Raw genomic sequence first — 53,219 nt, 5'->3', positions numbered from 1 at the left:
GACGACCGGCAGGGGACCACTGAGGTCAGCCCCCACCCACCGTCTTCATAACCCCCAACGGGAGGGGACGGGCCGGAGGGGGTGGTGTGCCGGACGTANAGCGAAGCAGTCCGGCACACCACCCCCGCAGGCCCGTCACCGCACCCAACAGCCCCGCGCAGCGGACAACAAGCGAGCGCCGCAGGCGCAAAGCAGCGGCGAACCCCTACGGCGGGGAAGCCGACAACGTGGGAAGCCAGCCAAGCGCAGCGGACCGGCCGACAACGTGGGAAAGAATCGGCCTATCGGCCGATCTCCTCGCGGATGGCCGACAGAAACGCGTCGACATCCCCCTCCGTCGTGTCGAACGAGCACATCCACCGGACCACCCCGGCCGCCTCGTCCCAGAAGTAGAAGCGGAACCGCTTCTGGAGGCGTTCGCTGACCTCGTGCGGGAGGCGGGCGAAGACACCGTTGGCCTGGACGGGGTAGAGGATCTCGATGCCGGGGATCTCGCGGACGCCGGTGGCCAGGCGCTGGGCCATGGTGTTGGCGTGGCGGGCGTTGCGCAGCCACAGGTCCTTGGCGAGGAGCGCCTCCAACTGGACGGAGACGAAGCGCATCTTGGACGCCAGCTGCATGGAGAGCTTGCGCAGGTGCTTCATGGCGCGGACCGCGTCGGGGTTGAGGACGACCACGGCCTCGCCGAAGACCGCGCCGTTCTTGGTGCCGCCGTAGGAGAGGATGTCGACGCCCACGGCGTTGGTGAAGGCGCGCATGGGGACGTCGAGGGTGGCGGCGGCGTTGGCTATCCGGGAGCCGTCGAGGTGGACGAGCATGTTGCGCTCGTGGGCGTGGTCGCAGATCGCCCGGATCTCGTCGGGTGTGTAGACCGTGCCCAGCTCCGTGCTCTGGGTGATCGAGACGACCTGCGGCATGGCGCGGTGCTCGTCGTCCCAGCCCCATGCCTGGCGGTCGATCAGCTCGGGGGTGAGCTTGCCGTCCGGGGTGGGGACGGTGAGCAGCTTGAGGCCGCCGATCCGCTCCGGAGCACCGCACTCGTCGACGTTGATGTGCGCCGATTCGGCGGCGATCACCGCGCCCCAGCGGTCGGTGACGGCCTGGAGTGCGACGACGTTGGCGCCGGTGCCGTTGAACACCGGGAACGCCTGGGCGCGCTGTCCGAAGTGACTGCGGAAGACCCGTTGGAGGTGCTCGGTGTACTCGTCCTCGCCGTAGGCGACCTGGTGGCCGCCGTTGGCGAGGGCGAGCGCGGCGAGCACCTCGGGGTGCGCACCGGCGTAGTTGTCGCTGGCGAAGCCGCGGATCTGCGGGTCGTGGTGCTGCCGGGCGTCGGTCTTCGCCCGGTTCACGGCTTGGGGGTCAGCCACAGACGCTGTCCATTCACTTCCTGGGCGGGCCGGTCCCAGACACCGGCGATGGCCTCGGCCAGCTCCGTGACGTCGGTGAAGCCCGCGAACTTGGCGTTCGGTCGCTCGGCGCGCATCTGGTCGTTGACGAGCGCCTTCACGATCAGGATGGCAGCCGCGGCGCGCGGACCGCTCTCGCCCCCCGACTTGCGGAAGCCGTCGGCCATGGCGAGGGTCCACGCCTCGGCGGCCGCCTTGGACGCGGCGTAGGCGGCGTTGCCCCCCGTGGGCTTGCTGGCGCCGGCCGCGCTGATCAGCACATAGCGACCGTTGCCGCTGCGTTCCAGCGCGTCGTTGAAGGCGAGGGAGGTGTGCTGGACGGTGCGGATCAGCAGCTTGTGCAGGGTGTCCCAGTCCGCCAGGTCGGTCTCGGCGAACGTCGAGCAGCCGCGCCAGCCGCCGACGAGGTGGACCACGCCGTCGACCCGGCCGAATTCCTTCTCCGTACGGGCCGCCCATTCGCGGGTCTGGTCGAGGTCGAGGAGGTCGACCGTCTCGCCGATGACCGTGGCGCCGCCGTGGGCGTAGCGGGCCGCGTCGACGGCCTCCGCCAGTCGCTCGGGGTTGGAGTCCGAGCCGACCACCACCGCGCCGGCCTCGGCCAGCCGCAGCAGGGTGGCCCGGCCCGCCGGTCCGGCCGCTCCGGCCACCGCGATGACCGCGCCCTCCAGCGGCCCCTTGCCGCCCGTCGAAGTACCCATCTCCGTCGCCTCCTCGTCCTGCCCCTGGACGGCCGCCGGCCGGGTGTCCCGGCCGGTCCGCACGCTCTGCACGGTGTCTTTCTGCTCGGTCCGCGCGCTCTTCACGCCGCCACCGGCATCTCGCTGTGCGCGGTGATGCCCTTGGTCGAGGCGATCACGGAACGCAGCTTCTTGGCGAGGGCCTCGTAGAACATGCTCAGCGGGAACTCGTCGGGAAGCACGTCGTCGACGAGTTTGCGCGGCGGACGGTCCAGGTCGAGGGCGTCCGGACCCTTGGCCCACACCGAGCCCGGGTGCGGGGCGAGGTAGGTCGAGACCAGGTCGTAGGCGGCGAACCAGTGGACCAGCTTGGGCCGGTCGATGCCGTCGCGGTAGAGCTTCTCGATCTCGCCGCACAGCTGGTTGGTGACCTTGGGCGCCCGCTCCCAGTCGATGTGCAGTGTGTTGTCCGTCCAGCGTACGACGTCGTGCTTGTGGAGGTAGGCGAAGAGCAGCTGGCCGCCGAGGCCGTCGTAATTGCGCACCCGCTCGCCGGTGACCGGGAAGCGGAACATCCGGTCGAAGATCACCGCGAACTGCACGTCCCGGGCCTGCGGATAGCCCTCGGCCTCCAGTTTCACGGCCTCCTTGAAGGCGGTGAGGTCGCAGCGCAGTTCCTCCAGGCCGTACATCCAGAACGGCTGGCGCTGCTTGATCATGAAGGGGTCGAACGGCAGGTCGCCGTGGCTGTGGGTGCGGTCGTGAATCATGTCCCAGAGGACGAACGCCTGCTGGCAGCGCTGCTGGTCGCCGAGGAGCGCGCGGATGTCCGCGGGGAGGTCGACGCCGAGGATGTCCACGGCGGCCTCGCTGACCCGGCGGAAGCGGGCGGCCTCGCGGTCGCAGAAGATGCCGCCCCAGCTGAACCGCTCGGGGGCCTGGCGGACCGCAATGGTCTCGGGGAAGAGGACGGCGGAGTTGGTGTCGTAGCCGGCGGTGAAGTCCTCGAAGGTGATCCCGCAGAAGAGGGGGTTGTCGTAGCGGGTGCGCTCCAGTTCGGCGAGCCAGTCCGGCCAGACCATGCGCAGCACGACGGCCTCGAAGTTGCGGTCCGGGTTGCCGTTCTGGGTGTACATGGGGAAGACGACGAGGTGCTGGAGGCCGTCGGCGCGCTGCCGGGCGGGCTGGAAGGCGAGCAGCGAGTCGAGGAAGTCGGGGACGCCGAAGCCCTCCTCGGCCCAGCGGCGCAGATCGGCGACGAGGGCCTGGTGGTAGGCGGCGTCGTGCGGGAGCAGCGGGGCGAGTTCGCGGATGGCCGTCACGGCCTGCTCGACCTCCTGGCGGACCGCCGCGGCGGTGGGTGCGCCGTCCGCGGCGAGGTCGACGGAGCCGTCCTTGGACTGCCACGGGCGGATGGTCTCGATGGCGTCCTTCAGCGCGGGCCAGGCGGGGTGTGCGACCACGGAGTCGTCCGACAAGGTGCCGCCCCGGACACCCACAGGCGAAAGAATTTCCGTCATGACTGCCCTCCGGCGGTAGATCGTCCTGTGAGACCACCGTAACCAGCCAAGGATCGGCCATTCAAGTGGGCCAGGTGAAAAATATTCTGCGTAGACCCCATGGTCACGGTCGATTTTCCTGTGAGGTACGGGTTCGATCTCACTTCCTGCCATGGATGGCGGGTGATTCCGCGTTTTCTCCGGCGTGAGGCTGGGTAGGCCAGGGAGATCGTGGACCGGCTGGGCGGGTGAGGAGTGCACGGGACGGATGCGTGCGGGCCGGCTCGGGCAGGGCCGGAGCAGGCACGACCGACTCGGCGACGCCGGCGGCCGTAGGACGGTGGGCGGCAGCGGCGCGGCGGCGATACGGGCGGCGGGGCTGCCGCGTGTGGCGGAATGTCGCTCAACTCGCCGCGGCGGAGCGGGAGTTCCTCGGGATCGGCCGGGTCCGGCGCGGTCGGCGGTGCGTAGCGGAGGCGGCCGGCGGGCACTCGTACGGGCTAGAGCGGACTTGTCCCTACGGCGCTGCCGCTCGTCGGCGGATTAGGCTGTGCGCCATTTCGGGCGGCAGTGCGCCGGCGGCGACATGTGCACGGAGCCGACCGCAACCGAGCCGACTGAAAGCGAGGCAGCCTTGTCCTTTCTCACCATCGGGCACCGCGGAATGATGGGTGTGGAGCCGGAGAACACCCTGCGCTCCTTCGTACGCGCCGAGCGCGAGGGCGTCGACGCCGTCGAACTGGACCTGCACCTGAGCAAGGACGGCGCGCTGGTGGTGATGCACGATCCGGACGTCGACCGCACCACCGACGGCACCGGCCCGGTCGCCGAGCGCACCCTCGCCGAGCTGCGGGAGCTGGACGCCGGGCAGGGCGAGCGGATCCCGGTGTTCGAGGACGTGGCGGACGCGGTGCGGCTGCCGCTGCAGGCGGAGATCAAGGACGTCGCGGCGGCGCAGGCGCTGGCCGAGGTGGTGCGCTCGCGCGATCTGACCGCCCGGGTGGAGGTCATCTCGTTCCACGACGAGGCGCTGGCGGAGATCCGCACGCTGCTGCCGGGGGTGCGCACCGGGCTGGTCGGCGAGTGGTACGGCGCCGACATCGTGGACCGCGCCACGGCGGTGGGCGCGGGTCTGGTGTCGCTCGACATCCGCCGGCTCACCCTCGAACTGACCGAGCGGGCACACGCGGCGGGGCTGCGGGTGCTGGGCTGGACGGTGAACACCCACGACCAGCTGCGGCTGGCGCGCGGGCTGGGGCTGGACGGGGTGGTGACCGACCAGCCGGAGATCCGGCGGGCGGTGCGTTTCACGGCGTAGCCGGGCTTCCCTCGGGCGGGCGGCGCGGCGCCGCGTACGGGGGCCGCCCGGCGGGAGGGCGGGCCGCAGGTACCGGCGGGGCCGGGCCGGCATGGCTCAGCCCAGCGGCTTGACCAGCAGCTCGAACTCCAGGTCGGCGCGCTGCGGGATGCCGAACCGCTCGTCGCCGTAGGGGAACGGGCTGAACCGGCCGGTGCGGCGGTAGCCGCGGCGCTCGTACCAGGCGAGGAGTTCCTCGCGCTGGCGGATGACGGTCATCCGCATCTCCGGAGCGCCCCAGGTGGCCAGCGCCGTGCGCTCGGCCTCGGCGATGATCACCTTGCCCAGGCCGGCGCCCTGCAGCTCGGGGCGGACCGCGAACATCCCGAAGTAGGCGTGGTCCCCGCGGTGCTCCAGCTGGCAGCAGGCGACCAACTCGCCGTCCCGCTCGGCGACCAGCAGCCGGCCGCTGTCGTTGCGCACCACCGCGGCGACGCCGTCCGGGTCGGTCCGCCGGCCGTCCAGCAGATCCGCCTCGGTCGTCCACCCGGCCCGGCTGGCGTCCCCGCGGTAGGCCGACTCCACCAGCGCGACGAGCGCGGGGACATCGGCCTCGGTGGCGTCGCGGAAGGTCAGCGGGGTGGTGAGCATGGCGGGCGGGATCCTCTCGGCCGTACGGCGGGCTGCCAGCCGAGGCTAACAAGAGGCGCGGGGCGGCGGGAGGGCCGGACGGCCGGGTGCCGTGTCCGGGCCCCGGAGGCGCGTCCGGCGGCGTAGGGTCCCTGCCATGGTGCAGGTACTGAGCAGCAGGGTGCTGGTGCGGCCGGCCGATCCGGAGCGGTCGCGGACGTTCTACGGCGAGGCGCTGGGGCTGGCGGTCTACCGCGAGTTCGGCACCGGTCCCGAGCGCGGCACGGTGTACTTCCTCGGCGGCGGCTTCCTGGAGGTCTCCGGACGGGCCACGGACGCGCCGACGCCGACCCTCCAGCTGTGGCTCCAGGTCGCCGACGCGGCACGGGCGCACGAGGAGCTGGTGGCCCGGGGAGTAGAGGTCCTGCGGCCGCCGGTGCGCGAGCCGTGGGGGCTGATCGAGATGTGGATCGCCGACCCGGACGGGCACAAAGTTGTCATCGTGGAAATCCCAGCGGACCATCCACTCCGATACCGACCCTGACGAAATCGCAGCCTGACGGGCCCTCGGGCCACATTCCACAGGCCCTTCGAAGTCGCCCGCCCTTGCCGGAGACACTGCGCACCCCACGTCAATCATTGGCGAACAGGCCACATTCCACACAGAGACGCGCAATCACGAGCACACTCCCCCGGCCAGGACCGCGAAGCTGAAACGCCGACGTACGCGGCTCCCGCACCAGCACCCAGTCGCCGTCCGTGTGCAGGGGCGGCAAGTGCGGTGTGGAGCGCACATTGCACAGGCACGTGGTGGCAGCTCTACTTGCGCAAGCTGTTCAACGACGGCGGCGACGAGATGCGAGCCGCCGCCAAGATCGCCCTCGTCGGCTCCGCGGCCCCGATTACACGACTTCGTCGACGTCGGCCAGTACATGGCCGACCGCAAAGACCAGCTCGCCGCCACCCACGACATCTCGCCGACAAAGCCGCAGCCCGGGCCAAGGACGCCAAAGACGCGGAATCGCGGCCCCGGGCGCGGGTACTTCGGCATGGCGGAGCCGGGTGCACCTGTGCGTTGGGGCCGTCGAGCTTGGCCTGGAACAGGTGGAATCTCCACCTCACAGGCTCGATCCTTCCTGAGCAGAGTCTTCGAGGTCCGAACGACGACCACGCTTTCGCGTTTCCAGGGGCAAGGCTGAACGGGGCGAGTATGCGGTGTGAGGGCCGGTCGGCAAGGAGTTCTCTCGACAGCAGCGAAGAGGGCTCCGGAGGCGACACGGGTGAGTACTACGACGCGGTGGTGCTGGCGGGAGGGCGAGCCCGGCGTTTGGGTGGAGCGGACAAGCCGATGGTGTCCGTTGGCGGCATGTCGTTGCTCGATCGGGCGATCGAGGCATGTGTCGGGGCCGGGAGGACAATTGTGGTGGGCCCGCACCGGGCCACCGTTCACCAGGTACATCACGTGCGCGAGGGGCCGTTGCATGCCGGGCCGCTCGCGGCGCTGGCTGCGGGATTGTCCAGGGTACGCGCGCCGTTCGTGGTGGTCCTGGCGGCGGATCTTCCCTTCGTGCGGCAGGAAACGGTCGCGGAGTTGCTGCGTCAAGCGGCCGGTTCCGCGATCGAGGGCGCGGTGATGCTGGAGACGCAGGGCCGGGACAATCCGCTGTTCGCCGTATACCGGACCGCAGCCGTGCGACGGGGCCTTGCGCTGACCCTCGCTCAGCACGGAGTGTTGACGGGACTGCCCATCCGTGTACTGACCCATACTCTCGCCCTGCGGTATGTGCCTGATATCGGCGGAGTGTCTTTCGACTGCGACACTTGGGAAGCGGTAGCTCTCGCCCGGGCCTGCCTGAAGTCGAATGCCGGTTGACCACTCTTCGAGCACAAATTCTTTCCCCCTCCCCACACACCAATCTGGTTGCGAGGCACAGTTGGCAACAAGGGAAGACCTGGCGTGTCAAGAGATCATCGGTCGCTATCAGTTCAACGGAGCGGGCGCCGGCGCGATGCCCCAGCTTCTCAAAGCCCTCGGTGACCCGGGACGCAACCTGCGGGGCATGACCGTCGTCGGCACCAACGGGAAAGGGTCGACCTGCGCGTTCGCCGTCTCAGCGCTGGCCGCGGCCGGGATGCGCATCGGAAGCATGCCCAGCCCGCACCTGCAGCATGTCACCGAACGTATCCGCATCAACGGGGAGCCCGTCTCTTCGCTCGCATGTCACCACGCCTTCGCAAAGGTCGAGGACACACTCAGGAGTACGGGCCTTGTGGTCAATGTCGGAGGGGTGCATGCAGCCGCAGCAGCGGTTCATTTCGCCCTCTCGGGAGTGGACTTGGCCGTCATGGAGGCGAGCATCGGCGGCCAACGCACCGCGGTCAACTGCTTCGACACCGGAGTGAAGGTCATTACCGGAGTGGGGCTGGACCACCAGCATCTGCTGGGAAGCACCCTGGGCGAGATCGCGAGGAACAAGGCAGGCATTGTGCGAGACGGCGATCACGTGGTGCTCGGTGAGTTGCCTGGGGAGGCGGCCAAGGCCGTAGACGACGTCCTCAGTCAGCACACGGAGTTGACCGTCTGGCGCCTCCACCGGGAAATCCACTGTCGGCCACGCACGGCCCGCGATGGACACACCGTGCTGGAAGTAGCCACCCCACATGCCGTCCACCAGGAATTGCCCTGCCCGCTCCGCGGAGAACACCAGCATCGCAATCTGGCTCTTGCCGTAGCCGGCATCGACGCGCTGGCCGAACGAGGGCTGATCCGTGACATCTCGCAGGAGGCTCTGCGCAGCGGCCTGGCCGCGACCCGCTGGCCCGGCCGCCTCGAACTTCTGGCACCGGCCCGCTTCGGCTCCTGGACCGGCAGCCTCCTGCTCGACTCTGCCGACAACCACCAGGGGGTGACCGCCGTGGCTCCGGAAATCCTGACGCATTCCCGCGGCGCTGAGCACACCGCCATCGTCTTCGGCGCCCTCGGGTACAAGAATGTGGCGACCATGCTCGAACCGCTTCCGGGCGACTGGCCGGTGGTACTGACCCGGGTCGGGCACCCCAACGAAGCGGCCCCGGACGCGATGCGCACGGCCCTGGCGCCACGCCGAGAACTGCACGTACGGGAGGAGACCGCTGACGCCGTCGACCACGCCGTCGAACTCGTCGGGGACGGCGGCCTCGTCATCGTTCTGGGAACCCACCTCCTGGTTGGTCGTGTCCGTGAGCTGTTCCAGCTCCCGCCCGGCTGACCACGTACGGGAAGAGGCCGTGTAGATGCTCGTCCAGGTCATTTCCGGCCTCCGGACGATTCGCCCGCTTCGGGGGAGGCATCGAACGCATAGGTGTACGTGGGTTCCTGGTGCTGCGCCGCGGAGGTTTCGCCGAGGGCTGCTGGGCGGTGCGCTTTGTGCGCCGTTACGGATGCTCGGGTGCGGAGTCCTCCAGTTTCTGGCCGCGGAGCATGAACCACATGGTGAGGGCCGCCGCGAAGAACACCGCGGAGCTGACACCCGCGGACACCTGGAAGCCGTCGGTGAAGGCATCCCGCGCCGCAGCCAGCATTCGTGCCGCCTGGTCCTGTGGGAGTGAGCCCGCGGCCTCGACGGCGCCGCCGAGCGAGTCGTGCGCGGCGTCGGCGACACTTGCCGGGACGTCCGGCGGGGTGGTGAAGCCGCGGTAGATGCCGGTGATGATCGAGCCGAGCAGGGCGATGCCGAGGGCCGCGCCCAGTTCGTAGGCGGTCTCGGAGACCGCGGAGGCGGCGCCTGCCTGGTCCTTGGGGACGCTGGAGAGGACGACGTCGGAGGTCACCGTGAAGGTCAGCCCCGTGCCGAGGCCGGCGAGGAACAGGGCCGGGGCAAGGTAGGAGACGCCGGTGCCCTCATCGACCACCATGCAGGCGGCGAGTGCGAGGCCGCCCGCGGCCAGGCCGCCGGCGACCGCGCCGCGCACCGAGGTCCTGCGGGCGATCACACCGGCTACGAGGCCCGCGAGGACCGAGCCGATCGCGGCGGGCACCTCGAACAGGCCGGCCTGCAACGTGGAGCGTTGCTGGACCAGTTGAAGGAACTGGGAGAGGAAGAAGACCAGGCCGGACAGGCCGAGGATGGTCAGCAGGCTGGCGAGGACCGCGCCGGAGAAGCCGCGGTGCTGGAAGAGCCGCATGTCCAGCAGCGGTGACTCCAGCGTCAGCTGCCGCCGTGCGAACCAGAACAGGGCCGCGACGCCGAGGACGGCCGTGGCCGCGATGTCCCAGCCCCAGCCGTTGACCACCGTTTCCTTGACGGCGAACACGACCGCGACCATGCCGACGAGGGAGAGGCCGACGCTGAGCAGGTCCCAGGGGCCGGGGTGGGGGTCGCGGGACTCGGGGAGCAGCTTGACGCCGGCGACGACGAGCAGCGCCACCACGGGCACGTTGATCAGGAAGACCGAGCCCCACCAGAAGTGTCCCAGGAGGAAGCCGCCGACCACGGGGCCCAGCGCGGTGCCCGCCGAGGCGGCGGCGCTCCAGATGCCGATGGCCAGGCTGCGCTCCTTCGGGTCGTGGAAGACGTTGCGGATCAGCGCGAGGGTGGAGGGCATCAGGGTCGCGCCGGCGACGCCGAGCAGCGCCCGCGCGGCGACCATCATCTCAGGGCTGGTCGCGTACGCGGTGAGTGCCGAGGCGGCACCGAACGCGAGGGCGCCGGTGAGCAGCAGTTTCTTGCGGCCGATGCGGTCGCCGAGGCTGCCCATGGACACGAGCAGGCCCGCGATGACGAACGAGTAGATGTCGCCGATCCACAGGAGTTGGGTGGCGGAGGGCTTGAGGTCCTCGCTGAGGTAGGGCGTGGCGAGGCCGATCACGGTGGCGTCGACGGTGACCAGGAGCACGGCGAGCACCAGGACGGTGAGCGCGAGCCAGCGTGCGACCGGTCCCCGTTCGGCGTGTGCGGCCGCGGCCCGCTGGTCGGTGCTGGTCATGCTTCCACTCTCCGTTGTGCGCCGCTGAGGAGCAGCTTGGCGATCATGTATGGGATGTTCTTGGCGGCTACCCGGCTGTCGTGCACGGCCCAGGTGCCGGAGTCGATCAGCCGTAGAGGGCCATGGTCAGCCAGACGGTGGTCCCACGGCCGGCCCGATCTCCTTGATCAGGCGCCGCAGCGCGTCTTGGGCACCGTCCTCGTCAGGTGCGCGCCGTCCAGGGCGCTCGCGCAGGCCCGCAGGCCGAGGTCTTCCAGGGCGCGTACGAGGACGTGCCGCCCGGCGAAATGGCGGTGCAGGCGTCCCGACCGCTGCCCGCGTTCTTCGTCACCTCGTCCATGGTGGCGGCGGCTTTGCGGGTGAGCAGGGCGGCGCGCTGCGCAGCACATGGTCACGTTCGACAGACATGAGCCGACCGTAAGCTCCGTGAGACGTCCCTGTCGCATGAGTTTTTGGCGGAGCTTCGTGAGGCCCCCGTAGGAGGAGGCTCTCACGAGGCTCACGTGCGACTCAGGGGCTGGCCCGCGTAGTTCCAACGGGGCGGGTGAGCAGTTGCGTGGTAGGCGATGGTGAAGCCGATGGCCTTTTCCAGCTGGTCGGCACGGGAGGGGAAGTCGCCGTGGCGCAGGACGGCGCAGGCCGGGAGGAGAAGAGGATCTCCCTGGTTGAGCCAGGAGGCGTGCTTGGGGGTGTCTTGGGGGTGTAGTGCGCCACCTCACGCCGATCATCAGGATCAATCACGATGCCCGGCCAACGAGGCGACGCACATCAGCGAAACTTCCGCGGCGCAGCACTAGGCCGTGCGGGAGTCCCAGGTGAAGAGGACGTAGCCGTTCCCGCCGGGCTGGCCAGCGGTGCCTACCTGTCCTCCTTGGCCGTCCTTCCCTTGGTTCGCGGGCCCACGGTTGTTCGCTCCACCCCGTGCCCCGGCGCCGCCGTCACCGCCCCGGCCTCCGGAGCCACCGTCGCCGCCTCGGCCGGCAGCCCCCGGGGGCGTGATCTCGATGTCCTTGACGACGCCGCCCTTCCCGCCGGCGCCACCGGCGCCGCCGCGACCGACCTGCCCGCCCTGGGCAGGGACCTTGGCCGGGTCCACGAAGAACGCCCCGTCGCCGCCTTGCCCTCCGGCTGTACCCGCGCCCCCTGCCTGGCCCTGTTCGGCGGTGACAGGCACATCCCAGTGGGCATCCTTGACGGACTTGTCGATCTCCCTGTTGCCCCCGCCAATGGGCGTGCTGGCCACGCCGCCCTGACCGGGCGTGCCGCCGTCACCGCCGCGCAGACCGTAGCCCTGCGGGGGAACGCCGAACGACGGCTCCTGGAACAACGCGCACTTGGGCCCGGTGTCGGCGTTGCAACCTCCCTCGCCACCCCGGCCGCCACCGGCCGCATGGCCACCGGAGCCGCCGCTGACGTGCAGCAACCAGCCGACCTTGGGGTCAGTGACATTCGAACCGCCACCGTTCTGCCCGTCGCCGGGGTTGTACGCGTTCTGACCGGGCTTGCCGGGGCTGTCCTGCGAGCCCGTACCGCCCGTCGAGCCCGCGCCGCCGGCGCCACCGCCCTCGCCGCCCTCACCGACGAAGATCCGCAACTTCTGGCCCGGCTCTCCCCGTTTCGGTTTCACCACCTCGCCCACCACTACCGCACCGGCAGAGGCGGTCAGCCACGGACAACCGCCGGACGCAGACAACGGCCCCGGCAGGCTGCCTGCGGATTCGTGAACTATCCCGTCACCTTTCGGACGCTGGTCGCCCCGCGACCCTCCAGCCGGGCCACTGTCCTTGAGATGTGACGGGTCATCAGTTCACGGTGCTATGCCCGTATGCGTCCGCTCCGCGATCCATCCCGCCATCGCCCGTACGGCGAGGCTGATGGCCCGCTCGTCCGGATCGAAGTCGGGGTAGTGCGGGTAGCTGGTGGTGATGGGCACGCCGGGGGAATGGACGCCGAGGAAAGTGAACGTGCCGGGGACGCGTTCCAAGTAGAGGGCGAAGTCTTCGCCGCTGAAGGGCGGGAAGGCGGCATGGAGTTCGGTGACCGCGTCTTGGCCGAGTGTGCGCCGCAGGTGGCGGGCGAGGGTGCGGGCGTCGCGTTCCGGGCAGACCATGGCCGGGAACGGCTCGGCGGGGAAGCTGACCTCGGCTCCCGCGTACGACGTGGCCAGGCGGCGGATGTCCGCGCGTATCTCCGGGTACCGTTCGGGCGGCCAGCAGCGGTAGGACACGGTCACCTTGCCGGCCTCCGGTGCCTGGGCCCGGACGACCACGAACCGGGCCAGTGGCCCGTCGGGCCTCTGGGCGTCGGCGACCATCCGATCGATGTCCGCCGGCGTCCGTGGGAGCGGCACCGTGGACAGTGCGCCGATCTCGGCGGCCAGTCGTCGCGCAGCGTCGGGCGCGTCCGGGCGGGGCAGAACGACCTCCGCCTTGTCCAGGCCCGGCAGCCCGTAGCCCGGGGTGAGCGCGAACTGGCCGACGGGGAACGGCCCGCAGTGCAGCGCGTGGATCTCTTCCACGCCGGTGCGCTCCAGCACGCCCGTTTCGAGCAGTGCGCGGGCCCCGCTCAGGGTCTCCTCGGCAGGCTGGAAGAGGAACACCACTGTTCCGTCCAACTGCCTCCGCATCCGTGCCAGGACCCGCGCGATGCCGAGCGCCACGGTGGTATGGACGTCGTGCCCGCACACATGGGCCGCCACCGGACCGCCGCCAACGATGTCCTTGGGCGGCACCGCGTCCATGTCCGCCCGGTACGCAACGGTCCGGCCCGGACGCGAGCCCCGCAGGACACCGACGACGCCGTGGCCACCCACCCCGGTGGTGACGGCCAGCCCGGCGGCCCGCAGCTCTCGGGCCACCACACCGGCCGTGCGCCGCTCCTGCCCCGGCGCCTCCGGATGCCGGTGGATGTCGCGCCGCAGCCTGATCAATCTCCACTTCAGGCGCGCCACCTCGGCGTCCACCGCCCCTGGCTCCACCGGCTGTCGCCACCCGCCGGCGACGGCCTCCCCCGCAGTTCCCCACACGATTCCCGAACCGGCTGCCGCCGCGCCGGCCAGCAGCGTACGACGCGCGAGAACACGCTCCATGGGACGACCCACTGTTCCCCCTCCATGACCTGCAACTGGCCTTCCGGAACACCGGACGGGCAGTCGCGTCCCGACACCGTGTATCCGGGCCCCGCCACCAGGCGAACGAAAGACCCGGAGGCACCATGCTTGCCGCACGCCGCCGCCGCGCCCATCCGGCAGACCACCATTCCGAGGTGGGGATAACCACAACACGGCCCACCGCGAGATCGCGAAACCGGCACCCAAGCAACCCGCATAACCGAGAAGCGGGCCACGCCGAACGTTTCAAGGGTCACCTCAGCCCGGTCCAGAAGGAGCCGCAGTACCAGCTCCTCTGCTCCACAGCTCAGTGGTGACCCGCTCCTTGATGGCCTGAGCTTTCCTCCGCGCCGTGAATGCCATGCGCCCAGCTGGGGGCGCTGGAAAGGGATGGTCTTCGGGGCGGAGACATCAGGGCCTCTGCCGCACCGATGATCTCTGCGCCGATGTCCCGGGCGGAGCGCTACCGGCCCTGAGCCGGTGCCTCGGGTGCTTCCGGTGCAACTGGCGTCCGGGCGGCGGTGACTGGTGGGCGGAGTCCGCGCTCGCTAGCGTCGCCGCCATGACCTCTACCGAACACCCCCTGGACGGGGAGCACTTCGACGTCGTCATCGCGGGCGGCGGGCCGGTCGGTCTGCTGCTGGCCACGGAGTTGCGGTTGCACGGCATCGCGACGCTCGTCCTGGAGCGGGGGCGGCGCGGGCAGGGCGAACCGCGCGCGCTGGCGCTGCACGCCCGGACGCTGGAGACCCTGGACCGGCGGGGCTTGCTGGAGGAGTTCACCCGCGCCCAGGAGACCCTGCCGGGGCTGGCGGACTACCGGCGGCGGCTGGCGGACGGCGGCGCCCGCGGCCACTTCGCCGGGCTGTACCGGCTCGGCAGACACTCCGCGGAGCCCGCCGAGCAGCCGCACGGCCTGCTCCTCCCCCACGAGGTCCTCAAGGAACTGCTCGTCCGGCGGGCCGGCGATCTGGGCGCGGTGGTCCGCCACGACCAGGAGGTGACGGGCCTGGCGCAGGACGGGGACGGCGTCACCGTCCGGGTGCGGACCGCGGACGGTGACCGTACGGTGCGCGGGGGCTTCCTCGTCGGGTGCGACGGCGGGCGCAGCGTGGTCCGCAAGGCCGCCGGGATCGGCTTCCCGGGCACCGGCCCGTCGCTGGTGTCCCGTATGGGGCGCGGACGGATCGAGGTCCACGACGGCGGGGAACTGCCGGCCGGCTGGCAGCGGACCGACGGGGGCTGGTTCATGCGGATGCCCGACGGGCGGATAGCCGTCACCGAGTGGGAGGTGCCGGAGGACCTGGAGAGCCCGGCGACCAGCGACGAACTGGCCCGCGGCATCGAGCGGGTGACGGGGCGGCGGATCACCCTGACCGGCGTGGACTTCGTCACCCGCTTCACCGACAGCGCCCGCCAGGCGGCCCGGTACCGCGCGGGCCGGGTGCTGCTGGCCGGGGACGCGGCGCACGTCCACTTCCCGGCCGGCGGTCAGGGCGTCAACCTCGGTCTGCAGGACGCCTTCAACCTGGGGTGGAAGCTGGCCGCGGAGTGCCTGGGCCGGGCACCGGAGGGGCTGCTGGACAGCTACGAGGTCGAGCGGCACCCGGTCGCCGCGCAGGTGCTGGCGAACACCCGGGCGCAGGTGGCGCTGATGCGGCCCGGCCCGCAGGTGGACGCGCTGCGCGCGCTGTTCACCGATCTGATGGGGATGGACGAGGTCAACAAGTACCTCAGCGACATCATCTACGGCACCGGTATCCGCTACGCCACCGAGCCGGACGGGCATCCGCTGGCCGGTGGGTTCGCCCGCGATCTGCCGGTGACGACGGCGGGCGGCCCGACCCGGCTGGCCGAACTGCTGCGCCCGGGGCGGCCGTTGCTGCTGGGGCTGGACGGCTCGGGTGCGGGTGGTGCTCTGAAGGCCGCGGCGGGGTGGGCCGACCGGGTCGGGATCGTCGCGGGTGAGGCATCGGCCCCGCCCGCGGCGGCGTTGTTGGTACGGCCGGACGGCTATGTCGCCTGGGCGAGCGACGGGCCGGTGGCGGAGGAGGCGCTGCGCGCGGCGCTGACCGCGTGGTGCGGGCCGGAGGGGCCGGCCGCGGGCTGAGGGCGCGCCGCGCCGGCGACGAGGGTACCGGCCCGCGCCGCCGGCCTTCGTGGAGCGCTGTCCGCGCCCTGCGCTCCCGGAGTGCGCCCGTGCGCCCCCGTGTGCGGCGCCCCGGCCGGGCATCCTGCGGGTGCTCACCGTCCCCGCGCCCGGGAGGTGTTCCGTGCACACTCCACCGCTGGTCGGCTGGCTGCTGGTGCTGCTCTGCGTCGCCACCGCCGGCTACTGCCTGTCCCATATGCGCACCGGCCCGCCGGCCCAGCGGGTGACGGCCCGCGGCGAGGGCCTGATGGCGCTGGGCATGGCGGCGATGGCGCTGCCGGCGTCCGCGGTGGCGCCGCCCGCGTGGTCTCCCTGGCTGTACACCGCGGCGTTCGGCGCGCTGGCGCTGTGGGCGCTGGTGCGGCGCCATCTGCACCACGCGGTGGGCGCCCTGGCGATGGTCTACATGGCGCTCGCGATGGTGGGCATGGGCGGCATGCACGACGGGGCCGGGATGTCCGCCGCGCACGGCACGGCGGGGAGCGGAGGGGCGGCGGCCGGGATGAGCGGGATGCCGGTGATGCCGGGGGCATCGGGGATGTCGCATGCCGCGCCGGCCGGTGTCCCGCTGCTGACCGGGCTGCTGCTCGCGTACTACGTGGTCTATGTGCTCGCCGCCGGGGTCCGGCTGATCCCGTCGGGGGCGGGGGTCGCGGCCGCCGGCGGCGCCCCGGCGGCCGGTGCCGGCCCGCCCGTGGTCCTGCGCGCGTGCCAGGTGGCCATGGGTCTGGGCATGCTCATCATGCTGCTGGCGCTGTGAGGCGCGGGCGGGCGGCGGCCGTTCGCCGCCGCCCCGGGGCCGCGCGCCGTCCGGGTGCGTGGTGTGCGTCACTTCCGTCGCAGGACCGTACCGAGCGGTAGCGGCCCGCTCATAGGCTGACGCCATGATGGTCCCCCTCACGCTGATGATCCTCGGCGTGCTGGCCGCGGCGACGGCGCCGCGTCTGATGGCCCGTTGGGACTGGCCCGACCGCGAGCCGGTGCTGGCCCTGTGGGTGTGGCAGTGCGTGGTGGCGGGTGTCCTGCTGTGCTGCGGACTGGCCATGGCGCTGAACGCGGCCGCCGCCTGGGAAGCGGTCCGCGGCCCGGTCTTCGGTTTCGCCCCGCGGGTGGTCGTCGAGGCGTACGCGCTCAACACCTACGGGCCGTGGGCCGGTGTGCTGGCGCTGCTGCTGGCGGGCGGCGGCGCGTGGACGGTGGTGGCGCTGACCCGTGAGGTGCGGGCGGCGCGGGCCCGCCGGCGGCGGCGCCGGGCCGAACTGCGGCGCCGTTCGCCGCTGCTGCCCGGCGAGGACCCGCGCGGCGGCCGCCTGGTGGTCCTGGAGGGCGACCGGCCGGGGGCCTGGTGGCTGCACCACCCCGCGTCCCAGTTCGTCGTCACCACCTCGGCGTTGCAGCGCCTGAAGGGCCGTCAGCTCGATGCGCTGATCGCCCATGAGCAGGGGCACCTGCGGGCCCGGCACGACGTGCTGCTGCACTGCGCGTCGGCGCTGGCCGCCGGATTCCCGCAGATCCCGGTGTTCGCGGCCTTCCGCGACCAGGTGCACCGGCTGGTCGAGATGGCCGCCGACGATGTCGCCTCGCGCCGCTTCGGCCGGCTGACCATCGCCCTGGCACTGGTCGAACTCAACGAGCACAGCGGGGTGTTCGGGCCCTGCCCGCCGCAGCTCGCGCAGGTCCCGCAGCGGGTGGACCGGCTGCTGGCCCCGGCCGCCCGCCTCACCCCGGGCCGCCGCCTGAGGTTGACCGCGTACGCCCTGCTGCTGCCCGCCGTCCCGCTCCTCGTGACGTTCGGCCCCGGTCTTCGCGCACTGACCTGACGGGCCGCCGGGCAACCGTCACCATGGACACCATGACGACCACCAACGGCGCACCCGGCGGTACAGCCGGCGGCGGGATCGACGGTGTGCTGTTCGACTTCTCCGGGACGCTGCTGCGCATCGAGCCGGCCCTCTCCTGGCTCCGGGCGTCCCTCGCCGCCTTCCACGCCGCGCCCGGCACCCCGCCGTGCCCCCTCACCGGTGACGAGATCGCCCGGCTGGCGGCCGAACTGGAGCGGGCCGGAGCCCTGCCCGGCGGCGCCACGCCGGTACGCGTCCCCGACGAGCTGGCCGCACTGTGGGACGTCCGGGACCGCGACACCCGGCACCACCGCGCCCTGTACACCGGCCTGGCCCGCCAAGTCCCGCTCCCCCACCCGGAGTTGTACGACCGGCCCGGCGCCGCCCGCTCCCTCTACGACGTCCTCTACGAGCGCCACCGGACCCCGGACGCCTGGCTGCCCTACCCCGACGCCGCCGAGGTGCTCACCGCACTCGACCACCGCGGCATCCGCACCGGCGTGCTCAGCAACATCGGCTGGGACCTGCGCCCGGTCCTGCGTGCGCACGGCCTGGACCGCCATCTGACCGCCTGCGTCCTCTCCTACGAACACACCCTGCAGAAGCCGGACCCGCGGCTCTTCACGCTCGCCTGCCGGGAGTTGGGGGTGGCCCCGGCGCACGTGCTGATGGTCGGCGACGACCGCACCACCGACGGGGGCGCCACCGCCGTCGGCTGCGCCTACTTCCCGGTCGAGCCGCTCCCCGTACACCGCCGGCCCGGCGGACTGCGGCCGGTGCTGGACCTGGTGGGCTGACGGGCGGCCGACCGGTTCCGGCACAACGGCCGGGACCGTCCGGCCGGCGGCATCCCCGGGAGGGCAGCGCGCCGCGAGGATGGCGCCCGGCCCCGCCGCCATGTGATCGTCGGCTGGTGGCGGCCGCCGGGGAGCCCGGAACACCACCGCGCCAGGAGGCCCCGCCCCCTTCCCGACCAGGAGGCCCACCCGATGTCCACCCCGTACCTCGACGCACTGTTCTCGCTGGGCGGCCGGCGGGCCCTGGTGACCGGGGGCAGCTCCGGCATCGGGCGGGCGATCGCCGAGGCGCTGGGCCGCGCCGGGGCCGCCGTCGTCCTGATGGCGCGCCGCCCGGACCCGTTGGGGGCCGCCGCGGAGGAGCTGCGGGCGGCGGGCTGCACCGCGGACTGGGTCGCCGCCGACCTGGGCGACCGGGCCGCGCTACGGGCGGGCGCCGACGAGGTGGTGCGCCGCTTCGGCGAACCGGACATCCTCGTCAACGCCGCCGGTGTCAACCCCCGTCCACCCATGGGCGAGTTGAGCACCGCGGAGTGGGACCACACCATGGCCGTCAATCTGGACGCGCCGTTCCTGCTGGGCCAGCGCTTCGGGCCCGGGATGGCGGAGCGCGGCTGGGGGCGGATCCTCCACATCGCCTCCCAGCAGGCGGTCCGGGCGTTCGGCAACAGCGGGGCCTACGGGGTGTCCAAGGCGGGCCTGGCAGCACTGACCCGCTCCCAGGCCGAGGCATGGTCCCGGCACGGAGTGAGCGTCAACGCCCTCGCCCCGGGCTTCGTACGCACCCCGCTCACCGAGGCGGTCTTCGCCGATCCGGCACGCACCGAGGCGGTGGCCCGCCGGACGATGGCCGGCCGCAACGGCGAACTGACCGACTTCGCGGCCGCCGCGGTCTTCCTGACCGGCCCGGGCGCGTCCTATGTGACGGGCCAGACGGTCTTCGTGGACGGGGGCTTCTCGGTTACTTGAGAAGCTCCCAGAACCTCACGGCACTGCGCGACGCCGGTTTCGTCACCGCCCGCCGCGCCGGCACCCCGCCCGCTACCTGATCCGCAACTCCGCCAGCACCCGCCGCTGCACGGGCGTCGGCCGCACCGGGAAGTAGAGGTAGCAGACCCCTCCGGAACCGCTCTTGACCTGGCCCTTTGCGTCATACCGCTTCGTCCGCAGCCAGATGTTTTCGAACTGCCGGCGTTTGTAGATGCGGCGGACGGCGGGGTCGTCGGGGGACGCGGGGTCGTTGGCGATGATGTCGCCGGTCGGGGTGAAGCCGATGACGGTCATCAGGTGGCCGGCGGTGCCGTAGCCCGCGCCGTCGAGTTCGGTCTTGAGGAAGGACTGGGAGGTGATGACGGGGATGCCGGCGTGGACGAGGCGTTCGGCGTCGTTGAGGGAGGACAGGCGGGTGACGATGCCCTGGAGGTCGTGGTAGGTGGCGGCGTAGGCGGCGTTGAAGGGCCAGTTGCCGCAGCCGTCGTACTGGTAGTCGAAGGTCTGGCGGGCGGCCTGGCAGACCTGGGGGTCGGCGTAGGAGGGGTCGACCCAGGCGAGCTGCTGCCGGGTGGGTCGGCGGCCCCAGTACTCGATGATCATCTGGGAGGAGGTGGGGCTGCACCACGCCTCTCCCCCGTTGTCGTACTGCGGGTACTGGCCCTTGTGGATCTCCTGCGAGTAGCGGGGGACGTGCAGCTCGCGGCCGACCCGGCCGGGGGTGGAGGCCGGCACCTCGAAGCGGTCCGGGAGGTCGGAGGCCATCGCGCCCAGCCGCCAGACGGTGGGGGTGGCGGTGGTGCCGGGCCGGCGGTGGAGGGTGAGGCGGAGCTCGTAGCACGTCAGGCGCAGGCCGGTCGAGGGGTCGTCGAGGGCGAGGGTGTCGGTGGAGACGGCGCTGCGGCCGTCCTTCTGGCCGTCGACGGAGGTGCGCCGGATGTCGCTGTCGCCGTCGCCGGCGGTCCAGCGGCCCATGACGTACCAGGGGGTGCGGCCGCCGTCGGAGTAGGTGCCGCGGAGTTCGACGGCGATCCAGGTGCCGGCGGGGGTGTGGGCGTTCCAGGAGGCGACGGCCTCGGTGGCGGGGACCGGGAGGCGGCGCACCGGGCTGGTCCAGGTGGCGTACTCCCAGGTGGCGGTCCGGCCGGTGTGCGGGTCGTGGTAGTCGGTGGTGCCGGCGGGGTGGGCGAGGGCGATGCCGGGGCGGTGGCCGGGCACCACGCGGGTGCCGTGGCCGGTGCCCTGGTGCCAGTCGGCGGCGGTGGTCCAGGCGTGGTAGTCCACGGGGCTCTTCGTTCGGTGCGGGGTGGTGGTCTCGGGCCGCGGAAGGGCCGTACGGCGGCCGGGCTCGCCGGCGGCGGTGGCCAGGGGGGTGACGGCGGCGCCGGCCGCGACGGCGAGTGCGGCGGCCAGGACGGTGCGCCGGGGCGCGGAGCTGGTCATGGGGTCCCCCTGTCGGTGCGGACGGCCGGCGGTGCCGGGCGCGCGGGTGCGGGTGGGGCGGCTGGGCTCAACTATCTCCGTTCCGGGCGGGCTTAGGAAGGTGGTTCGACGCGCGTCGCGTCACGAATATTGGTGTGGACCACTGGCGTACGCTGGTGGGATGACCCCTGCCCTCGATCCCGCGCTGGCGTCGCTGGCCGCCCGGCTGCGCACCCTGCCGCCCTCGTGCGGCCCGGTGCGGCTGATCGCGGTGGACGGGCACGCGGGTTCCGGGAAGAGCACCTTCGCCGGGCGGCTGGCCGAGGCGCTGGGCGGCGCGCCCGTGGTGCACACCGACGACCTGGCGACCCATGAGGAGCTGTTCGCCTGGAGCGACCGGTTCCGGGAACAGGTGCTGGCGCCGTTGTCCCGGGGCGAGACGGCGCGCTACGAGGTCTACGACTGGGTGCGCCGGGAGTTCGGCACGGCGGTGGAGCTGGCGCCGGCGCCGGTGGTCCTGGTCGAGGGCGTGGGCACCGGGCGGCGCGCGCTGCGGCCGTACGCCGCCTGCCTGTTGTGGATGGAACTGGCGCGCGAGCATTCATGGGAAAGAGGTCAACTCCGGGACGGGCCGGGTCTCTCCGCCTTCTGGGATGGCTGGATTCCGGCGGAGCGCGCGCACTTCGCGGCGGATCCGTCCCGGCCGTACGCCGATCTCCTGGTGCACCAGGGGCAGATGGGGTACGAGGTGCGCGTGGGACCGTCCGGCCGGGCGTGACCGGGCCCGGATTTCACCCTGCGTAGCCGACTATGGCTGACACGCCGACAGTTGTTGACCGGGACCCGCCGAGTCCGCCAACTCGGCTTGACCTGGGGGGCGTACAGGACTTACGTTCTCAATGTGCGGTTCAACGGACCGCCCGCAGACGCGAAGCCCCCGGTTGTTCCCCCGTGATCGGGGGCTTCGTTCTGTGTAAAAGCATCCGTCGCGGCGCTCGTCGCAGGGGACTTCCCTCACCCAGGGTCACCGCATTCTTCGCGCCGACGCGCCCCCTTCCGCGCCCCGCTTCCACCTCGTGCGGCCCTCTACGGCCTGCGCCGACAGCGCAGGTACGATGCGAGTCTGTGCCACCGCGGGACCCGGACCCGGGCGCGTGGCAGGGCAACTCCCGCCCGCCGCACGCCGGTTCGGCCAGGGCCGGACAGGCCCTGGGGCCCGGCGCGGCACACGTCCGGTGGTACACCACGGGGGGACGTTTTGTGGGGGGACGGGATGGATGTCGGCGCTCAGGGTTCGCCCGCCCCGGCCGAACTCGCCTGGCTGCGCGCGGTCGACGCCTACACCATGGGGGCCTACCCCCAGGCCGAGGAGGAGTTCCGGGCCGCGGTACGGCTCGATCCGTCGATGGCCGACGCCTGGCTCGGGCTCCACGCGCTGCGCGCGGACACCTCCATGGCGCTGCTGCGGATGCACCAGCACCGCGACCGCTTCGGTGAGCAGCGCGCCCGGCACCGGCGCGCCCTCAACTCCTGGTACTGGCTGGGCTGGTGGGTCCAGCCGGTGCTGGAGACCGGCCGCGATCTGCTGCTGGCGCACGCCTCCCACTGGCTCGACGGCCGCCATGTCGCCGAGCTGGACCAGGCGCTGGCCGGCTGCCCGCCGGTGGAGACCGATCCGCAGGTGCGCTTCCTGCACGCCTGCCGCGCCTATCTGGTCAAGGACTGGGACCAGCTCGTCCGGCACACCGAGCCGCTGCTCGGCGATCCCGCGCTGGGCATCGAGGCGGGGCTCTTCGGCGGGATGGCGCGGGTGCGGCTGGAGATGTTCGGGCAGGCCGAGCCGCTGCTGGCCGCGGCGCTGATGCGCTGCCGCAGCGAGCAGCCGCAGCGCAAGGAGCTGCGCTACTGGCTCGCCCGCGCCTACGAGGGCACCGGCCGCAGCGCCGCCGCCCTCCCCCTCTACCGCGCGGTGCACCGGGTCGACCCGGCGTTCATGGACACCGCGGCCCGGCTGGCCGCCATCGCGGAGGCGGACGGGCTGGACGAGGGCGCCGGCTTCGCGACGGTCTCCGCGCAGGGCCCGGCGCAGGAGGCCGGCGGCGACCTCGACCCGCTGGCGCCGCTGGACCCGGTCGACGGCCGGGAGCTGCTGGTGGCCGACGAACCGGGCGGCCCGCAGCCGGAGCCGGCCGGCCCGGCCACCGGGGGCGGCGGTGCGGCCCGGATCAAGACGACGGCGCCGGGCCGGCGCGGCGGCGAGGTGCTGCCCGCCGGGCCGGCCGATCCGGTGCTGCTGGAGAAGGCGCTGGCGGAGCTGGAGCGGATGGTCGGCATGGAGCCGGTCAAGCGGCATGTGCGGGCGCTCTCGGCGCAGCTGCGGATGGCCCGGCTGCGGGCGAGCCAGGGTCTTCCGGTGGCGCCCCCGAAGCGGCACTTCGTCTTCTCCGGCCCGTCGGGGACCGGCAAGACCACGGTGGCCCGGATACTCGGCCGGGTCTTCTACGCGCTGGGGCTGCTCGGCGGCGACCATCTCGTGGAGGCCCAACGCGCCGACCTCGTCGGCGAGTTCCTCGGCCAGACCGCCGTCAAGGCCAACGAGCTGATCGACTCGGCGCTGGGCGGGGTGCTCTTCGTCGACGAGGCGTACAGCCTGTCCAACTCCGGCTACAGCAAGGGCGACGCGTACGGCGACGAGGCCCTGCAGGTGCTGCTCAAGCGGGCCGAGGACAACCGCGACCGGCTGGTGGTGATCCTGGCCGGCTACCCCGAGGGCATGGACCGGCTGCTGGCCGCCAACCCCGGCCTCTCCTCCCGCTTCACCAGCCGGGTGGACTTCCCCAGCTACCGTCCGCTGGAACTCACCAGCATCGGCGAGGTGCTGGCCGCGGAGAACGGCGACCGCTGGGACGAGGAGGCCCGCGAGGAGCTGTGCAGCATCAACGGCCATGTCGTCGAGCAGGGCTGGATCGACGAGCTGGGCAACGGCCGCTTCCTGCGCACCCTGTACGAGAAGAGCTGCGCCTACCGCGATCTGCGGCTGTCCACCTGGCCGGGCACCCCGACCCGGGACGATCTCGCCACCCTGCGGCTGGCGGACCTGATGCAGGCGTACGGCGAGGTGCTCTCGGGCCGCGGGCCGGATCCGCAGGCGCCGCCGAAGGGGCTGGATCTGTAGGGGCTTCGGACTCACCCATCCAGGGGCGCGCCGGTGGTTCGGCGCGCCCCTCGGGTCGATCCGGCGGTCAGCCCGCCAGTGCGGGGTCCTCGGCCGCCAGCGGGGCCCCCTCGCGCGGTTCGCCGACCCGTCCGGTCCCCTCCCGGGGCGCCGGGCCGGCCGTCGGCTCGGTGCGGTGTGCCGGGTCGCGGACCTCGCCGACCAGCATCTCCAGGACGTCCTCCAGGGCGACCAGGCCGAGCACCCGGCCGGTGCCGTCGGCGACCGCGGCCAGGTGGGAGGCGGCCCGGCGCATCGCGGTCAGGGCGTCGTCCAGCGGGAGTTCGGCGCGGAGCGTGGCCATCGGGTGCCAGATCCGCTGCGGCACCGCCCGGTCCCGTTCCTCCAGGTCCAGGACGTCCTTGACGTGCAGATAGCCCATGTAGGCGCCGCCCGGCGCGCAGACCGGGAAGCGGGAGTAGCCGGTCCGCACGGTCAGCTCCTCCACCTGACGGGGCGTCACCGTCGGTTCGACGGTGATCAGCCCGGCGGGGTCGAGGAGCACATCGGTGACCGGGCGGCTGCCGAGCTCCAGGGCGTCGGAGAGCCGCTCCTGCTCGCCGGGGTCGAGCAGGCCGGCCTGGCCGGAGTCCTCGACGAGGTGGGTGAGCTGCTCGCTGGTGAAGACCGCCTCCACCTCGTCCTTGGGCTCGACCCGGAAGAGCCGCAGCACCCCGCGGGCCAGCGCGCCGAGCAGCGCGGTGACCGGGCGGCACAGCCGGGCGAAGGCGACCAGCCCGGGGCTGAGCCACAGGGCGGTCTTCTCGGGCGCGGCCATCGCGAGGTTCTTCGGGACCATCTCGCCGATCACCAGGTGGAGGAAGACCACCAGGGCCAGGGCGATGGCGTAGCCGAGCGGGTGGACCAGGGCCGCCGGCAGCCGGACGGCCGCGAAGACCGGTTCCAGCAGGCGGGCGACGGTCGGCTCGGCGACCGCGCCGAGCGTCAGGGAGCAGACGGTGATGCCGAACTGGGCGGCGGCCATCATCTGCGGGAGGTTCTCCAGGCCGTGCAGGACCCGGCGGGCCCGCTTGGAGCCCATCGTGGCGAGCGGTTCGACCTGGCTGCGGCGGACCGAGACCAGGGCGAACTCGGCGCCGACGAAGAAGCCGTTGGCGAGCACCAGGACCACCGCGAAGAGCAACTGGGCCGCGGTCATCGGGCCACCTCCGCGGCGGCCGGGACCCGCTCACGGGCCGCCTCGGGAACGGCGGGGGCCAGCCGGACCAGCCGTATCCGCTCGGCGCGGTGGTGCGCGACCAGCCGCACCCGCAGGCGCCAGCCCTCCAGTTCGGCGGTGTCGCCGGGGGCCGGGATCCGGCCGAGTATGTGGGCGACCAGCCCCGCGACGGTCTCGTAGGGGCCCTCGGGGGCGTCCAGGCCGATCCGGCGCAGGGTGTCGACCCGGCAGCCGCCGTCGGCGTCCCACGCCGGGCGGCCGTCCTCGGGCGGGGCCTGGCCTAGCTCGGGCAGGTCCACCCGGTCGTGCTCGTCGCGGACCTCGCCGACGAGTTCCTCGATGATGTCCTCCAGGGTCACCACGCCGGCGGTGCCGCCGTATTCGTCGACGACCACCGCGATCGGCTGCTCGCTGCGCAGCCGCTCCAGCAGCGGCTGCACCGGCAGCGTGGCGGGCACCAGAAGCGGCGGCACCGCTATCCGGAGCGCGGGGGTGCGCAGCCGCTCCTCGGCCGGGACGGCGAGCGCGTCCTTGAGGTGCACCATGCCGACGATCTCGTCGAGCCGCGTGCGGTAGACGGGGAAGCGGGAGAGGCCGGTGGCGCGGGTGAGGTTGACGACGTCCTCGGCGGTGGCGGTCGCCTGGAGGGCGCTGACCCGCACGCGGGGCGTCATGACGTTCTCCGCGGTGAGGTCGCCGAGCGAGAGGGTGCGGACGAAGAGGTCCGCGGTGTCCTGCTCGATCGCCCCGGCCCGGGCGGAGTGCCGGGCCAGCGAGACCAGCTCGCCCGGGGTGCGGGCGGAGGCCAGTTCGTCGGTCGGTTCCACGCCCAGGGCGCGGACCAGGCGGTTGGCGACGGTGTTCAGCAGGGTGATCACCGGCCGGAAGAAGCGGGAGAAGCTGTCCTGCGGGCCGGCGACGAAGCGGGCGACCTGGAGCGGCTTGGAGACCGCCCAGTTCTTGGGCACCAGTTCGCCGACGACCATCTGGACGGCGGAGGCCACCAGCATGCCGATGACCACCGCGATGCCCGGGACGGCGCCGCGCGGCAGGCCGAGGGCGCGCAGCGGCCCGGACAGCAGCTCGGCCAGTGCCGGCTCGGCCAGCATGCCGACCACCAAGGAGGTGATGGTGATGCCGAGTTGGGTGCCGGAGAGCTGGAAGGAGAGTTCCCGCAGAGCGGAGACGACGGTGTCGGCCCGGGGGTCGCCGTCGGCCGCGGCCCGTTCGGCGTCCGCCTTCTCGACGGTGACGAGTCCGAACTCGGCAGCCACGAAGAAGCCGTTGGCGAGGATGAGTGCGAGTGCCGCAAGGAGGAGCAGCAGGGGGCCGGTCATGCCGCCGCCTCCGTCGTATGCGGGGGTTCGGGAGGGGCGGCGCAGGTACTACAGGACGATCCGTCCATTGCCGGAGGGAGTCACTCCTCGGGTCGTTGGGTCCCACGGGGGGCGGGGTGCGGGTGCACCCCGGAGAACAGAGTAAACAGCGGGGCCCGCGTCGGGGCAGGGTCAGCGGGCCGTGTGGTCGACGGCGCCGTGGATCTCGACGAGATCACGCAGGGCGCGGGCGTCGCGAACGGCCTGCTCGCGGGCGATGCCGGGCTGGATGCCCATCGCGGGCAGACTCGTGCCGTCGGCGAGGTCCAGATGGACCCACGGGTCACCGGCCCGGAGGTTGACGCGCAGCACCTGGGCCCAGGCCAGGTCGCGCCGGGTGGTGAGGTTGACGACGGTCACGCCCTCCTGCCGCGCCACCACTTTGGGGCGGGCGAGCAGCAGGAGAACGGCGGCCACCAGCACCCCGGTCCCCACGAAGCCCGTCCGCTCGCCGCCGCTCAGCGCCGGCAGCAGCACCGCGACGACGGTGAGGGCGGCGAGCTGGGCGACGCCGGCGACGTAGAGGACGGCCCGGGTGCGGGACGGCCGGAAGGTCACCGGGAGGGCGGGCAGGGCGGCAGCGGGGGACGCGGGCGCGGACACGTGTCGTCTTCCGTGGGAGGGCGTGCGGGTGCGGGACGGCGGGGCGTCAGAGCCGGCAGGCGTGGATGCCGGTGGTCAGGATCGCGCGGGCGCCGAGGTCGTAGAGCTCGTCCATGATGCGCTGGGCGTCCTTGGCCGGGACCATGGAGCGGACCGCGACCCAGCCCTCGTGGTGCAGCGGGGAGACGGTCGGGGACTCCAGGCCCGGGGTGAGCGCCACGGCCTTCTCGACCTGCTCGACCCGGATGTCGTAGTCCATCATCACGTACCGGCGGGCCACCAGGACGCCCTGCATCCGGCGGAGGAACTGGCGGACCTTGGGGTCGTCGTCGGGGGCGCCGGTGCCCCGGATGACGACGGCCTCGGAGGTGAGGATCGGCTCGCCGATGACCTCCAGGCCAGCGTTGCGCAGCGTGGTGCCGGTCTCCACGACGTCCGCGATGATCTCGGCGACGCCGAGCTGGATGGCGGTCTCCACCGCGCCGTCGAGGTGCACGACGGCGGCGTCCACGTCGTGGTCGGCGAGGTGCCGGGTGACCAGGCCGGAGAACGAGGTGGCGATGGTCATGCCGGTGAAGTCGGTGACGTCCTTGGCGGTGCCGGGACGGGTGGCGTAGCGGAAGGTGGAGCCGGCGAAGCCGAGCTGGAGGATCTCCTCGGCCGGCGAGCCGGAGTCCAGCAGCAGGTCACGGCCGGTGATGCCGATGTCGAGCTTGCCGGAGCCGACGTAGACGGCGATGTCGCGGGGGCGCAGGAAGAAGAACTCGACCTCGTTCTCCGCGTCGACCAGGACCAGTTCGCGGCGGTCCTTGCGCTGGCGGTAGCCGGCCTCATGGAGCATCGCCGACGCAGGCTCGGACAGTGAACCCTTGTTGGGGACAGCGATGCGCAGCATGACGGCGATTTCCTTTGCAGCTGGGGAAGTTGGCGGAGTGCGGGGCGGATCAGAGGTGGGCGTAGACGTCGTCGAGGGAGATGCCCTGGGCGACCATCAGCACCTGAAGGTGGTAGAGGAGCTGGGAGATCTCCTCGGCGGCGGCGTCGTGGGACTCGTGCTCCGCGGCCATCCAGACCTCGGCGGCCTCTTCGACGATCTTCTTGCCGATCGTGTGCACACCGGCCTGCACCAGCTCGGCGGTGCGGGAGGTGGCGGGGTCGCCGGTGGCGGCCTTCTGCTGGAGCTCGGCGAAGAGCTCCTCGAACGTCTTCTTGGACATGATGCGGCCTACCCTACGCGGTGACGTCACTGCGGCGCGCAGCGCCTCGGCTGAAGGGTGGTGGTGGGAGACGGGCGGGCCGCTCAGCGCCAGGGTTCGGCGACGGTGCGCAGGGTGGCGGCGGTGGCGACCGCGGCGGTGACCGCCTCGTGGCCCTTGTCCTCGGCGGATCCGGGCAGACCGGCGCGGTCCACTGCCTGCTCCTCGGTGTCGCAGGTCAGCACGCCGAAGCCGACCGGGACGCCGGTGTCCACCGCGACCTGGGTCAGGCCCTGGGTGACGCCCTGGCAGACGTAGTCGAAGTGCGGGGTGCCGCCGCGGACGACCACGCCGAGCGCGACCACCGCGTCGTAGCCGCGGTCGGCCAGGACCTTGGCGACCACCGGCAGCTCGAAGGTGCCGGGCACCCGCAGCAGGGTGGGCTCGTCGATGCCCAGCTCGTGCAGGGCCCGCAGCGCGCCGTCCACCAGGCCGTCCATGACCTTCTGGTGCCACTGCGCGGCGATCACGGCCACCCGCAGGTCGCCACAGTTCTTCACGGTCAGTTCGGGTGCGCCCTTGCCGCTCATGGTTCTCCTCGTACGAGTGATGGTGCCGGTGCCCGGCTGACGGGGTGGGGACGGGGGTTACTGGTTGCCGCAGGTGGTGGCCGCGGTGGCGGCTTCGGTGCCGCCGTGGGCGCCGTCCAGCCAGGGCAGGTCGTGCCCCATCCGGTCGCGCTTGGTGCGCAGGTAGCGCAGGTTGTGCTCGCCGGCCTGGACGGGCATGGACTCGCGGCCGCTGACGGTGAGGCCGTGCCGCTCCAGGGCGGCGGTCTTCTCGGGGTTGTTGGTCATCAGGCGCAGCGAGCGCACGCCGAGGTCGCGGAGCATCTGGGCGCCGGCGCCGTAGTCCCGGGAGTCGGCCGGCAGGCCCAGTTCGAGGTTGGCGTCGAGGGTGTCCCGGCCGCGCTCCTGGAGTTCGTAGGCGCGCAGCTTGGGCAGCAGTCCGATGCCGCGTCCCTCGTGGCCGCGGAGGTAGACGACCACGCCGCGGCCGGCCTCGCTGATCCGGCGCAGCGACTCCGCCAGCTGGGGGCCGCAGTCGCAGCGCAGCGAGTGGAAGATGTCGCCGGTCAGGCACTCGGAGTGGACCCGGACCAGGACGTCCTCGCCGTCGCCCAGCTCCCCGGCGACGAGCGCGACATGCTCGACGCCGTCGACGGTGGAGCGGTAGCCGTGGGCGGTGAACTCGCCGAAGGCGGTGGGCAGCCGGGTGCTGGCCTCGCGGCGGACGGCGGGCTCGGGTGGGGGTCCCCCCTGTTCGAGCGGAGCCGAGAACGTGGCGGAGCGTCGGTGGGCGATCAGGTCCTCGATGGAGATGATCGCCAGGCCGTGGCGGCGGGCGAACGGGACCAGCTCGGGCAGCCGCAGCATGGTGCCGTCCTCGCCGGCGATCTCGACGATGGCGGCGGCCGGGCGGAGTCCGGCGAGCCGGGCGAGGTCCACGCCGGCCTCGGTGTGGCCGTTGCGGGCGAGGACGCCGCCGGGCTTGGCGCGCAGCGGGAAGACGTGGCCGGGCCGGACGAAGTCGCCGGGCGTCGACTCGCCGGCGGCCAGCAGCCGCAGGGTGGCGGCGCGGTCGGCGGCGGAGATGCCGGTGCTGACGCCGTGCGCGGCGGTGGCGTCGACCGAGACGGTGAAGGCGGTGCCCATCGACTCGGTGTTCCGCTCGACCATCTGCGGCAGGTCCAGGCGGTCCAGGTCGGCGCCCTCCATGGGGGCGCAGATCAGGCCGCGGCACTCGCTCATCATGAACGCGACGATCTCCGGGGTGGCCATCTCGGCCGCGACGATCAGATCGCCCTCGTTCTCGCGGTTCTCGTCGTCCACCACGACGACCGGGCGGCCGGCGGCGATGTCGGCGACGGCCCGCTCGACCGGGTCCAGGGTGAGGTCGCCGGACTCGGCCTCGGCGTACCAGCTCTGCAGTGCGGTCATGCCGCAACTCCTTCCAGTGCGGGGCTCTCCGCGGCGGCCCGCGAGCGGAGCCACCAGTCGCGCATGCCCCATGCGACGAGGGCGAGGTAGACGACGTAGACCAGGCCGGAGAAGGCCAGGCCGCTGCTGAAGGCGAGCGGGACGCCGACCACGTCGACCAGCAGCCAGGCGAACCAGAACTCGACCAGTCCGCGGGCCTGGGCGACCATCGCGGCGAGCGTGCCGACGAAGATGTAGGCGTCCGGCCAGGGATTCCAGGACAGCTGCGGGACCAGGGTGAACAGCCCGCCGACGGCCAGGGTGCCCAGCGCGGTGCCGCCGATCAGCAGCCCGCGCTCGCGCCAGGTGCCGAACCGGACGGCGATCGAGCCGTCCTGTGCCTGCCGGCGGCCGCGCTGCCACTGCCGCCAGCCCCACAGCGCCACCCCGATGACCAGCAGCTGCTTGCCGACGCCGCCGCTGAGGTGGGCGGAGGCATAGGCGGCGACGAGGATGACGCCGGAGAGGAACTGGGCGGGCCAGGTCCATATCGAGCGCCGCCAGCCGAGTGCCAGGGCGGCCAGGCCGACGGTGTTGCCGATCATGTCGGACCAGATGACGCGCTGTCCGAAGGCCGTGAAGGCGGGGCCGTTGAGCCACTCCAGGACGCTCACCGGTCCGTCTCCTGGAGACCGGCGAGCCCGGCGGTGTCCTGCTCGCCCCGGCCGAGCAGCCGCTCGACGTACTTGGCGAGGACGTCCACCTCGAGGTTGACGGGGTCGCCGGGCTGCTTGATGCCGAGGGTGGTCAGGGCGAGGGTGGTGGGGATGAGGCTGATGGTGAAGTGGTCGTCGGCGGCGTCGACGACGGTGAGGCTGACGCCGTCGACGGTGATGGAGCCCTTCTCGACGACATAGCGGGCGAGTTGGGCGGGCAGCGCGACCTTCACCAGCTCCCAGTGTTCGCCGGGGGTGCGCTCGACGATGGTGCCGGTGCCGTCGACATGACCCTGGACGAGGTGGCCGCCGAGCCGTCCGCCGAGGGCCATCGGCCGCTCCAGGTTGACCCGGGAGCCGGTGGTCAGCGCGCCGAGGCTGGAGCGGTGCAGGGTCTCGGCCATCACGTCGGCGGTGAACTCGCCGCCTTCGGTGTCCACGACCGTCAGGCAGACGCCGTTGACGGCGATCGAGTCGCCGTGCGCGGCGCCCTCGGTGACGCGGGGGCCGCGCAGGCGGAAGCGGGCGGCGTCGCCGAGGTCCTCGACGGCGACGACCTCACCCAGTTCTTCGACGATTCCGGTGAACACGTCAGTTCTCCTCGGGGCGGGCGTGGTGAAGGTGCAGGGGGGTGGCGGTGATCCGCAGATCGGGGCCGAGGCGGGCGGTGTCGGTCACGTCGAGCCGCAACGCCTGGGCGAGGGTGGTGATTCCGGCGTCGCCGACGGCGGCCGGGCCGGCGCCGAGCAGCACCGGCGCGAGATAGCCGACGACCTTGTCGACGAGCCCGGCGGCGAGGAACGCACCGGCGAGCGTGGGACCGCCCTCCAGCAGCACGGACCGCACGTCGCGGTCGTGCAGGGCCTGGAGCAGGGCGGGCAGCGACAGCCCGCGCCCGCCCGGGGCGCGCGGCAGCCGGACGAGCGGGGCGAGTCCTTCGAGGTGGGCGGCGGCCGCGTCCTCGGCGACCGCGATCAGGGTCGGGGCGGTGCCGTCCAGGACCCGGGCACCGGCCTTGACGGCGGTGGCGCCGGAGTCCACCACGACCCGCAGCGGCTGACTGACCTCGTCGTCGTCGAGACCGGCGATCCGCACGCCGAGCTGCGGGTCGTCGGCGCGGGCGGTGCCGGAGCCGACGATCACGGCGTCCGCGGCGGCGCGCAGCCGGTGTACATCGGCGCGGGACTCGGGCGAGGAGATCCAGCGGCTGGTGCCGTCGGCGGCGGCGATCCGGCCGTCGAGGGTGGCGGCGTACTTCCAGAGCACGAACGGGCGGCCGCGCAGCACCGAGGTCAGCCAGGCTTCGTTGCCGGCCGCGGCCGCGTCGGCGAGCAGTCCGCCCTCGACGTCGATCCCGGCCTCGGCCAGGGTCAGGGCGCCGCCGGTGGCGGTGGGGTTGGGGTCGGCGACGGCGTAGACGACCCGGGCGACGCCGGCATCGATCAGCGCCCGGGCGCAGGGGCCGGTGCGGCCGGTGTGGTTGCAGGGTTCGAGGGTGACCACCGCGGTGCCGCCCCGGGCGCGGTCGCCCGCGGCGCGCAGGGCGTGGATCTCGGCGTGCGGTCCGCCGGCCCGCTGGTGCCAGCCCTCGCCCGCGGTGCGGCCCGCGGAGTCCAGGACGACACAGCCGACGACCGGATTCGGGCTGGTGCGACCGAGGCCGCGGGCGGCGAACTCGATGGCCCGGCGCATCGCCGCGGTCTCCACGGGGGCTGAGGTGGCCACCGGGTCCTCCTGCCTCTTCGGGCACGGACTCCGGGGCTGTCTGGACGACAGAAGCGGACGCTGGACTCGCAGGACACCGGGGCCGGAAAGCACGGCCCGCCCGGGACGTTGACGTCCGGACGCGCTACCGACGGCGGTGTACTTCGAGCTCGCCCGCCGCGCACTGCCTCCCATCCGGACTTTCACCGTCGGTGCAGGAATTCCACCTGCTCAACCGGCCGCTGGCTGCGGACGGGTCGCGGACTGTTACCGCCGGTTCGGAATTACACCGACCCCGGAGTGCGCTGCTGCTTGTGTCAGTACAGCTCCAGTCTGCCACGGCCGCTCGTCGCCCATGCGAGCGAAGCCCTGTGGCCTGCCTCACAGGACACGGGCGCGCCGCCTGTCACCACCGCGTCCGCTGTTCCGTCATAGGGCGGTATCCCTCTCCCCTACGCAAGGACGGAACCGCGATGACAGACACCACGGACATCCTCGTCACCGGCGGCACCGGCGTCCTCGGGCACGCCGTGGTCGGCCGGCTGCTGGACGGCGGGCACCGCGTCCGCTCGCTGAGCCGGCATCCGCACACCGGCATCGCGCGGCCCCGCCCGCACTCGTACGCGGTGGACCTGCGGGACGGCACCGGGCTGGCGGAGGCGGTGGCCGGGGTGGACGCGGTCGTGCACTGCGCCTCCACCCCCGCCGGCGGCGACACGGAGGCAGCCGGGCGGCTGATCGAGGCGGTGCGCCGGGCCGGGGTCCGGCATCTGGTGTACATCTCGATCGTCGGCGTGGACCGCATCCCGCTGCGCTACTACCGCGCCAAGCTGGCCGTGGAGCAGCTGGTGGCCGGGTCCGGAGTCGGCTGGACGGTGCTGCGGGCGACGCAGTTCCACGAGCTGCTGCTGCGGCTGGTCAAGGCGGGCGCGCGGTCGCCCGTCGTGCCGGTGCCGGCCGGGGTCCGCTGCCAGCCCGTCGACGCCGGTGAAGTGGCGGACAGACTGGTGGAGTTGGCACTGGGCGAGCCGGCCGGGCGGGTCGCCGACATGGGCGGGCCGGAGGTGCTGACGGCGGACGAGGTGGTCCGGATGACGCTGGCGGCGGGCGGGCGGCGCCGGCTGCCGCTGCCGGTGTGGCTGCCCGGCGCGAGCGCGGCGGCGCTGCGCCGCGGGGAGAACCTCGCCCCCGAGCACGCGGTCGGCCGGCGCACCTACGCGGAGTTCCTGGCGGAGCGGACGAGGTGAGCGAGGCGGCGCTGCGCCGCGAGCGGTGCCCGCATGGCCGGATCCCCCCTTCGAACAGGAGCTGACGCACCGTCACTCACACTGCCCTGAAGGGGACTTGATAATTTGGCGGCCATGGCTGGCAACAGCGTTCCCGGCGCCTCTCCCCGTGCCACGCTCCCCCGCCCCGACCGCCGGCTGCGTCGTGCCCGCTGGGCGATAGCGGCGGTGTTCCTCGTCCACGGCTCGGTCACCGGAAACTTCGCCACCCGCATCCCCTGGATCCAGGACCACACCCAGATCCCGCCGGGCGAACTCGGCCTGGCCCTGGCCTTCCCGGCGATCGGCGCGTCCCTGGCGATGCCGCTGGCCGGCCGGATCAGCCGCCCTCCCGCCACCCGACCTCCGCCCCCAGAAGACGGCGCTACGCGCCGAACCCGCTCAGGCGCCCGCGCCGCGCTGCGCGGACTGCTCGCGCTGTGGACGCTGTCGCTGGCGCTGCCCGCCCTCTCCCCCGACGTGTTCGTGCTCTGCGGCGCACTGCTGGCCTACGGCGGCACCTCGGGCATGGCGGACGTGGCGATGAACGCGCTGGGGGTGGAGACCGAGGACCGGCTGGGCCGGCCGATCATGTCCGGGCTGCACGGCATGTGGAGCGTGGGCGCGCTGCTGGGGTCGGCGGCCGGCACCGTCGCCGCGCACACCGGCACCGACGCCCGGCTCCATCTCGCGGTCGCCGCCGCGGTGTTGACCCTGCTCGGGGCGGTGGCCTGCCAGGGCGTGCCGGACCTGCGCAGCGCTCCCGAAGAGCATCCACCGCCGCGCTTCGCGCTCCCGCCCCGGTCGGCGCTGGTCATCGGCGCCGTGGGATTCTGCGCGGTGTTCGCGGAGGGGGCGTCGCTGGACTGGTCGGCGGTCTACCTCCGCGACCGGCTGGGCACCGGCGCGGGGCCGGCGGCCGCCTGCACCACCGCGTTCTCCTGCATGATGGCGGCGGCCCGGCTGGCCGGGGACCGGGTCGTGGCCCGGTTCGGGCCGGTGCGCACCGTCCGGGCGGGCGGGGTGCTGGCCACCGCCGGTGGCTGCTGATCGTCACCGCCGGGCACCCGGCCCAGGCGATGGCCGGCTTCGGGCTGGTCGGTCTGGGGATCGCGGTGGTGGTCCCGCTGGCGTTCGCGGCGGCCGGGCGCAGCGGCCCGGCCCCCAGCCAGGCGATCGCCGGGGTGGCGACGATCACCTACACCTCGGGCCTGATCGCCCCGTCGGCGATCGGCGGCATCGCCCAGGCGATCTCGCTGACCGGCTCGTTCCTGCTGGTGACGGCAGTGGTCTGCGGGCTGGTGGCGGGGGCGCGGGTGCTGCGGGTGCCGGCCCGTGCGGCCCCGGCGAGCGGGCCGGCACCCGCCGACCGCGGCAGCGGCCTGCGGCGCTCCTGACCGCGGCGGCTCAGGCCGCGTCGGCGCCGACGGCCGCCGCCTGCTCCGGCCGCAGCAGCTCCGCGGCGATGCCCCGGGCCCGGTCCGACCACGGCGTGGGGCGCAGCGTCTGCGGGTCGACGCGGACCAGGACGCGGTGGCCGCGGGCATGGGTCTCGGTGCCGTCGGCGGAGCAGAGCCGGAAGCCGTAGGTGAGGCCGGTGCGGCCGAGGCGCTCGACCCACAGGTGCGCGGAATAGCGGCCGGCACTGGTGACCGGGCGCTCGTAGGAGACCTTCATCTCCTTGATGACGTTGCACATGTCGCCGGCGGCGGCCCAGTCGCCGTCGAAGCCGAAGCCGAATCCGTGCCAGTACTCGGCCCAGGCCCGCTCGACCAGCAGCGGGTAGCGGGAGTTGTGGAGCATGCCGAGCGCGTCGAGGTCGTCGAAGTGGACGGTGACGGGGACCAGTTGCCCGTAGGCGACGGGGCCGGCGGCCTGGAGGGGTTCGACGCTCACTGGTGGTGCTCCTGGATTCTCGGGTGGGTGGGGTGGTGCCCGCGCCGCCGGCGGGGCCGGCGCGACAAGCCCGAGCCATCGTAAGCGGCTGCTTAGAATGCTTTGCGTCCCCCTGTGAAGAACTCCTGAACAACTGGAGCAGTCATGGGCCTCGGCGTGCGCTGGACCGTGCATGGCGACGGGCGCAACCCGGCCCCCGGCGCCGTGGTCAGACCGGACGAACGGCTCTCGTGGCCGCGCGCGGTGGGCCTGGGCGTACAGCACGTCGTGGCGATGTTCGGGGCGAGCTTCGTCGCCCCGGGTGTGCATCACTAGGCCACACCCTGGCCGGGGTCGATATGTCCCGGTCTATCGGCGGATGTTCATGAACATCCGAGATCGGGGGCTCTGCCCCCGGAAGGATGTCCACCATGGAGAGCATGGCCAAGAAGAAGCCGCGTGCTCGCCGCTCGTTCACGCCGGAGTTCAAGGCAGAGATCGTCGAGCTGTGCCGCCGGGGCGACCGCTCCGTCGGCCAGGTTGCCAAGGACTTCGACCTGACCGAGACAGCAGTGCGCCTGCGGGTCGCCCAGACCGAGACCGACGCGGGCGAGCGCGAGGGACCGACCAGCAGCGAACGGGCCGAACTGGCCGCGCTGCGGCGGGAGAACCGCCGGCTGCGGAGGACATCGAGATCCTCAGGCGGGCCACGGCTTTCTCCGCGACGGAGACCCGGTGACGGTGCGCAGGGGGTGAGCATCACCGCCACGCGGGTGGTTGGGCCAAGCGACTGAATATGGCCCGCGAGCGTTGGCTTACCGCGGGTTGTCGGCCGTCTGCACGGACAGCCGCAGAAAGATACGACTCGATCAACAGGCCGATCAGGCAAGGAGCATCGTGAAAAGACTAGCGCGGGCGGAACTGATGGTGCAGGCGGGAACCCTCGCCGCGGCATGCGGTCTGGTGCTGTTCAGCACCGGAATCACGCAGGCCCAGACCCCACCGGCAAACCCGGAAGGATCCCTGCTGAACGCCGCGATGGATTCCAATCTCGGCTCCCTCACGGCAATGCTGTCCGGCGTGCTGTGCAACAACCGCCTGCCCGACTTCGATTACAAGTCACCCAAGATCAAGTCGCCTCATCCTTGCATCGGCGGGCCGGTCAAGAGCGGCAACAGCATGAAAAGCAACAACTTCCTCAACCACGGAAACCCGGTGAACAGCGGCAACATCCAAAACGCGGCCGGCACCACCAACACCCTCAACTCCGCCAGCGGTTCCGAGTCGGGCAGCAAGAACAACATCTCCAAGCTGCTCCTCCCCTGAACCTGGCCCCGACCCGACAGCGTCCGGAAGCACACCGGATTCACCGGGACGGCCCTTTCTTGGCTGTATGAGCAAGCCGTGACACTCCGATCCCCGATCCTCGTCGGGGCCGGCGGGCGGTGAGACCGCGGCTGGAGTCCTCCGAGCCGGCGGCCGAAGCGCAGCGGCGCCGGTCGGCGCCGCGGTCCGCTGCGTCATGAGCCAGCCAGACTTCGCCGGTCGTCAGCGGATCGCACGGGCAGCGATCGCGCAGGTAGCCATCCGCTTCACCGAAGAGCCTGCGGCTTCCGGCCGCCGTCTCCTCCCGCTTCACCTCCGGCTGTGTGAGACCCCTGCCCGGACAGCCTGTGGTCCTGTACCGCCCTGCTGGGTGGCCGCAAGGCATTCAACCGACCGCTGCCTGCCGCCACCCAGGCCGCCACGAGAAGGACGCGGGGTACCGGTGTGACCCGCCGGCCACCACGAGGCGACGGCGGGTGCACCACCACCAGCAGGCGCGCTCACCCATACCACCACCGTGCGCGCAGGATGCCGGCCTCGCACTTCAAGCGGCCACCACGCAGACGATTCTGCGCAATACCTCACGCATGACGACCAACGGGGCCATCATGGTCACCGGTCCCAGTGTCCCGAAGTGGCAGTTGACGCTGACCGGCTGCGTGCGAAAGCCAGCGCAGGCCGTGGTAGCCCGTCAGGACTGTGAGCGTCCCCAGTGCGATGCCGCCGAGTTCAAAGTGCTCGGTGAACTTCAGCGAGACGCCACCGATCGCGATGATGATGCCCGCCGCGGCAGGGATGAGGTTCAAGGACACGGTGAAGTCGACCCTGTTGCGGATCCAGATCTGGGCACCGAGCAGGCCGATCATGCCGTAGAGGATGACCGTGATGCCGCCCAGCACCCCGCCGGGGATCGCGGCCACCACCGCGCCGAACTTCGGGCACAGGCCGAAGAGGAGCGCGAAGCCGGCCGCCGCCCAGTAGGCGGCGGTGGAGTAGACGCGGGTCGCCGCCATCACGCCGATGTTCTCGGCGTAGGTCGTAGTAGCAGGGCCGCCGACCGCGGTCGACAGTACTGTTGCCGTGCCGTCAGCGACGATGGCCAGGCCCATCTTGTCTTCGAGAGGGTCTCCGGTCATCTCACCGACTGCCTTGACGTGTCCGGCGTTCTCCGCCACCAGCGCCACCAGGACAGGCAACGCCACCAGCACTGCGGAGGCCGAGAAGTTCGGTGCGTGGAACGTGGGCAACCCGATCCAGTCAGCCTTTTCAACGCCGGAGAAATCGATGCGCCAGTGGTCGGTCACTTTCCCCGCGCCATTGGCTGAATGAATCATTCCCGTGGTGCGGTCGAGTACCCAGGACAACACGTAGCCGAAGACCAGGCCGAGGAAGATCGCAATCCGGGACCAGAAGCCTCGGAGCACAACCAGGGCAAGGCCGGTGAACATCATGGTTGCGAGAGCCGTCCACTGGTCCTGTGGCCAGTAAGTCGACGCCGTCACGGGAGCCAGGTTGAAGCCGATCAGCATCACCACGGCACCGGTCACCACCGGCGGGAGAACTGAGTGGATCACGCGCGGCCCGAGAACATGAATGACGATGCCGCAGCCTGCCAGGGCGGCGCCGACCACGAGCATCGCACCCGTCAAGGTCCCCGCGTCTCCTCCTTGACCAGCGATCACGGCGGATACACCGACGAAGGAGAGTGACGACCCCAAGTAACTCGGGATGCGTCCGCGGGTCATGACCAGAAAAAGCACCGTGGCAACGCCAGATGCCATGAGGGCGAGGCTCGGATCCAACCCCATGAGAACCGGAGCAACGAAACATGCACCGATCATCGACACCACATGCTGTGCTCCGAGCGCAATCGTGCGCCCCCATGTCAGGCGCTCCCCGGGCCTGACGACCTCCCCCGGCTTGAGGTGCCGCCCATCTCCGTGAACCTTCCACCCCACGCCGACCATGACCACTCTCCACTTCTGCGACGCCCTGCACGTCACAGAGCCGAGGGGATTCATAGTCGAACAACGGCTTCAGGACAAACCAGGCCCGCTTGGTCGGCCCTCCGCGGTGCTGATGCTCCTGTCCGTCTCGACGAACATAGCTGCCTGGCGAGCCGCCGATGCTGCGCATCAGCCACCGGAAGACGTCTTGGGGACGTTTCCAGCCTGCCGTCGATCCACGGCCCGGGCTTCCCGTGGTCGGCGGTCCTGGTGGCGCTGCCGGTCGTGATCGCGCTGGTGGCGGAGAACGCCGGGCACGTCAAGGCGGTCGGTGAGATGACCGACGACCCGAGGCACAATTGCCGACCTTCTTCACGGCCTCGTAATCTTCAGATCCGCAGGGCGGGCGCGCTGCCCACACGCGGCTTATCGGCGGAGAAAGTGTCCGCCTTATTGTCGTCGCGACAGCCGAAGTCACGCCGGGCACAGGGGAGTTCGCAGGATATGCCGAAGGGTTTGTCCGGGGACTTGCAGCAGTAGCCGCTGGACCAGCCGAAACCGCAGGCGGCACCTTTGGGCCGATCGTTGCGGGCCGCCGGCCCGACGCTCCGGGGCACCGATCGACCGCCGGAATTCCGCATCGCATTCCGGCGGCTTTTCCTGGGGTGCCGAAGCCTCAAGACGGCGCGCCGATTATTACCCCGATCCGGTCAACTCTCCATGGTCAGCGGCATATTCGCGGGTATCCTGATGTCACGCTGAGCGGATGACGACCCTTCAGCAGAACGGCGAAACGGGCCCGCGGCGCACCACCGCGGCACCCGCCGCCCGGCCCCCTTGCACCACCGGACCTGCGACGACAGCAGGGGTGGCACACGTCCTGGCGCGGATGCGGGCACTGGACCAGGTGTTGCCCGCCGACGACGGGGTGGCGGTGTTCAACCGCGTCTACCTCGCCGTCACCGAGGCCGTCGCGCAGCAGGTGGGCGGCGGCGCCTTCGAGGACCCGAAGGCCGCCGGCGAACTGGACGTCCGGTTCGCCCGCCGCTACTTCACGGCGGTGGACGCCGACGCCACCGGGCTGCGGCCGCCGGCCTGCTGGCGGCCGCTGTTCCAGCTGCGGCGACACCCCCGGGTCCGCCCGCTGCAGTTCGCCCTGGCCGGTATCAACGCGCACATCGGCCACGACCTGGCCCTGGCCGTCGTGGACACCTGCCGGGCCCTGGAGTGCGAACCACCCGCCCTGGAAGGCGACTTCGACCGCATCGGCACCCTCCTCACCGGCCTGGAGGAGGGCATCCGCGAGACCCTGATGCCCGGTCCCGACCTCCTGGACATCGCCGATCCGCTCACCCACCTCATCGGCTCGTGGAGTCTGGAGAAGGCCCGCGACGGCGCCTGGGCCGCGGCCCGGATGATGTGGGGCGTCCGCCGGCTCCCGGAGATCGCCGAGGAGTTCGCCGACCGCCTGGACGCGAGCGTCGGCCTGATCGGACGCTGCCTGCTGACACCACTGGGATAGGGCCGGGCACTGGGGGCGGGTGCGGGCGGCCGGGCTGTAGCCCGGCCGCGGACGTGCGCGGGGCAGGACGCCCGGGCCCGGACGCTCAGTCCTCCGGGAGCTCCACCGGCGCGATCTCGTCGTAGACGTCGCCGGGGCCCGGGTTGGCCGCGTCGGTGCCGCCGCCGAGGTGGTGCATCACGCCCCACACCGCGTTCAGCGCGGTCTGGATCGCACCCTCGGCCCAGCCCGCCGTCCAGGAGATGTCGTCGCCGGCGAGGAAGATGCCGCGCTTGTCCTCGGGGAGCAGCTCCTGCATGAAGTGGGTGAACAGGCGCCGCTGATAGCGGTAGTGGCCGGGCAGGTTGGCCTTGAACGCGCCCATGAAGTAGGGCTCGTTCTCCCAGGAGACGGTCACCGGGTTTCCGATGATGTGCTTCCGGATGTCGACCTTGGGGTAGATCTCGCCGAGCGACTTGAGCATGACCTCCATGCGCTCGTTCGCCGACAGCGGCAGCCACTTCAGGCTGTCGTCGCACCAGGTGTAGGAGAGGCAGATGACGGCCGGCTGGTCCGGGCCGTTGTCGAGGAGGTACGTCCCGCGCGTCATCCGGTCGGTGAGCGTCATCGACATGACGTCGCGGCCGGTCTCCTCGTCCTTGTCCAGCCAGAACGGCCGGTCCACGGGGACGAACAGCTTGCTGGACTCCATGTAGTGGGTGCGCTCGATCGCCGTCCAGTGGTCGATCGGGAACAGGTCGTCGTCGCACTCGATCTTCGACAGCAGCATCCAGCTCTGCGCGGTGAAGACCACCGCCTTGTAGGAGCGGATGTCGCCGGAGGCGTCGGTGACGGTGATGCGGTTGCCGGCGGTGCGGTGCAGCCGGGTCACGGCCGGCCGGGGCGCGCCGTCGTGCAGCGAGGACAGCGAGGTGCCCGGCGCCCAGTGCACGATCTTGCGCGGCTCGCGCTCCCACAGGCGCAGCGGCAACTGCTGGGAGCCGCCGACGATGCCGCGGTGGTGGTCGTCGGCCTCGGTGTAGACGACCCGCAGGATCTCCAGGATGGAGTTGGGGAAGTCGGTGTCCCAGCCGCCGGTGCCGAAGCCGACCTGGCCGAAGATCTCGCGGTGCCGGAAGGACGTGAAGGCCGAGGAGTCGCAGAGGAAGCCGTAGAAGGTCTGGTTGTCGAGCTTCTCGACGAGCTTCGCCCAGATCTCGCGGATGCGCGGGACGTCGCGCTCGCGCATGGCCTGGTTCATGTCGGAGAAGTCGGCGCCCTCCTCCAGGCAGGCGTTCCACGCCTCGGCGACCTGGCGGTAGACCGGCGGCAGGTCGTCGAGGGTCTCGGCGTAGTGCGACTCGCCCTTGAGGTCGACGACGGTCGACGGGGTGGACTCGGCCAGCGGGTTGGGGAACGGCCTGGTCGTAAGGCCCACCAGGTCGATGTAGTGCTGGAGGGCGGTGGAGGACGGCGGGAAGCGCATCGCGCCCAGCTCGCAGTTGAGCTCCGCTTCGCCCTCGGCGGCGGAGCAGCCGTCGAAGCCGACGGTGCGCAGCCGGCCGCCTATCTGGTCCGCCTCGTAGACGACGGGCCTGAGGCCCATCTTCATCAGCTCGTACGCGGTGACGATGCCGGAGAGGCCGCCGCCGACGATGGCCACCTCGGTGCCGTGCTCGGTCGCCGGGATCTGGCCGAGGCCCGCGGGGTGCGCGAGGAAGTCGTCGTACGCGTAGGGGAAGTCCGGGCCGAACATGGTGATCGGCGGCTGCGCGGCGGTGTGCGGGACGGCGGGGGGCACCGTGGACGTCATCGGGGCGGACTCCTTGCGGGCGGGGCGGGCGTAACGGGGCGTATCGGGCGCGGGCGGGCGGGCCGGGGCGCACGGGTACGCGAGGGGCGGGACGGGGGTGATCGGGGCCGGCGGGGAGGTGTCACCGGTCGGCCGGTGTACGGGGCGCGGGGCGGCGCCGGTCGGTTCAGGCGAGGTCGGTGTAGAGCTCCGGCCTCCGGTCGTGCAGATAGGGGTTGTTCGCCCGCGCCTCCTTGAGGAAGGCCGGGTCGACGGCGGCCTGCACCAGCTGCTCGGAGCGTCCGGCGCGGGTGCGGACGACGCCGTCCGGTCCGGCCAGGCAGCTGAGGCCGACGAACTCGAACTCGCCCTCCGCGCCGACGCGGTTGACGTACGCCACGTACATCTGGTTCTCGAAGGCGCGCACCGGGATCATCTGCTCCGGCACGATCTGGAAGGGGTGCATCTGCGCGGTGGGCACCAGCAGCAGATCGGTCCCGGCCAGCGCGTGCGCCCGGACGTTCTCCGGGAACTCCACGTCGTAGCAGATCAGCAGGCCGATCCGGATCCCGTCCAGCTCCGCCTGGACGACCTGCCGGTCGCCCGGGGTGAACCACTCGCGCTCGAAGCAGCCGAAGAGGTGCGTCTTGCGGTAGTTGGCGAGCGGGGTGCCGTCGGGGCCGATCAGCCGGGCGGAGTTGTAGACGACGCCGTGCTCCTCGGGGTCGCGCTCCGGGTAGCCGTAGAGGACCGCGATCCGGTGGGCGGCGGCGATCTCCGCGACGGCCCGGGCGCTCGCGCCGTCGGCCGGCTCGGCGAGGCGGTGCAGATCGCCGCCGATCGCGTAGCCGGTGAGGAACAGCTCGGGGCAGGCCAGCAGCCGGGCGCCGGTCGCGGCCGCCGCGCGGGCCGCGTCGTCGAGGGCCTTGAGGTTGTGCGCCACATCGCCGGGCCGTCCCGAACTCTGGAGCAGGGCGGTGTGCAACGGCGACATGGGACCCCTCGGCGGTGGCGGTTCGGGCGGGACGCAATGACGGTACGGGCCGCCGCCGACCCCGGACAAGGTGCCGGCGTTGCACGGCGACGGACGATTCGTTGCGCGTTCAAGGGCTGCCGCGGCGATTCGTTGCGCGGCGCATCGCCGCTGGCCGGCGGCGCGTCGACGGGGTGACGCAGGCCACTCGCGACGACCGCCGCCCCACCCGCCACACCGCACGGCCGCACCGGCCCCGGATCGCCCCCTCGCCACCCCCACTTGACCTCAAGCCCACTTGAGGTCACAAGATCGCCGCATGACCGCACACGAGACCGCGCCCACCGCCCCCGCCGGTTCCCTCGCCGAGGCCACCCGGCTCCCCGTGGAACGGCAGCTCCAGCACCTCACCGACCGCGCCGACATCACCGACCTGCTGGACCGCTGTCTGCGCTCCCTGGACGAGGGGGTCTTCGACGAGGCGTGGGGCCGCGCCTTCTACACCGAGGACGCCACCGCCGAGATGCCGATCGGCACGGTCCGCGGGCGGGACGCCGTCGTGGCGCGCATCCGGGAGGGCATGGCGCTGTTCGACCGGACCGTGCACCTGGGCGGCAGCCCCGTCGTCGAGATCGACGGCGACCGCGCCACCGCCCGCGCCGGCCAGTTGAGCACCCATGTCCTGGCGGACGGCTCCGAGGCGCTCTTCGTCTCGGGCGGGCACGCGGAGACCGAGCTGCTCCGGACCCCGGACGGCTGGCGGATCGCCGCCTCCGCGCTCCGCGTCGTATGGACCCGCGGCACGCCACCGCGCCTGCCGGCGGGCATGGGCCCGGCGACCGCCGCGTAGGACCGGCCTGCCGCCGCTTCTAGCGGGGCGCCCCGGAACCGTAGCGGCGCAGCAGCGGGGAGAGGACCAGGACGGACTTGGTGCGCTCGACGAAGGGTTCACCGGCGATCCGCTCCAGGACCCGTTCGAAGTGGCGCATGTCGGAGGCGAAGACCTGCACCAGGGCGTCCGCCTCGCCGGTGACGGTGGAGGCGGACGCCACTTCGGGGTAGCGCGACAGGCCGCGGTGGATCGCCTCGGGCGAGGTGTTGCGGCGGCAGAAGATCTCGATGAACCCCTCGGTCTCCCAGCCGAGGGCGGCCGGGTCGACGCGCACCGTGAACCCGGTGATCGCGCCGTCCGCCCGCAGCCGGTCCACCCGGCGCTTGACCGCCGGTGCGGACAGGCCGACCTCCTGGCCGATGTCCGCGTAGCTGCGGCGGGCGTCCTCGGCGAGGGCGTGGACGATGCGTTCGTCGAGATCGTTCAGTCGCACTACGGGTGGATCACTTCTCTGCGGTGGCCAATCGGGAGCGGCGCATGCCGTAACCGAAGTAGATCACAAGGCCGACCGCCATCCAGACACCGAAGACCACCCAGGTCACCGGGCCGAGGCGGGACATCATGAAGGCGCAGAGCAGGAAGCCGATCGCCGGGAAGAGGGGCGAGAACGGCGTGCGGAACGCCCGCGGCATGTCCGGCCGGGTCCTGCGCAGCACGATCACGGCGATGTTGACCAGCGCGAACGCGAAGAGCGTGCCGATGCTGGTGGCGTCCGCCAGCTCGCCGAGCGGCACCGCGGCGGCGAGCACACCGCAGAAGAGGGAGACGATCACGGTGTTGACCCGGGGCACGCCGGTCCTGGCGTGCACCTTGGAGAACGCCTTGGGCACCAGGCGGTCGCGGGACATCGCGAAGAGGATCCGGGTCTGGCCGTAGAGCACGGTCAGTACGACGCTGGCGATGGCGACGACGGCGCCGAAGGCCAGCAGGACCGACCAGTAGTCGTGCCCGGAGACGGACTTGAGGATGCCGGCCAGCGCCGCCTCCGCGCCCTTGAACTTCTGCCACGGCAGGGCGCCCACGGCGATGGCCGCCACCAGGCAGTACAGCGCGGTGACGATCACCAGCGAGAGCATGATCGCGCGCGGCAGGTCGCGCTGCGGGTTGCGGGCCTCCTCACCCGCGGTGGAGGCGGCGTCGAAGCCGATGTAGGAGAAGAACAGGGTGGCGCCGGCGGCGCTGACGCCCGCCATGCCCATCGGCATGAAGTTCGCGTAGTTGCCGGACTTCACGCCCTGGAAGGCGACCGCGCAGAACATCAGCAGCGTGACGATCTTGACGACCACCATGATGGTGTTGGCCCGGGCGCTCTCCTTGGCGCCGCCCAGCAGGAACGCCATCGCCAGCAGCACCACCAGCAGCGCCGGCAGGTTGAAGTAGCCGCCCTGTCCCGGCGGTGCGGAGAGCGCGTCGGGGATGGTGAAGCCCAGCGTCCCGGCGAGGAACTCGTTGAGGTACTGGCCCCACCCGACCGCGACGGCGGCGACCGATACGCCGTACTCCAGGATCAGGCACCAGCCGCAGACCCAGGCGACCAGCTCGCCGAGGGTGGCGTAGGCGTAGGAGTAGGACGAGCCGGAGACGGGGATCGTGCCGGCCAGCTCGGCGTAGGAGAGCGCGGAGAACAGCGCGGTGATGCCGGCGATGACGAAGGACAGCACGACCGCCGGGCCGGCGGCCGGGACGGCCTCGCCGAGGACGACGAAGATGCCGGTGCCGAGCGTGGCACCGATGCTGATCATGGTCAGCTGCCAGACGCCCATCGAGCGGCGGAGCGTGCCCCCCTCGCCCTGGCCGCCCTCGGCGACCAGCCGTTCGACCGGTTTGCGGCGCAGCAGCCGGGTGGCGACTCCGCCGGCGGGCGGCGGGGAATAGCTGTCCCCGGGGGGCGGGGCGGCGCCGTTCTCCAACACTGGGGCTCCTTCGTCGCTGCCGGTCGGACGGACACGTTCCGGCACATTGCGGTGACGGGACCGCGGCGGCCGGGCAGGCAGGAAGAACCACCCTGCAGCAGGAGACCGCCGAGCAGGCGGTCTCCGCCACTCCACGTACAGCGCATGACCTTACGGCCCCTCGTTCACCCGCCGTAATGCAGCTTCCTTGCGCAACCGCGGTGGAACGTTGCGCACAGCCGAGAACAGCGGCGGAACGTTGCGCTCCACCCAGTGAATCACGACCGTGCCCGGAGAACGCGACCGGCCCCGCACCAGGTCGGTGCGGGGCCGGTGAGCGGCAGGTACGGAGCCGTCGGCGGCTCGGCGGGTCAGTTCCAGCTGTTGTGCAGCGGCTTGCCCTCGGCGTAGCCGGCGGCGCTCTGGACGCCGACCACGGCCTTCTCCGCGAACTCCTCGAGGGAGGCCGCGCCGGCGTAGGTGCAGGAGCTGCGGACGCCCGCGATGATCGAGTCGATCAGGTCCTCGACGCCGGGCCGGGCCTGGTCGATGAACATCCGGGAGGTGGAGATGCCCTCCTCGAACAGCGCCTTGCGGGCGCGGTCGTAGGCCGACTCCTCGCTGGTGCGGTTGCGCACCGCACGCGCCGAGGCCATGCCGAAGCTCTCCTTGTACGGCCGGCCCTCGGCGGTGTGCTGGAGGTCGCCGGGCGACTCCAGGGTGCCGGCGAACCACGAGCCGATCATGACGTTGGACGCGCCCGCGGCCAGCGCCATGGCCACGTCGCGGGGGTGCCGGACACCGCCGTCGGCCCAGACGTGCTTGCCGTACTTGCGGGCCTCGGCGGCGCACTCCAGCACCGCGGAGAACTGCGGCCGGCCGACGCCGGTCATCATGCGGGTGGTGCACATCGCGCCCGGGCCGACACCGACCTTGATGATGTCCGCGCCGGCCTCGATGAGGTCACGCACGCCGGAGGCGGCGACGATGTTGCCGGCGACGATCGGGACCTGCGGGTCCAGCGCCCGGACCGCCTTGATCGCGCTGATCATCGACTCCTGGTGGCCGTGCGCGGTGTCCACGACGAGGGTGTCCACACCGGCGTCCAGCAGCGCCTTGGCCTTGCCGGCCACGTCGCCGTTGATGCCGACGGCGGCGGCGATCCGCAGCTTGCCCTCGGCGTCGGTGGCGGGGGTGTACAGGGTGGCGCGCAGCGCGCCCTTGCGGGTCAGGATGCCGACCAGCATGCCGTCCGCGTCGACCGCGGGGGCCAGCTTGCGGTTGGCTGCGTCGAGGCGGTTGAACGCCTCGCGGGGGTCGATGTCCGCGTCCAGGACCAGCAGGTCCTTGGACATGACCTCGGCGACCTGGGTGAAGCGGTCCACCCCGGCCAGGTCGTGCTCGGTGACGACGCCGACCGGCCGGCCGCCCTCGACGACGATGCCCGCGCCGTGCGCCCGCTTGGGCAGCAGCGACAGCGCGTCGGCCACGGTGGAGACCGGGGAGAGCACGATCGGCGTGTCCAGCACCAGGTGGCGCTGCTTGACCCAGGTGATGACGTCGGTGACGACGTCGATCGGGATGTCCTGCGGGATCACGACCAGACCACCGCGGCGGGCCACGGTCTCGGCCATGCGGCGGCCGGCGATCGCCGTCATGTTGGCGACCACGAGGGGGATGGTCGTGCCGGAGCCGTCGCGCGAGGCGAGGTCCACGGCCTGGCGGGAGCCCACCGACGAGCGGCCGGGCACCATGAAGACATCGTCGTAGGTCAGGTCGTAGGGCACCGAAGAACTCTCTTCGAGGGCGCCGTTCTTCGGATTGAGGAATCGCATATAGCCCAGGATACGGGGCCTGACCAGGACTCATGCGATAGTCCTACGGCGGCCTGGGATCGTGTGTGCGATCCGCCAACGCGCGGTCCGCCCACCGGGACGCCGGCTCACCGGACGCATCCGCGGCGTCGCGGAACGGCGCCCCGGCGGGCGGGGCCGGAACTACGCGCCCTGCCGGCCGCGCCCGCCGGCCATGATCACCGCGAGCCCGGTGTCGGTGTCCCGCCAGTACCCCACGGCGTCCGCCAGCACCCCCTCGACCACGGCCCAGTCCTCGGGGACGGCGGCCGCGTACTCCTGCCAGCCGGTGACGACCAGCAGGCGGCCGCGGGCCGGCGGCAGCCACGACAGGTCGGTGAGGCAGTCGGCCAGGGCGTCCCAGTTGTGGCCGAAGTACCCGGGGAAGTCCAGGGCGTCCGCGCAGCGGTCCAGGAACGCGGCCTTGTCGGCGGCCCCGCCGAGGTCCAGGGTCGCGGCGTGCCAGCCCGCGTCCCGGGCGGCGGCCAGCGCGTCCGCCACCGGGCGGTCGGCCGGCCAGGGCAGCACCCCCGCCGGCGTCCGCCCGTCGAGCACCGCGGCCAGTCCCCGGGGCACCTCGGGGCTCACCGGAGCACCGCCTGGAAGCTCTTGTAGTGGTCGCCGGTGTAGAAGAACTCGTGGTGCTTGCCGGTGATCAGGCGGCGGGCGCCGCGGTTCTTCGCACCGGGGGTGTCGACCGTGTACTCGTGGTAGTAGCCGCGCGGCTCGGCGGGCAGCCGCTTCTCGTAGTTGCCGAAGACGGTGCCGTCCTTCGGGTACGGGAACGGCCCGCCGGCGTCGATCAGCTTCAGGGTGCGGCGGGCCTCGGCGGGCAGCCGGTCGGCCGGGACGGTCGGCAGGCCCTTGGCCCAGCCCGGTGCGGCGCCGCCGGACGGCCGGCCGCCGGCCGTGGCGGTCGCGGACGGCCGGTGCGAGGGGGCCGAACTCCCCTTGCCGTCACCGCCGGTGGAGCAGCCGGTCAGGACGAGGAGCAGCGCGGCGAGCAGCGCGCCGAGGACGGCGGCGGCCCGGCGCGGCGCGGTGTGGATCAGCATGCGCCGATGCTGTCACAGCCGCGCTCGGGCTGCTCGCCGGCGGACGCCCCGGGCCGCGCGCTCACTTCCCGTCGGGGTCCGCCCGGTCCAGCGCCGGCCGCGGGCCGGGGCCGGTCTCCAGCAGCAGGTGGTCGGCGGCCGCGGTGTCCGTCACCAGGCTCGTCACCAGACCGGAGCGGAGCACCGCGCCGATCGCCGCGGCCTTGCGCCGGCCGCCGGCGATCGCCACCACCTCGGGGATGCGGCGCAGCCGGTCCGCCTCGACGGTGATGCAGCGCTCGCCCAGGTCGCGGCCGACCCGCCGCCCCTCGGCGTCGAAGAGGTGCGAGGACGACTCGGCGACCGCGCCCAGCGAGGCGTAGTGCTCCCGCTCCTCCTCCGACAGCATGTCGTAGACGGTCGAGACGCCCGGCTCCCACGAGCCGATGGAGACGCAGGCGACGGTGACCTTGTCGAAGTACTCGAAGGCGCGGGCGATGCCGGTCTGGCCGCGCAGCGCGGCGGCGGTCGCCGAGTCGGGCAGCAGCATCGGCGCGTAGATCGGGTGCGCCTCGCCGCCGGAGACGTCGGCCGCGCGGCGGACCGCCTCGACCGAGCCGCGGTCGGCGGTGCCGGCGTCGTAGACCCCGGTCAGCTGGACGACGGTGCACGGCGGGAGGTGGTGCAGTGCCGCCGCCATGTGGATCATCGAACGCCCCCAGGCGAGCCCCAGCACATCGCCCTCGGCGACGAGTTCGCCGAGGAGGTCGGCCGCCACCTCGCCGAGGTTCTCCGGGTCGGCGGCGTCCTCCGACGCGTCCGCGGGCGATTCGACGACGACCGCGTGCCGCAGGCCGTAACGGGCGCGCAGGGCGTCGGAGCGCTCCGCGTCGAGTTCGGAGGGCACCCGGATCTCGATCCGTACGAGATCACGCTCCAGGGCCGTCTCCAGGACGCGGGCGACCTTGAAGCGGCTGACGCCGAACTCCTCCGCGATCTGGATCTTGGACTTGCCCTCGAGATAGAAGCGGCGGGCCATGGCCGCGGCCTGCACCAGCTCGGCGGGGCCCATTCCGGACTGCGGGCGGCTGGCTACCACGAATTTCTCCCCTTTTGCGCATCTGATCGAGTCTTTGCTCATCCTTTCAGAAACCCGAGGTGTACGGGGACCAAGACCGGCACGACGGGCATGAACGCTCGGTTGCCACCAGGACAACCGAGGGCGCGTGACATGTCCGACGTACCCGGCCCCGGGTCCCGTACGGGCCGGGTCTCCTCGACCAGGGGGCGATCAGTGGGCGCAGCCCCAGCTCGCGGCGGTCGCCGCCTCGGCCTTCTCCCGCAGGTCGCGGACGGCCTTGGCCGGGTCGTCCGCCCCGTACACCGCGGAGCCGGCCACGAACACGTCGGCGCCGGCCTCCGCGCACCGCTCGATGGTCTCCGCGGAGACCCCGCCGTCCACCTGGAGCCACATCTGCAGGCCGTGCCGCGAGATCAGCTCCCGGGTGCGGCGGATCTTCGGCAGCATGATGTCCAGGAACGCCTGACCGCCGAAGCCGGGCTCGACGGTCATGATCAGCAGCATGTCCAGCTCGGGCAGCAGGTCCTCGAACGGCTCGATCGGGGTGGCCGGCTTCAGCGCCATCGACGCCCGCGCGCCCTTGGCCCGGATCTCCCGCGCCAGTCGCACCGGCGCCCCGGCCGCCTCCGCGTGGAAGGTGACCGAACCGGCCCCGGCCTCCACGTACTGCGGCGCCCAGCGGTCCGGGTCCTCGATCATCAGGTGCAGGTCGAGGGGGGTGTCCGTCGCCCTGCTCAGCGACTCGACGATCGGCACACCGAGGGTGAGGTTGGGGACGAAGTGGTTGTCCATCACGTCGACATGGAGCCAGTCGGCGCCCTCGACGGCCCTCGCCTCCTCTGCGAGGCGGGCGAAGTCGGCGGACAGGATGCTGGGGTTGATCAAGGCCATGCCCCCAGTATGGCGGTCCGCCCGCGGCCGGGCCGCGGCGCCCCGGATCCCCGTCACTCCGGGTCCGGCACACACCGGGCCGCCCCGGCCGGACGCGCGGCCCGGCCGGGGCGGACGAGGTGGTGCCGAGGTGCTGCGGTGGTCAGCCCTGGAGGGCCGCCAGCGCCTGGTTCAGCGTCTTCGACGGACGCATCACGGCGGACGCCTTGGCCGGGTCGGGGCGGTAGTAGCCGCCGATGTCGGCCGGGGAGCCCTGCACCGCGATCAGCTCGTCGACGATGGTCTGCTCCTGCTCGGTCAGCGTCTTGGCCAGCGGCCCGAACGCCTCGGCGAGCTGCGCGTCGTCGGTCTGCTTGGCCAGCTCCTGGGCCCAGTAGAGGGCGAGGTAGAAGTGGCTGCCGCGGTTGTCGATGCCGCCCAGCCGGCGGCTCGGCGACTTGTTCTCGTTGAGGAACGAGCCGGTCGCGCGGTCCAGGGTGTCGGCGAGGACCTTGGCGCGGGCGTTGCCCGTGGTGTTCGCCAGGTGCTCGAAGCTGACCGCGAGCGCGAGGAACTCGCCCAGGCTGTCCCAGCGCAGGTAGTTCTCCTTGACCAGCTGCTGGACGTGCTTGGGGGCGGAACCGCCGGCGCCGGTCTCGAACAGGCCGCCGCCGTTCATCAGCGGGACGACCGAGAGCATCTTGGCGCTGGTGCCCAGCTCCAGGATCGGGAACAGGTCGGTCAGGTAGTCGCGCAGGACGTTGCCGGTGACCGAGATGGTGTTCTGGCCGCGGCGGATGCGCTCGACGGAGAGCTTGGTGGCCTCGACCGGGGAGAGGACGCGGATGTCCAGGCCCTCGGCGTCGAACTCCGGCAGGTACTGCTCGACCTTCTTGATCAGCTGGGCGTCGTGGGCCCGCTCGGCGTCCAGCCAGAACACGGCCGGGTCGCCGGTGGCGCGGGCGCGCGTGACGGCCAGCTTGACCCAGTCCTTGATCGGCGCGTCCTTGGTCTGGCAGGCGCGGAAGATGTCGCCCTCGGAGACGGTCTGCTCCAGCACGACGTCGCCGGCCTGGTCGACCAGCCGGACGGTGCCGGTGGCCGGGATCTCGAAGGTCTTGTCGTGCGAGCCGTACTCCTCGGCCTTCTGCGCCATCAGGCCGACGTTCGGCACGGAGCCCATGGTCGACGGGTCGTAGGCGCCGTTGGCCCGGCAGTCCTCGATGACGGCCTGGTAGACGCCGGCGTAGGAGGAGTCCGGGATGACGGCGAGGGTGTCGGCCTCGTTGCCGTCCTTGTCCCACATGTGGCCCGAGGTGCGGATCATGGCCGGCATGGAGGCGTCGATGATGACGTCGGACGGCACGTGCAGGTTGGTGATGCCGCGGTCGGAGTCGACCATGGCCAGGTCCGGGCCCGCGGCCAGCTCGGCCTCGAAGGACGCCTTGATCTCGGCGCCGTTGGCCAGGGACTCCAGGCCCTTGTAGATGCCGCCCAGACCGTCGTTCGGGGTCAGGCCGGCGGCGGCGAGGTCCGCGCCGAAGCGGGCGAAGGTCTCCGGGAAGAAGGCGCGCACGACGTGACCGAAGACGATCGGGTCGGAGACCTTCATCATGGTGGCCTTCAGGTGCGCGGAGAACAGCACACCCTCTTCCTTGGCACGGGCGACCTGGGCGGTCAGGAACTCGCGCAGGGGGCCGACCCGCATCACGGAGGCGTCGACGACCTCACCGGCGAGGACCGGTACGGACTCGCGCAGCACGGTGGTGGTGCCGTTGTCGGCGACCAGCTCGATGCGCAGGCTGCCGTCCGCGGCGATCACGGTGGACTTCTCGGTCGAGCGGAAGTCGTCGGCGCCCATGGTCGCGACGTTGGTCTTGGAGTCGGCGCTCCAGGCACCCATGCGGTGCGGGTGGGCCTTGGCGTAGTTCTTGACCGACGCGGGCGCCCGGCGGTCCGAATTGCCCTCGCGCAGCACGGGGTTGACGGCGCTGCCCTTGACCTTGTCGTAGCGGGCGCGGATCTCGCGCTCCTCGTCGGTCTTCGGGTCGTCCGGGTAGTCCGGCAGCGCGTAGCCCTGCTCCTGGAGCTCGGCGATGGCCGCCTTCAGCTGCGGGATGGAGGCCGAGATGTTCGGCAGCTTGATGATGTTGGCGCCCG

At 72.2% G+C, this 53,219-nt stretch carries 47 protein-coding genes, 3 pseudogenes and 1 riboswitch (1 of these 51 running past the window's edge); of the genes and pseudogenes, 18 read left to right on the top strand and 32 right to left on the bottom strand.

The genetic code is table 11. The annotated features are described in order from the left end of the window. Positions 1-281: 281 nt before the first annotated feature. The 3 genes from B073_RS0120195 to B073_RS0120185 all read right to left on the bottom strand — a co-directional run bounded on the left by B073_RS0120195 (position 282) and on the right by B073_RS0120185 (position 3,609). Positions 282-1,352, bottom strand: coding sequence for a threonine aldolase family protein (locus tag B073_RS0120195; protein WP_018539896.1), 1,071 nt, complete (start codon positions 1,350-1,352; stop codon positions 282-284). Then, positions 1,349-2,110 carry an SDR family NAD(P)-dependent oxidoreductase gene (locus tag B073_RS0120190; protein ID WP_026247551.1) on the bottom strand — a complete coding sequence of 254 codons (762 nt, stop codon included), beginning with the start codon at positions 2,108-2,110 and terminating at the stop codon, positions 1,349-1,351. Before B073_RS0120190 ends, B073_RS0120195 begins: the two co-directional genes overlap by 4 nt. Positions 2,111-2,211: 101 nt before the next feature. Continuing rightward, positions 2,212-3,609, bottom strand: coding sequence for a DUF6421 family protein (locus B073_RS0120185; RefSeq protein ID WP_026247550.1), 1,398 nt, complete (start codon positions 3,607-3,609; stop codon positions 2,212-2,214). 613 nt (positions 3,610-4,222) lie between these two features. Here B073_RS0120185 and B073_RS0120180 point away from each other — a divergent pair. After that, positions 4,223-4,906: a glycerophosphodiester phosphodiesterase gene (locus B073_RS0120180; RefSeq protein WP_026247549.1), complete on the top strand. Its 684-nt coding sequence runs from the start codon at positions 4,223-4,225 to the stop codon at positions 4,904-4,906. Between the two features lie 96 nt (positions 4,907-5,002). Here the strand turns inward: B073_RS0120180 and B073_RS0120175 are convergent, their stop codons facing one another. After that, the gene (locus B073_RS0120175; protein ID WP_018539892.1) at positions 5,003-5,536 is read right to left on the bottom strand and encodes a GNAT family N-acetyltransferase; all 534 of its coding nucleotides are present in this window, start codon (positions 5,534-5,536) and stop codon (positions 5,003-5,005) included. A 136-nt stretch (positions 5,537-5,672) separates the two neighbouring features. Here B073_RS0120175 and B073_RS0120170 point away from each other — a divergent pair, with 136 nt between their 5' ends. The 3 genes from B073_RS0120170 (at position 5,673) to B073_RS40475 (ending at position 8,763) form a co-directional block, all read left to right on the top strand. Next, positions 5,673-6,059 (top strand): VOC family protein, encoded by a 387-nt coding sequence (locus tag B073_RS0120170; protein WP_018539891.1) that lies wholly within the window; start codon positions 5,673-5,675, stop codon positions 6,057-6,059. A gap of 753 nt (positions 6,060-6,812) precedes the next feature. Continuing rightward, positions 6,813-7,388 carry a molybdenum cofactor guanylyltransferase gene (gene mobA / locus B073_RS0120165; protein ID WP_037812202.1) on the top strand — a complete coding sequence of 192 codons (576 nt, stop codon included), beginning with the start codon at positions 6,813-6,815 and terminating at the stop codon, positions 7,386-7,388. A 136-nt stretch (positions 7,389-7,524) separates the two neighbouring features. Continuing rightward, positions 7,525-8,763, top strand: coding sequence for a bifunctional folylpolyglutamate synthase/dihydrofolate synthase (locus B073_RS40475; RefSeq protein ID WP_018539889.1), 1,239 nt, complete (start codon positions 7,525-7,527; stop codon positions 8,761-8,763). Positions 8,764-8,929: 166 nt separating this feature from the next. Here B073_RS40475 and B073_RS0120155 read toward each other — a convergent pair whose 3' ends face one another. The 4 genes and pseudogenes from B073_RS0120155 to B073_RS0120145 form a co-directional block, all read right to left on the bottom strand. Beyond that, positions 8,930-10,480 (bottom strand): MFS transporter, encoded by a 1,551-nt coding sequence (locus tag B073_RS0120155; RefSeq protein WP_018539888.1) that lies wholly within the window; start codon positions 10,478-10,480, stop codon positions 8,930-8,932. Beyond that, positions 10,477-10,888, bottom strand: a pseudogene (locus tag B073_RS49305) (TetR family transcriptional regulator). The gene B073_RS0120155 and the pseudogene B073_RS49305 overlap by 4 nt, the downstream one beginning before the upstream one ends. 385 nt (positions 10,889-11,273) lie before the next feature. Continuing rightward, positions 11,274-12,110 carry a hypothetical protein gene (locus B073_RS48805; protein WP_158690167.1) on the bottom strand — a complete coding sequence of 279 codons (837 nt, stop codon included), beginning with the start codon at positions 12,108-12,110 and terminating at the stop codon, positions 11,274-11,276. 177 nt (positions 12,111-12,287) lie between these two features. After that, positions 12,288-13,568 (bottom strand): M20 metallopeptidase family protein, encoded by a 1,281-nt coding sequence (locus B073_RS0120145; protein ID WP_026247547.1) that lies wholly within the window; start codon positions 13,566-13,568, stop codon positions 12,288-12,290. Positions 13,569-14,151: 583 nt separating this feature from the next. Here B073_RS0120145 and B073_RS0120140 point away from each other — a divergent pair. The 5 genes from B073_RS0120140 (at position 14,152) to B073_RS0120120 (ending at position 19,348) form a co-directional block, all read left to right on the top strand. Next, positions 14,152-15,699: an FAD-dependent monooxygenase gene (locus B073_RS0120140; protein WP_018539885.1), complete on the top strand. Its 1,548-nt coding sequence runs from the start codon at positions 14,152-14,154 to the stop codon at positions 15,697-15,699. 163 nt (positions 15,700-15,862) lie between these two features. After that, on the top strand, positions 15,863-16,501 hold the full coding sequence (locus B073_RS0120135) for a DUF5134 domain-containing protein (protein WP_018539884.1): 639 nt from the start codon (positions 15,863-15,865) through the stop codon (positions 16,499-16,501). A 124-nt stretch (positions 16,502-16,625) separates the two neighbouring features. Next, entirely contained in the window at positions 16,626-17,561 is a 936-nt protein-coding gene (locus tag B073_RS0120130) for a M56 family metallopeptidase (RefSeq protein ID WP_018539883.1), read from the top strand. Between the two features lie 23 nt (positions 17,562-17,584). Then, the gene (locus tag B073_RS0120125) at positions 17,585-18,379 is read left to right on the top strand and encodes an HAD family hydrolase (RefSeq protein WP_018539882.1); all 795 of its coding nucleotides are present in this window, start codon (positions 17,585-17,587) and stop codon (positions 18,377-18,379) included. Positions 18,380-18,571: 192 nt separating this feature from the next. Beyond that, positions 18,572-19,348, top strand: coding sequence for an SDR family NAD(P)-dependent oxidoreductase (locus B073_RS0120120; RefSeq protein WP_018539881.1), 777 nt, complete (start codon positions 18,572-18,574; stop codon positions 19,346-19,348). Between the two features lie 72 nt (positions 19,349-19,420). On the opposite strand, the gene B073_RS0120115 is transcribed toward B073_RS0120120, so the two are convergent. Then, complete coding sequence (locus B073_RS0120115) at positions 19,421-20,812, bottom strand: peptidase C39 family protein (protein ID WP_018539880.1); 1,392 nt, start codon at positions 20,810-20,812, stop codon at positions 19,421-19,423. Positions 20,813-20,972: 160 nt separating this feature from the next. On the opposite strand from B073_RS0120115, the gene B073_RS0120110 reads away from it, so the two are divergent. After that, positions 20,973-21,569: a uridine kinase family protein gene (locus B073_RS0120110; protein WP_018539879.1), complete on the top strand. Its 597-nt coding sequence runs from the start codon at positions 20,973-20,975 to the stop codon at positions 21,567-21,569. A 495-nt stretch (positions 21,570-22,064) separates the two neighbouring features. Next, positions 22,065-23,966, top strand: a complete 1,902-nt coding sequence (locus tag B073_RS0120105) for an AAA family ATPase (RefSeq protein WP_018539878.1) — start codon at positions 22,065-22,067, stop codon at positions 23,964-23,966. Between the two features lie 67 nt (positions 23,967-24,033). Here B073_RS0120105 and B073_RS0120100 read toward each other — a convergent pair whose 3' ends face one another. From B073_RS0120100 to ribD, 10 genes are all read right to left on the bottom strand, one after another. Next, positions 24,034-25,164 carry a hemolysin family protein gene (locus tag B073_RS0120100; protein WP_018539877.1) on the bottom strand — a complete coding sequence of 377 codons (1,131 nt, stop codon included), beginning with the start codon at positions 25,162-25,164 and terminating at the stop codon, positions 24,034-24,036. Beyond that, the gene (locus tag B073_RS0120095) at positions 25,161-26,522 is read right to left on the bottom strand and encodes a hemolysin family protein (protein ID WP_018539876.1); all 1,362 of its coding nucleotides are present in this window, start codon (positions 26,520-26,522) and stop codon (positions 25,161-25,163) included. Before B073_RS0120095 ends, B073_RS0120100 begins: the two co-directional genes overlap by 4 nt. Before the next feature lie 171 nt (positions 26,523-26,693). Beyond that, positions 26,694-27,164, bottom strand: a complete 471-nt coding sequence (locus B073_RS0120090) for a PH domain-containing protein (RefSeq protein ID WP_018539875.1) — start codon at positions 27,162-27,164, stop codon at positions 26,694-26,696. A 46-nt stretch (positions 27,165-27,210) separates the two neighbouring features. Then, entirely contained in the window at positions 27,211-28,059 is an 849-nt protein-coding gene (gene hisG / locus B073_RS0120085; RefSeq protein WP_018539874.1) for an ATP phosphoribosyltransferase, read from the bottom strand. Positions 28,060-28,108: 49 nt separating this feature from the next. Continuing rightward, positions 28,109-28,381 (bottom strand): phosphoribosyl-ATP diphosphatase, encoded by a 273-nt coding sequence (locus tag B073_RS0120080; protein WP_018539873.1) that lies wholly within the window; start codon positions 28,379-28,381, stop codon positions 28,109-28,111. Positions 28,382-28,464: 83 nt separating this feature from the next. Further along, on the bottom strand, positions 28,465-28,950 hold the full coding sequence (ribH, locus tag B073_RS0120075; RefSeq protein WP_018539872.1) for a 6,7-dimethyl-8-ribityllumazine synthase: 486 nt from the start codon (positions 28,948-28,950) through the stop codon (positions 28,465-28,467). Positions 28,951-29,007: 57 nt separating this feature from the next. After that, entirely contained in the window at positions 29,008-30,360 is a 1,353-nt protein-coding gene (locus B073_RS0120070; protein WP_018539871.1) for a bifunctional 3,4-dihydroxy-2-butanone-4-phosphate synthase/GTP cyclohydrolase II, read from the bottom strand. After that, positions 30,357-31,013, bottom strand: a complete 657-nt coding sequence (locus B073_RS0120065; RefSeq protein ID WP_018539870.1) for a nicotinamide mononucleotide transporter family protein — start codon at positions 31,011-31,013, stop codon at positions 30,357-30,359. Before B073_RS0120065 ends, B073_RS0120070 begins: the two co-directional genes overlap by 4 nt. Then, entirely contained in the window at positions 31,010-31,645 is a 636-nt protein-coding gene (locus B073_RS0120060) for a riboflavin synthase (RefSeq protein WP_018539869.1), read from the bottom strand. Before B073_RS0120060 ends, B073_RS0120065 begins: the two co-directional genes overlap by 4 nt. A gap of 1 nt (position 31,646) precedes the next feature. Continuing rightward, positions 31,647-32,747 carry a bifunctional diaminohydroxyphosphoribosylaminopyrimidine deaminase/5-amino-6-(5-phosphoribosylamino)uracil reductase RibD gene (gene ribD / locus B073_RS0120055; RefSeq protein ID WP_037812198.1) on the bottom strand — a complete coding sequence of 367 codons (1,101 nt, stop codon included), beginning with the start codon at positions 32,745-32,747 and terminating at the stop codon, positions 31,647-31,649. Between the two features lie 189 nt (positions 32,748-32,936). Further along, a riboswitch (FMN riboswitch) is annotated at positions 32,937-33,067 on the bottom strand. Between the two features lie 165 nt (positions 33,068-33,232). Between ribD and B073_RS0120050 the strand changes: the two genes are divergently transcribed. Both B073_RS0120050 and B073_RS40470 read left to right on the top strand, forming a co-directional pair. Next, on the top strand, positions 33,233-34,006 hold the full coding sequence (locus B073_RS0120050; protein ID WP_018539867.1) for an SDR family oxidoreductase: 774 nt from the start codon (positions 33,233-33,235) through the stop codon (positions 34,004-34,006). Between the two features lie 114 nt (positions 34,007-34,120). Continuing rightward, positions 34,121-35,421 (top strand): annotated as a pseudogene (locus B073_RS40470) (MFS transporter). A gap of 10 nt (positions 35,422-35,431) precedes the next feature. Here B073_RS40470 and B073_RS0120040 read toward each other — a convergent pair. Continuing rightward, positions 35,432-35,920: an acyl-CoA thioesterase gene (locus tag B073_RS0120040; RefSeq protein WP_018539866.1), complete on the bottom strand. Its 489-nt coding sequence runs from the start codon at positions 35,918-35,920 to the stop codon at positions 35,432-35,434. Between the two features lie 144 nt (positions 35,921-36,064). Here B073_RS0120040 and B073_RS45790 point away from each other — a divergent pair. The 3 genes and pseudogenes from B073_RS45790 to B073_RS0120025 all read left to right on the top strand — a co-directional run. Further along, a pseudogene (locus B073_RS45790) lies at positions 36,065-36,220 on the top strand (nitrate reductase); the annotation flags it as partial. Between the two features lie 110 nt (positions 36,221-36,330). Further along, positions 36,331-36,693: a transposase gene (locus tag B073_RS40465; RefSeq protein WP_158690166.1), complete on the top strand. Its 363-nt coding sequence runs from the start codon at positions 36,331-36,333 to the stop codon at positions 36,691-36,693. Positions 36,694-36,823: 130 nt separating this feature from the next. After that, a complete protein-coding gene (locus B073_RS0120025) occupies positions 36,824-37,225 on the top strand; it encodes a hypothetical protein (protein ID WP_018539864.1) in 402 nt (133 codons plus the stop codon). Positions 37,226-37,806: 581 nt separating this feature from the next. On the opposite strand, the gene B073_RS0120020 is transcribed toward B073_RS0120025, so the two are convergent. After that, positions 37,807-39,192, bottom strand: a complete 1,386-nt coding sequence (locus tag B073_RS0120020) for a uracil-xanthine permease family protein (protein ID WP_018539863.1) — start codon at positions 39,190-39,192, stop codon at positions 37,807-37,809. Positions 39,193-39,560: 368 nt separating this feature from the next. Then, positions 39,561-39,812: a phospholipase A2 gene (locus tag B073_RS49300; RefSeq protein WP_420706446.1), complete on the bottom strand. Its 252-nt coding sequence runs from the start codon at positions 39,810-39,812 to the stop codon at positions 39,561-39,563. Positions 39,813-39,937: 125 nt separating this feature from the next. Between B073_RS49300 and B073_RS0120015 the strand changes: the two genes are divergently transcribed. Next, positions 39,938-40,693, top strand: a complete 756-nt coding sequence (locus tag B073_RS0120015; protein WP_267881425.1) for a DUF5995 family protein — start codon at positions 39,938-39,940, stop codon at positions 40,691-40,693. An 85-nt stretch (positions 40,694-40,778) separates the two neighbouring features. On the opposite strand, the gene B073_RS0120010 is transcribed toward B073_RS0120015, so the two are convergent. Then, complete coding sequence (locus B073_RS0120010) at positions 40,779-42,485, bottom strand: flavin monoamine oxidase family protein (RefSeq protein WP_018539861.1); 1,707 nt, start codon at positions 42,483-42,485, stop codon at positions 40,779-40,781. Positions 42,486-42,651: 166 nt separating this feature from the next. Continuing rightward, the gene (locus B073_RS0120005) at positions 42,652-43,458 is read right to left on the bottom strand and encodes a carbon-nitrogen hydrolase family protein (RefSeq protein ID WP_018539860.1); all 807 of its coding nucleotides are present in this window, start codon (positions 43,456-43,458) and stop codon (positions 42,652-42,654) included. 298 nt (positions 43,459-43,756) lie between these two features. Between B073_RS0120005 and B073_RS0120000 the strand changes: the two genes are divergently transcribed. Further along, complete coding sequence (locus B073_RS0120000; protein ID WP_018539859.1) at positions 43,757-44,287, top strand: nuclear transport factor 2 family protein; 531 nt, start codon at positions 43,757-43,759, stop codon at positions 44,285-44,287. 19 nt (positions 44,288-44,306) lie between these two features. Here B073_RS0120000 and B073_RS0119995 read toward each other — a convergent pair whose 3' ends face one another. The 8 genes from B073_RS0119995 to B073_RS0119960 all read right to left on the bottom strand — a co-directional run. After that, positions 44,307-44,762, bottom strand: a complete 456-nt coding sequence (locus tag B073_RS0119995; protein WP_018539858.1) for an Lrp/AsnC family transcriptional regulator — start codon at positions 44,760-44,762, stop codon at positions 44,307-44,309. A gap of 10 nt (positions 44,763-44,772) precedes the next feature. Next, complete coding sequence (locus tag B073_RS0119990; protein WP_018539857.1) at positions 44,773-46,242, bottom strand: amino acid permease; 1,470 nt, start codon at positions 46,240-46,242, stop codon at positions 44,773-44,775. Positions 46,243-46,592: 350 nt separating this feature from the next. Further along, a complete protein-coding gene (locus B073_RS0119985; RefSeq protein ID WP_018539856.1) occupies positions 46,593-48,056 on the bottom strand; it encodes a GuaB1 family IMP dehydrogenase-related protein in 1,464 nt (487 codons plus the stop codon). 162 nt (positions 48,057-48,218) lie between these two features. After that, positions 48,219-48,662 carry a barstar family protein gene (locus B073_RS0119980; RefSeq protein ID WP_018539855.1) on the bottom strand — a complete coding sequence of 148 codons (444 nt, stop codon included), beginning with the start codon at positions 48,660-48,662 and terminating at the stop codon, positions 48,219-48,221. Then, positions 48,659-49,129 (bottom strand): ribonuclease domain-containing protein, encoded by a 471-nt coding sequence (locus B073_RS0119975; RefSeq protein ID WP_018539854.1) that lies wholly within the window; start codon positions 49,127-49,129, stop codon positions 48,659-48,661. The genes B073_RS0119980 and B073_RS0119975 overlap by 4 nt, the downstream gene beginning before the upstream one ends. 61 nt (positions 49,130-49,190) lie before the next feature. Further along, positions 49,191-50,180 (bottom strand): sugar-binding transcriptional regulator, encoded by a 990-nt coding sequence (locus tag B073_RS0119970; protein WP_018539853.1) that lies wholly within the window; start codon positions 50,178-50,180, stop codon positions 49,191-49,193. A 219-nt stretch (positions 50,181-50,399) separates the two neighbouring features. Then, on the bottom strand, positions 50,400-51,080 hold the full coding sequence (gene rpe / locus B073_RS0119965; protein ID WP_018539852.1) for a ribulose-phosphate 3-epimerase: 681 nt from the start codon (positions 51,078-51,080) through the stop codon (positions 50,400-50,402). Positions 51,081-51,222: 142 nt separating this feature from the next. Next, positions 51,223-53,219 carry the 3' portion of an NADP-dependent isocitrate dehydrogenase gene (locus tag B073_RS0119960; RefSeq protein ID WP_018539851.1) on the bottom strand. Its footprint extends 226 nt past the window's final position, so 1,997 of the gene's 2,223 nt are visible here — the last part of the coding sequence; its start codon lies beyond the right edge, outside the window; the stop codon is at positions 51,223-51,225.

The organism is Streptomyces sp. MspMP-M5, from assembly GCF_000373585.1.
Classification (GTDB): Bacteria; Actinomycetota; Actinomycetes; order Streptomycetales; family Streptomycetaceae; genus Streptomyces.
Note: the sequence above shows the minus strand (reverse complement) of the source record. Positions and strands in the feature narration are given on the sequence as shown.

What these genes read in the sequence shown, in the direction of transcription:
- B073_RS0119975 (WP_018539854.1), bottom strand. Translation starts at nt 49,129, where the DNA reads ATGCTGATCCACACCGCGCCGCGCCGGGCCGCCGCCGTCCTCGGCGCG.
- B073_RS49300 (WP_420706446.1), bottom strand. Translation starts at nt 39,812, where the DNA reads ATGCGGAATTCCGGCGGTCGATCGGTGCCCCGGAGCGTCGGGCCGGCG.
- B073_RS0119985 (WP_018539856.1), bottom strand. Translation starts at nt 48,056, where the DNA reads ATGCGATTCCTCAATCCGAAGAACGGCGCCCTCGAAGAGAGTTCTTCG.
- B073_RS0120080 (WP_018539873.1), bottom strand. Translation starts at nt 28,381, where the DNA reads ATGTCCAAGAAGACGTTCGAGGAGCTCTTCGCCGAGCTCCAGCAGAAG.
- B073_RS0120105 (WP_018539878.1), top strand. Translation starts at nt 22,065, where the DNA reads ATGGATGTCGGCGCTCAGGGTTCGCCCGCCCCGGCCGAACTCGCCTGG.
- hisG (WP_018539874.1), bottom strand. Translation starts at nt 28,059, where the DNA reads ATGCTGCGCATCGCTGTCCCCAACAAGGGTTCACTGTCCGAGCCTGCG.
- B073_RS0120175 (WP_018539892.1), bottom strand. Translation starts at nt 5,536, where the DNA reads ATGCTCACCACCCCGCTGACCTTCCGCGACGCCACCGAGGCCGATGTC.
- B073_RS0120155 (WP_018539888.1), bottom strand. Translation starts at nt 10,480, where the DNA reads ATGACCAGCACCGACCAGCGGGCCGCGGCCGCACACGCCGAACGGGGA.
- B073_RS0120020 (WP_018539863.1), bottom strand. Translation starts at nt 39,192, where the DNA reads ATGGTCGGCGTGGGGTGGAAGGTTCACGGAGATGGGCGGCACCTCAAG.
- B073_RS40475 (WP_018539889.1), top strand. Translation starts at nt 7,525, where the DNA reads ATGCCCCAGCTTCTCAAAGCCCTCGGTGACCCGGGACGCAACCTGCGG.
- B073_RS0120115 (WP_018539880.1), bottom strand. Translation starts at nt 20,812, where the DNA reads ATGACCAGCTCCGCGCCCCGGCGCACCGTCCTGGCCGCCGCACTCGCC.
- B073_RS0120025 (WP_018539864.1), top strand. Translation starts at nt 36,824, where the DNA reads ATGGTGCAGGCGGGAACCCTCGCCGCGGCATGCGGTCTGGTGCTGTTC.
- B073_RS0120120 (WP_018539881.1), top strand. Translation starts at nt 18,572, where the DNA reads ATGTCCACCCCGTACCTCGACGCACTGTTCTCGCTGGGCGGCCGGCGG.
- ribD (WP_037812198.1), bottom strand. Translation starts at nt 32,747, where the DNA reads ATGCGCCGGGCCATCGAGTTCGCCGCCCGCGGCCTCGGTCGCACCAGC.
- B073_RS0120095 (WP_018539876.1), bottom strand. Translation starts at nt 26,522, where the DNA reads ATGACCGGCCCCCTGCTGCTCCTCCTTGCGGCACTCGCACTCATCCTC.
- B073_RS0120145 (WP_026247547.1), bottom strand. Translation starts at nt 13,568, where the DNA reads ATGGAGCGTGTTCTCGCGCGTCGTACGCTGCTGGCCGGCGCGGCGGCA.
- B073_RS0120015 (WP_267881425.1), top strand. Translation starts at nt 39,938, where the DNA reads ATGACGACCCTTCAGCAGAACGGCGAAACGGGCCCGCGGCGCACCACC.
- B073_RS0120000 (WP_018539859.1), top strand. Translation starts at nt 43,757, where the DNA reads ATGACCGCACACGAGACCGCGCCCACCGCCCCCGCCGGTTCCCTCGCC.
- B073_RS0120185 (WP_026247550.1), bottom strand. Translation starts at nt 3,609, where the DNA reads ATGACGGAAATTCTTTCGCCTGTGGGTGTCCGGGGCGGCACCTTGTCG.
- B073_RS0120110 (WP_018539879.1), top strand. Translation starts at nt 20,973, where the DNA reads ATGACCCCTGCCCTCGATCCCGCGCTGGCGTCGCTGGCCGCCCGGCTG.
- ribH (WP_018539872.1), bottom strand. Translation starts at nt 28,950, where the DNA reads ATGAGCGGCAAGGGCGCACCCGAACTGACCGTGAAGAACTGTGGCGAC.
- B073_RS0120190 (WP_026247551.1), bottom strand. Translation starts at nt 2,110, where the DNA reads ATGGGTACTTCGACGGGCGGCAAGGGGCCGCTGGAGGGCGCGGTCATC.
- B073_RS0120100 (WP_018539877.1), bottom strand. Translation starts at nt 25,164, where the DNA reads ATGACCGCGGCCCAGTTGCTCTTCGCGGTGGTCCTGGTGCTCGCCAAC.
- rpe (WP_018539852.1), bottom strand. Translation starts at nt 51,080, where the DNA reads ATGGCCTTGATCAACCCCAGCATCCTGTCCGCCGACTTCGCCCGCCTC.
- B073_RS0120140 (WP_018539885.1), top strand. Translation starts at nt 14,152, where the DNA reads ATGACCTCTACCGAACACCCCCTGGACGGGGAGCACTTCGACGTCGTC.
- B073_RS40465 (WP_158690166.1), top strand. Translation starts at nt 36,331, where the DNA reads ATGGAGAGCATGGCCAAGAAGAAGCCGCGTGCTCGCCGCTCGTTCACG.
- B073_RS0120170 (WP_018539891.1), top strand. Translation starts at nt 5,673, where the DNA reads ATGGTGCAGGTACTGAGCAGCAGGGTGCTGGTGCGGCCGGCCGATCCG.
- B073_RS0120070 (WP_018539871.1), bottom strand. Translation starts at nt 30,360, where the DNA reads ATGACCGCACTGCAGAGCTGGTACGCCGAGGCCGAGTCCGGCGACCTC.
- B073_RS0119970 (WP_018539853.1), bottom strand. Translation starts at nt 50,180, where the DNA reads ATGGGCCCCGCCGAGCTGGTGCAGGCCGCGGCCATGGCCCGCCGCTTC.
- B073_RS0120010 (WP_018539861.1), bottom strand. Translation starts at nt 42,485, where the DNA reads ATGACGTCCACGGTGCCCCCCGCCGTCCCGCACACCGCCGCGCAGCCG.
- B073_RS0120125 (WP_018539882.1), top strand. Translation starts at nt 17,585, where the DNA reads ATGGACACCATGACGACCACCAACGGCGCACCCGGCGGTACAGCCGGC.
- B073_RS0120130 (WP_018539883.1), top strand. Translation starts at nt 16,626, where the DNA reads ATGATGGTCCCCCTCACGCTGATGATCCTCGGCGTGCTGGCCGCGGCG.
- B073_RS0120050 (WP_018539867.1), top strand. Translation starts at nt 33,233, where the DNA reads ATGACAGACACCACGGACATCCTCGTCACCGGCGGCACCGGCGTCCTC.
- B073_RS0120005 (WP_018539860.1), bottom strand. Translation starts at nt 43,458, where the DNA reads ATGTCGCCGTTGCACACCGCCCTGCTCCAGAGTTCGGGACGGCCCGGC.